Annotated in this window: 56 protein-coding genes, 1 tRNA gene and 1 pseudogene (1 of these 58 running past the window's edge); 33 read left to right on the top strand and 25 right to left on the bottom strand. The window is 71.3% G+C overall.

The annotated features are described in order from the left end of the window. On the bottom strand, positions 1–670 hold a 670-nt coding region (locus ABEA93_RS37415), incomplete at its 3' end, for a transposase (RefSeq protein ID WP_345680427.1). Between the two features lie 55 nt (positions 671–725). Between ABEA93_RS37415 and ABEA93_RS37420 the strand changes: the two genes are divergently transcribed. After that, positions 726–1,895: a tyrosine-type recombinase/integrase gene (locus ABEA93_RS37420; RefSeq protein ID WP_345680428.1), complete on the top strand. Its 1,170-nt coding sequence runs from the start codon at positions 726–728 to the stop codon at positions 1,893–1,895. Between the two features lie 78 nt (positions 1,896–1,973). Here ABEA93_RS37420 and ABEA93_RS37425 read toward each other — a convergent pair whose 3' ends face one another. Then, positions 1,974–3,032, bottom strand: coding sequence for a hypothetical protein (locus ABEA93_RS37425; protein WP_345680429.1), 1,059 nt, complete (start codon positions 3,030–3,032; stop codon positions 1,974–1,976). A gap of 232 nt (positions 3,033–3,264) precedes the next feature. Further along, positions 3,265–3,338 (bottom strand) — tRNA-Pro (locus ABEA93_RS37430). Positions 3,339–4,119: 781 nt separating this feature from the next. Between ABEA93_RS37430 and ABEA93_RS37435 the strand changes: the two genes are divergently transcribed. Beyond that, positions 4,120–5,391, top strand: coding sequence for a hypothetical protein (locus ABEA93_RS37435; RefSeq protein WP_345680430.1), 1,272 nt, complete (start codon positions 4,120–4,122; stop codon positions 5,389–5,391). Continuing rightward, positions 5,375–6,145 carry a hypothetical protein gene (locus tag ABEA93_RS37440; RefSeq protein WP_345680431.1) on the top strand — a complete coding sequence of 257 codons (771 nt, stop codon included), beginning with the start codon at positions 5,375–5,377 and terminating at the stop codon, positions 6,143–6,145. The genes ABEA93_RS37435 and ABEA93_RS37440 overlap by 17 nt, the downstream gene beginning before the upstream one ends. Here ABEA93_RS37440 and ABEA93_RS37445 read toward each other — a convergent pair. From ABEA93_RS37445 to ABEA93_RS37455, 3 genes and pseudogenes are all read right to left on the bottom strand, one after another. Then, the gene (locus ABEA93_RS37445) at positions 6,114–6,677 is read right to left on the bottom strand and encodes a hypothetical protein (protein WP_345680432.1); all 564 of its coding nucleotides are present in this window, start codon (positions 6,675–6,677) and stop codon (positions 6,114–6,116) included. The two genes, ABEA93_RS37440 and ABEA93_RS37445, sit on opposite strands and share 32 nt — an antisense overlap. A gap of 314 nt (positions 6,678–6,991) precedes the next feature. Continuing rightward, a pseudogene (locus tag ABEA93_RS42235) lies at positions 6,992–7,153 on the bottom strand (hypothetical protein); the annotation flags it as partial. Positions 7,154–7,953: 800 nt separating this feature from the next. Next, complete coding sequence (locus ABEA93_RS37455; RefSeq protein ID WP_345680434.1) at positions 7,954–8,214, bottom strand: hypothetical protein; 261 nt, start codon at positions 8,212–8,214, stop codon at positions 7,954–7,956. Positions 8,215–8,408: 194 nt separating this feature from the next. On the opposite strand from ABEA93_RS37455, the gene ABEA93_RS37460 reads away from it, so the two are divergent. Then, entirely contained in the window at positions 8,409–9,005 is a 597-nt protein-coding gene (locus tag ABEA93_RS37460; RefSeq protein ID WP_345680435.1) for a DUF7691 family protein, read from the top strand. A gap of 82 nt (positions 9,006–9,087) precedes the next feature. On the opposite strand, the gene ABEA93_RS37465 is transcribed toward ABEA93_RS37460, so the two are convergent. Further along, the gene (locus ABEA93_RS37465) at positions 9,088–9,798 is read right to left on the bottom strand and encodes a Sua5/YciO/YrdC/YwlC family protein (protein WP_345680436.1); all 711 of its coding nucleotides are present in this window, start codon (positions 9,796–9,798) and stop codon (positions 9,088–9,090) included. Between the two features lie 22 nt (positions 9,799–9,820). Between ABEA93_RS37465 and ABEA93_RS37470 the strand changes: the two genes are divergently transcribed. Together ABEA93_RS37470 and ABEA93_RS37475 are read left to right on the top strand one after the other, a co-directional pair. After that, entirely contained in the window at positions 9,821–10,387 is a 567-nt protein-coding gene (locus ABEA93_RS37470; protein WP_345680437.1) for a hypothetical protein, read from the top strand. Positions 10,388–10,447: 60 nt separating this feature from the next. Next, complete coding sequence (locus ABEA93_RS37475; protein ID WP_345680438.1) at positions 10,448–11,059, top strand: hypothetical protein; 612 nt, start codon at positions 10,448–10,450, stop codon at positions 11,057–11,059. A 36-nt stretch (positions 11,060–11,095) separates the two neighbouring features. On the opposite strand, the gene ABEA93_RS37480 is transcribed toward ABEA93_RS37475, so the two are convergent. Both ABEA93_RS37480 and ABEA93_RS37485 read right to left on the bottom strand, forming a co-directional pair. Next, positions 11,096–11,710 carry a dihydrofolate reductase family protein gene (locus ABEA93_RS37480; protein WP_345680439.1) on the bottom strand — a complete coding sequence of 205 codons (615 nt, stop codon included), beginning with the start codon at positions 11,708–11,710 and terminating at the stop codon, positions 11,096–11,098. Positions 11,711–11,864: 154 nt separating this feature from the next. After that, positions 11,865–12,110, bottom strand: coding sequence for a hypothetical protein (locus tag ABEA93_RS37485; RefSeq protein WP_345680440.1), 246 nt, complete (start codon positions 12,108–12,110; stop codon positions 11,865–11,867). A 297-nt stretch (positions 12,111–12,407) separates the two neighbouring features. Here ABEA93_RS37485 and ABEA93_RS37490 point away from each other — a divergent pair, with 297 nt between their 5' ends. Beyond that, positions 12,408–12,839: a peptidase inhibitor family I36 protein gene (locus ABEA93_RS37490; RefSeq protein WP_345680441.1), complete on the top strand. Its 432-nt coding sequence runs from the start codon at positions 12,408–12,410 to the stop codon at positions 12,837–12,839. A 108-nt stretch (positions 12,840–12,947) separates the two neighbouring features. Here ABEA93_RS37490 and dmpG read toward each other — a convergent pair whose 3' ends face one another. Genes dmpG through ABEA93_RS37505 form a run of 3 tightly spaced genes read right to left on the bottom strand, consistent with a single transcriptional unit; the run spans position 12,948 to position 15,840 of the window. Continuing rightward, positions 12,948–13,952, bottom strand: coding sequence for a 4-hydroxy-2-oxovalerate aldolase (dmpG, locus tag ABEA93_RS37495; RefSeq protein WP_345680442.1), 1,005 nt, complete (start codon positions 13,950–13,952; stop codon positions 12,948–12,950). Next, positions 13,949–14,962 (bottom strand): acetaldehyde dehydrogenase (acetylating), encoded by a 1,014-nt coding sequence (locus tag ABEA93_RS37500; RefSeq protein WP_345680443.1) that lies wholly within the window; start codon positions 14,960–14,962, stop codon positions 13,949–13,951. The genes dmpG and ABEA93_RS37500 overlap by 4 nt, the downstream gene beginning before the upstream one ends. Beyond that, entirely contained in the window at positions 14,959–15,840 is an 882-nt protein-coding gene (locus ABEA93_RS37505; RefSeq protein ID WP_345680444.1) for a 2-keto-4-pentenoate hydratase, read from the bottom strand. Before ABEA93_RS37505 ends, ABEA93_RS37500 begins: the two co-directional genes overlap by 4 nt. Positions 15,841–15,910: 70 nt before the next feature. On the opposite strand from ABEA93_RS37505, the gene ABEA93_RS37510 reads away from it, so the two are divergent. Continuing rightward, the gene (locus ABEA93_RS37510; RefSeq protein WP_345680445.1) at positions 15,911–16,672 is read left to right on the top strand and encodes an IclR family transcriptional regulator; all 762 of its coding nucleotides are present in this window, start codon (positions 15,911–15,913) and stop codon (positions 16,670–16,672) included. A 194-nt stretch (positions 16,673–16,866) separates the two neighbouring features. On the opposite strand, the gene ABEA93_RS37515 is transcribed toward ABEA93_RS37510, so the two are convergent. Then, a complete protein-coding gene (locus ABEA93_RS37515) occupies positions 16,867–17,553 on the bottom strand; it encodes a TetR/AcrR family transcriptional regulator (protein WP_345680446.1) in 687 nt (228 codons plus the stop codon). A 185-nt stretch (positions 17,554–17,738) separates the two neighbouring features. Between ABEA93_RS37515 and ABEA93_RS37520 the strand changes: the two genes are divergently transcribed. Together ABEA93_RS37520 and ABEA93_RS37525 are read left to right on the top strand one after the other, a co-directional pair. Beyond that, positions 17,739–18,734 carry a quinone oxidoreductase family protein gene (locus ABEA93_RS37520; RefSeq protein WP_345680447.1) on the top strand — a complete coding sequence of 332 codons (996 nt, stop codon included), beginning with the start codon at positions 17,739–17,741 and terminating at the stop codon, positions 18,732–18,734. Then, positions 18,731–19,609, top strand: a complete 879-nt coding sequence (locus tag ABEA93_RS37525) for a hypothetical protein (RefSeq protein WP_345680448.1) — start codon at positions 18,731–18,733, stop codon at positions 19,607–19,609. The genes ABEA93_RS37520 and ABEA93_RS37525 overlap by 4 nt, the downstream gene beginning before the upstream one ends. A gap of 19 nt (positions 19,610–19,628) precedes the next feature. Here the strand turns inward: ABEA93_RS37525 and ABEA93_RS37530 are convergent, their stop codons facing one another. Continuing rightward, positions 19,629–20,327, bottom strand: a complete 699-nt coding sequence (locus ABEA93_RS37530; RefSeq protein ID WP_345680449.1) for a substrate-binding domain-containing protein — start codon at positions 20,325–20,327, stop codon at positions 19,629–19,631. A 96-nt stretch (positions 20,328–20,423) separates the two neighbouring features. Here ABEA93_RS37530 and ABEA93_RS37535 point away from each other — a divergent pair, with 96 nt between their 5' ends. The 9 genes from ABEA93_RS37535 to ABEA93_RS37575 all read left to right on the top strand — a co-directional run bounded on the left by ABEA93_RS37535 (position 20,424) and on the right by ABEA93_RS37575 (position 29,195). Continuing rightward, on the top strand, positions 20,424–21,191 hold the full coding sequence (locus ABEA93_RS37535) for an IclR family transcriptional regulator (RefSeq protein WP_345680450.1): 768 nt from the start codon (positions 20,424–20,426) through the stop codon (positions 21,189–21,191). A gap of 138 nt (positions 21,192–21,329) precedes the next feature. Beyond that, a complete protein-coding gene (locus ABEA93_RS37540; protein ID WP_345680451.1) occupies positions 21,330–22,541 on the top strand; it encodes a 4-hydroxybenzoate 3-monooxygenase in 1,212 nt (403 codons plus the stop codon). Between the two features lie 51 nt (positions 22,542–22,592). Next, positions 22,593–23,618: an amidohydrolase family protein gene (locus ABEA93_RS37545; RefSeq protein WP_345680452.1), complete on the top strand. Its 1,026-nt coding sequence runs from the start codon at positions 22,593–22,595 to the stop codon at positions 23,616–23,618. 26 nt (positions 23,619–23,644) lie between these two features. After that, the gene (ligK, locus tag ABEA93_RS37550) at positions 23,645–24,334 is read left to right on the top strand and encodes a 4-carboxy-4-hydroxy-2-oxoadipate aldolase/oxaloacetate decarboxylase (RefSeq protein WP_345680453.1); all 690 of its coding nucleotides are present in this window, start codon (positions 23,645–23,647) and stop codon (positions 24,332–24,334) included. A gap of 2 nt (positions 24,335–24,336) precedes the next feature. Beyond that, positions 24,337–25,257, top strand: coding sequence for an amidohydrolase family protein (locus ABEA93_RS37555; RefSeq protein ID WP_345680454.1), 921 nt, complete (start codon positions 24,337–24,339; stop codon positions 25,255–25,257). A 25-nt stretch (positions 25,258–25,282) separates the two neighbouring features. After that, on the top strand, positions 25,283–26,611 hold the full coding sequence (gene ligA / locus ABEA93_RS37560; protein ID WP_345680455.1) for a protocatechuate 4,5-dioxygenase subunit alpha: 1,329 nt from the start codon (positions 25,283–25,285) through the stop codon (positions 26,609–26,611). After that, a complete protein-coding gene (locus ABEA93_RS37565; RefSeq protein WP_345680456.1) occupies positions 26,608–27,582 on the top strand; it encodes a Gfo/Idh/MocA family oxidoreductase in 975 nt (324 codons plus the stop codon). The genes ligA and ABEA93_RS37565 overlap by 4 nt, the downstream gene beginning before the upstream one ends. Beyond that, positions 27,579–28,607: an aldo/keto reductase gene (locus ABEA93_RS37570; RefSeq protein WP_345680457.1), complete on the top strand. Its 1,029-nt coding sequence runs from the start codon at positions 27,579–27,581 to the stop codon at positions 28,605–28,607. Before ABEA93_RS37565 ends, ABEA93_RS37570 begins: the two co-directional genes overlap by 4 nt. Before the next feature lie 174 nt (positions 28,608–28,781). Beyond that, positions 28,782–29,195 (top strand): VOC family protein, encoded by a 414-nt coding sequence (locus ABEA93_RS37575; RefSeq protein WP_345680458.1) that lies wholly within the window; start codon positions 28,782–28,784, stop codon positions 29,193–29,195. An 85-nt stretch (positions 29,196–29,280) separates the two neighbouring features. Here the strand turns inward: ABEA93_RS37575 and ABEA93_RS37580 are convergent, their stop codons facing one another. Then, a complete protein-coding gene (locus tag ABEA93_RS37580; RefSeq protein WP_345680459.1) occupies positions 29,281–29,766 on the bottom strand; it encodes a DinB family protein in 486 nt (161 codons plus the stop codon). Between the two features lie 52 nt (positions 29,767–29,818). After that, positions 29,819–30,472, bottom strand: a complete 654-nt coding sequence (locus ABEA93_RS37585; RefSeq protein WP_345680460.1) for an SAM-dependent methyltransferase — start codon at positions 30,470–30,472, stop codon at positions 29,819–29,821. 111 nt (positions 30,473–30,583) lie between these two features. Here ABEA93_RS37585 and ABEA93_RS37590 point away from each other — a divergent pair, with 111 nt between their 5' ends. Further along, positions 30,584–31,156: a helix-turn-helix domain-containing protein gene (locus ABEA93_RS37590; RefSeq protein ID WP_345680461.1), complete on the top strand. Its 573-nt coding sequence runs from the start codon at positions 30,584–30,586 to the stop codon at positions 31,154–31,156. A gap of 45 nt (positions 31,157–31,201) precedes the next feature. Here the strand turns inward: ABEA93_RS37590 and ABEA93_RS37595 are convergent, their stop codons facing one another. Beyond that, positions 31,202–32,446: a phytanoyl-CoA dioxygenase family protein gene (locus ABEA93_RS37595; RefSeq protein WP_345680462.1), complete on the bottom strand. Its 1,245-nt coding sequence runs from the start codon at positions 32,444–32,446 to the stop codon at positions 31,202–31,204. Positions 32,447–32,513: 67 nt separating this feature from the next. On the opposite strand from ABEA93_RS37595, the gene ABEA93_RS37600 reads away from it, so the two are divergent. Further along, on the top strand, positions 32,514–33,236 hold the full coding sequence (locus ABEA93_RS37600) for an IclR family transcriptional regulator (RefSeq protein ID WP_345680463.1): 723 nt from the start codon (positions 32,514–32,516) through the stop codon (positions 33,234–33,236). 177 nt (positions 33,237–33,413) lie between these two features. Here ABEA93_RS37600 and ABEA93_RS37605 read toward each other — a convergent pair whose 3' ends face one another. Together ABEA93_RS37605 and ABEA93_RS37610 are read right to left on the bottom strand one after the other, a co-directional pair. Next, positions 33,414–35,015 carry a sulfatase family protein gene (locus ABEA93_RS37605; protein WP_345680464.1) on the bottom strand — a complete coding sequence of 534 codons (1,602 nt, stop codon included), beginning with the start codon at positions 35,013–35,015 and terminating at the stop codon, positions 33,414–33,416. Positions 35,016–35,193: 178 nt separating this feature from the next. Next, complete coding sequence (locus tag ABEA93_RS37610) at positions 35,194–36,162, bottom strand: YhjD/YihY/BrkB family envelope integrity protein (protein WP_345680465.1); 969 nt, start codon at positions 36,160–36,162, stop codon at positions 35,194–35,196. 578 nt (positions 36,163–36,740) lie between these two features. Here ABEA93_RS37610 and ABEA93_RS37615 point away from each other — a divergent pair. Both ABEA93_RS37615 and ABEA93_RS37620 read left to right on the top strand, forming a co-directional pair. Beyond that, the gene (locus ABEA93_RS37615) at positions 36,741–37,205 is read left to right on the top strand and encodes a hypothetical protein (RefSeq protein WP_345680466.1); all 465 of its coding nucleotides are present in this window, start codon (positions 36,741–36,743) and stop codon (positions 37,203–37,205) included. Next, positions 37,202–37,501, top strand: a complete 300-nt coding sequence (locus ABEA93_RS37620; protein WP_345680467.1) for a transcriptional regulator — start codon at positions 37,202–37,204, stop codon at positions 37,499–37,501. The genes ABEA93_RS37615 and ABEA93_RS37620 overlap by 4 nt, the downstream gene beginning before the upstream one ends. A 48-nt stretch (positions 37,502–37,549) precedes the next feature. Here ABEA93_RS37620 and ABEA93_RS37625 read toward each other — a convergent pair whose 3' ends face one another. Next, the gene (locus ABEA93_RS37625) at positions 37,550–38,032 is read right to left on the bottom strand and encodes an NUDIX hydrolase (RefSeq protein WP_345680468.1); all 483 of its coding nucleotides are present in this window, start codon (positions 38,030–38,032) and stop codon (positions 37,550–37,552) included. Positions 38,033–38,361: 329 nt separating this feature from the next. Between ABEA93_RS37625 and ABEA93_RS37630 the strand changes: the two genes are divergently transcribed. The 5 genes from ABEA93_RS37630 (at position 38,362) to ABEA93_RS37650 (ending at position 43,547) form a co-directional block, all read left to right on the top strand. Further along, the gene (locus tag ABEA93_RS37630) at positions 38,362–38,547 is read left to right on the top strand and encodes a hypothetical protein (RefSeq protein WP_345680470.1); all 186 of its coding nucleotides are present in this window, start codon (positions 38,362–38,364) and stop codon (positions 38,545–38,547) included. Further along, entirely contained in the window at positions 38,544–39,626 is a 1,083-nt protein-coding gene (locus tag ABEA93_RS37635; RefSeq protein WP_345680471.1) for an AI-2E family transporter, read from the top strand. Before ABEA93_RS37630 ends, ABEA93_RS37635 begins: the two co-directional genes overlap by 4 nt. Before the next feature lie 22 nt (positions 39,627–39,648). Continuing rightward, positions 39,649–41,541 (top strand): alkyl/aryl-sulfatase, encoded by a 1,893-nt coding sequence (locus tag ABEA93_RS37640; protein WP_345680472.1) that lies wholly within the window; start codon positions 39,649–39,651, stop codon positions 41,539–41,541. Between the two features lie 109 nt (positions 41,542–41,650). Next, positions 41,651–41,977 (top strand): VOC family protein, encoded by a 327-nt coding sequence (locus ABEA93_RS37645; RefSeq protein WP_345680473.1) that lies wholly within the window; start codon positions 41,651–41,653, stop codon positions 41,975–41,977. A 211-nt stretch (positions 41,978–42,188) separates the two neighbouring features. After that, positions 42,189–43,547 (top strand): phosphatase PAP2 family protein, encoded by a 1,359-nt coding sequence (locus ABEA93_RS37650; protein ID WP_345680474.1) that lies wholly within the window; start codon positions 42,189–42,191, stop codon positions 43,545–43,547. Between the two features lie 96 nt (positions 43,548–43,643). Here the strand turns inward: ABEA93_RS37650 and ABEA93_RS37655 are convergent, their stop codons facing one another. Continuing rightward, positions 43,644–44,393, bottom strand: coding sequence for an IclR family transcriptional regulator (locus ABEA93_RS37655; protein ID WP_345680475.1), 750 nt, complete (start codon positions 44,391–44,393; stop codon positions 43,644–43,646). 84 nt (positions 44,394–44,477) lie between these two features. On the opposite strand from ABEA93_RS37655, the gene ABEA93_RS37660 reads away from it, so the two are divergent. Further along, positions 44,478–45,674, top strand: a complete 1,197-nt coding sequence (locus ABEA93_RS37660) for an amidohydrolase family protein (protein ID WP_345680476.1) — start codon at positions 44,478–44,480, stop codon at positions 45,672–45,674. 28 nt (positions 45,675–45,702) lie between these two features. Beyond that, a complete protein-coding gene (locus tag ABEA93_RS37665) occupies positions 45,703–46,437 on the top strand; it encodes a class II aldolase/adducin family protein (RefSeq protein WP_345680477.1) in 735 nt (244 codons plus the stop codon). 348 nt (positions 46,438–46,785) lie between these two features. Here the strand turns inward: ABEA93_RS37665 and ABEA93_RS37670 are convergent, their stop codons facing one another. The 3 genes from ABEA93_RS37670 to ABEA93_RS37680 all read right to left on the bottom strand — a co-directional run bounded on the left by ABEA93_RS37670 (position 46,786) and on the right by ABEA93_RS37680 (position 49,071). Further along, positions 46,786–47,409 carry a hypothetical protein gene (locus tag ABEA93_RS37670; protein WP_345680478.1) on the bottom strand — a complete coding sequence of 208 codons (624 nt, stop codon included), beginning with the start codon at positions 47,407–47,409 and terminating at the stop codon, positions 46,786–46,788. A gap of 131 nt (positions 47,410–47,540) precedes the next feature. Then, on the bottom strand, positions 47,541–48,770 hold the full coding sequence (locus ABEA93_RS37675; RefSeq protein WP_425585246.1) for an FAD-dependent monooxygenase: 1,230 nt from the start codon (positions 48,768–48,770) through the stop codon (positions 47,541–47,543). Between the two features lie 37 nt (positions 48,771–48,807). Next, a complete protein-coding gene (locus ABEA93_RS37680; RefSeq protein WP_425585245.1) occupies positions 48,808–49,071 on the bottom strand; it encodes a DinB family protein in 264 nt (87 codons plus the stop codon). A gap of 148 nt (positions 49,072–49,219) precedes the next feature. Here ABEA93_RS37680 and ABEA93_RS37685 point away from each other — a divergent pair, with 148 nt between their 5' ends. After that, positions 49,220–50,701: an MFS transporter gene (locus tag ABEA93_RS37685; RefSeq protein ID WP_345680480.1), complete on the top strand. Its 1,482-nt coding sequence runs from the start codon at positions 49,220–49,222 to the stop codon at positions 50,699–50,701. Positions 50,702–50,726: 25 nt separating this feature from the next. On the opposite strand, the gene ABEA93_RS37690 is transcribed toward ABEA93_RS37685, so the two are convergent. Further along, positions 50,727–52,937, bottom strand: a complete 2,211-nt coding sequence (locus tag ABEA93_RS37690; RefSeq protein WP_345680481.1) for an MMPL family transporter — start codon at positions 52,935–52,937, stop codon at positions 50,727–50,729. A gap of 160 nt (positions 52,938–53,097) precedes the next feature. On the opposite strand from ABEA93_RS37690, the gene ABEA93_RS37695 reads away from it, so the two are divergent. Together ABEA93_RS37695 and ABEA93_RS37700 are read left to right on the top strand one after the other, a co-directional pair. After that, positions 53,098–53,844 (top strand): response regulator transcription factor, encoded by a 747-nt coding sequence (locus ABEA93_RS37695; protein ID WP_345680482.1) that lies wholly within the window; start codon positions 53,098–53,100, stop codon positions 53,842–53,844. Continuing rightward, positions 53,841–54,863, top strand: the 5' portion of a protein-coding gene (locus tag ABEA93_RS37700) for a sensor histidine kinase (protein WP_345680483.1). It continues 513 nt past the right edge of the window; only the first 1,023 of its 1,536 coding nucleotides appear in the window; the start codon lies at positions 53,841–53,843; its stop codon lies beyond the right edge, outside the window. The genes ABEA93_RS37695 and ABEA93_RS37700 overlap by 4 nt, the downstream gene beginning before the upstream one ends.

Here is a 54,863-nt window from a genome sequence, read left to right on the forward strand (position 1 = left end):
AAGTCGCCCGCCAGCTCAACCGCCGTCCCCGCATCGTCCTCGGCGACAGGACCCCAGCCGAGGCCATGCGAGAATGCCTCGCAGGCCCATTCACCAGGTGATTCGCAACCACTGATGGAATCCGCCCCGGGTCGAGGGGCCGGTTCTGCCATTCGGCCATGCCGTCGAGGACCTTGTCGGTGATCGTGGAGATCGCCTGTCGCGACACGTCCGCGCCATAGACCTCCGCGAGGTGGGCCTGGACCTCGCCGGTGGTCAGGCCCTTCGCGGACAGCGAGATCACCATCTCGTCCACCCCGGACAGCCGCCGCTGCCGCTTGCGGACGATCCGCGGCTCGAACGACCCGTCCCTGTCCCGCGGCACCGCGATCTCCACCGGGCCGACATCGGTCAGCACGGTCTTCGCCCGGGTGCCGTTCCGCGAGTTCCCGGTGTCCCTGCCGGCCGCGTCGTGCTTCTCATAGCCGAGGTGATCGGTGATCTCACCCTCGAGCGCGGACTCCAGGATCCGCTTGGTCAGCTGTTGCAACAGCCCGCCCTCACCCACCAGGTCCAGGCCCTGGGCGCGGGCCCGGCCCACCAGCTCGTCGATCAACCGGCCGTCGACCGCGGCCCCGGAGGGCACCTCAACCGGACTGTCCTGCACAGTCTCTGACATCACGTCAGTCATCTCTCGGTGTCACTTTCAAGATCAAGTTCCACCGTTAGTTTTACAGTCCCCGCGCGTGCGCTGGGTCGAGGGGAATCCGACGCGTCGCCTGTCGCGGTCGGAGTCGTTCGTGACGCTGGGGGAGGCGGAGGCGTGGATCGCGCGGATGGAGAAGTCCGCGGCCCGTGGTGTCACGCCTGAGACGGCCACGATGAGCCTGGCCGAGTACGGGGACAGCGTCTGGGATTTGGCCATGCGCGGCCTGGAGGCCAAGACGCTGGTGCCGTACAGCGCGGGCTGGCGGCTGCGGGTCGTTCCCGCGCTCGGGCATCTGACGCCGCAGACGATTACCGCCGGTGCGGCGGATCGGGTGGTGCTGGCGTGGATCGCCGAGGAGGTTGGCCGCTCGACCGTGAAGAACAGTTTGGCAGCGCTGGTGCGGGTGATGCAGCAGGCGGTCCGGGACGGCCTGATCGATACCAATCCGGCGCGGGTCGTCGGGTGGCAGCAGTTGTACCGGCAAGCCGAGGACGAGGCCGACGATCCTCGTTCGCTGGCGCTGCAGGACTGGTCGGCACTGCAGGACCTCGCCGCTGCCCTCGTCGACCGGTCGCACGGCAAGTTCGAGGGCTGGGGCGACGTCGTGGAGTTCGCCGGCGGGACCGCCGCACGCATCGGCGAAGTCTCCGGCGTGCGGCTCAAGGACATCAACCTGGACTCGTGGATCTGGGACGTCTGCCGCCAGACCACGCCGTCGCCTGGTGGTCTCGCGGACAAGGGCACCAAGGGCAAGCGGCGTAGGAAGGTGCCGATCATCCCGCAGATCCGCCCGCTGGTGCTGCGGCGTGTCGCCGAGACCGACGGCAGCCCGATGGCGCGCTTGTTCACGGGTCCGCGCGGCGGGCGCATCACCACGGCCATCCTGCGCGATGCGACGCATTGGGACGAGGTCGTGGTGTCGCTGGGCTATGACTACCTGCGCCGCCACGACTTGCGGCATACGGGCCTGACCTGGATGGCCGATGCGGGCATCCCGGTGCACATTCTGCGGGTCATCGCCGGGCACGGTTCGATCGAAACGACCCAGCGGTACCTGCACTCGAGTCCGCGGACCATCCAGAACGCCGGCGTCACGCTCGCCGACTACCTCGCCGGGAACGTGAGCTTCTGGCAGGACCCCGAACCTGAACCGCCGGCAAAGACGGCGGAACCGCCGTCGCGAGGGCACCTCCGCCTCGTCCAGTAGTCCCACCCCAAAGCCGTTCAGGGCCCGGTGACGCTCCTCGTGGTGTTGCCGGGCCCTCGCGCGTCCCAGCGCCCCTGATCAGTCGCCGTGGTCGAGGACGTACGGGTGCACGGGGGCGTCCACTTGGAACGGCTGGAACCAGGCCATGACGTCCTCGGCTGCGTTGTCGAGGCCGGCGTCGTAGAGCCGTTCGTGGTCGTAGTCGTCGAACACTGTGTCTTTGAATGCGGCGAGTGGTGCTTCGGTCGCGTCGTCGTACAGGTCGTACATCTCCAGCACTGCAACGGCTTCGGACAGCAGGAGCCGCAAGGCGAGTTCCTCTGCCGTGCTGCCCGGCCCGCTCGGCGACGGTGAGGTCAGGCGCTGCGCCATGGCTGCGGTGGCGAGGATGAACCGGCGCACGAAAGCGGGCTGGTACTGCGCCGCGAATGCCGGGGGAAGCAGTCCCAAGGCCAGCAGTTCAGCATCGGAGTCGGCGACGCTGCGGTCGTCCTGCGCCAGCTCGACCAGGTCGGCGAACAGCTCGTCCGTGAGGACGCTGATGGCGTAGACGACGGCTCCGGCGGCGAGTTCGGCGGCCTCCCGCGCGTCGGCGTCGTCGGGCCGGATGTACCCGAACGCGTCGAGGCCGTGGGTCAGCCTGCCCGCGAGCGCCCGCAACGCCGTCGCCTGCGCGGCGGCTTCAGCGTCCTCGTCCACGTCGTCGGCGTCGTCCACGACGGTGTGGCCGCGCAGCCGTCGGGCGCGCTCTTGTAGGTCCGAGGGTGGGGCGTCCGGACCGTCGGCGGCGGCCAGGCTTTGGCGTGTCAGCTCGTCGTGGAGTCGGACTTCACACGAGGCTACGGACCAGCCGGTGAACTCCTCGGCGGCATCCAGGACCTCTTCGATGGCCGTTCGAGTCGCGCTCTCGGCAAGCTCAAGGGTGGGCGCGTCCAAGAGCAGCAGCAGGACCGCGCCGTCTGGATGGACGCCGACCTTGCTGGACGCTACCTCCATCACGGAGCCGTCCGCAGCTTCGACCGCGTCCAGGAGCTCCAGCAATCGACCGAAGATGTGCGCCGCGCCTGCGCGTTGCAGGGGATCCAGAGGGGCAGTGCCCGGCGGCGGCACGCAGTCCACATGGACGAAGTACGCCATGACACCCGCCTCCCGAAGCCGACACCGAACCGCCGGAAATAACTCTGCGTAACCGCCATCAAGTTGACTGAGCGGTAGCTATGTCCCGAGATGGTCCCGGAGGTCCGGCAATACGGATATTCCGGGCGCTCGATTTCCGGCTGAAAAGTCGATACCCGCAACCTTCCGTCGACAAGCGAAAGGCCCGTTGACCTGGGATTTCTCCCAAGCCGACGGGCCTTTCGGCATACCGTCGGGACGACAGGATTTGAACCTGCGACCCCTTGACCCCCAGTCAAGTGCGCTACCAAGCTGCGCCACGTCCCGGTGCCCGGCTGGCCGAGCACGTGAACCATACCGCACCCGGGGGGTGGGTTCGCCACTTGGTTGTCCGATATTGGGTGATTGAAGTGATTGGGGTGAATTATGGGATCGGTGGGGCGGGGGTGACAGGAGATGGGGAGGGCGCAGCGGGGGATTGAGCCTTCTGGTGGCTCGTGCCGTGGTGAGGTGATCCGTGATCCTCGGCTTGAGTGCGCCCGGGACGGAGTCGTGGCTATGGCGATGGCGGCGGGGGCGGCGGGGGCGGTGGGTGGCGTCGATGTGGAGACGGTGGCACTGCCGAGCCGGGTGTCCGTTGTCGGGCCGTGCCGCCGCTGGTTTCACGAGCGGCGAACGGTCGGTCCGTGCGCTCGAACGTGCGGAGCGGGTGATTGCTGGGGGCCGCGAGCCGGCCGAAGCCATTGCGTTGGGTGGGTGTGCTCCTGACGTCGCCGCGGCGACGTGCCGGGCGATGTTCGGCGCCTTCACCGCGCTCGAACTCGACGAGCACCACCGCATGTGCGGCAGCGCCCGTCAGCCCGGCTTGAGTCGCTTGCCGCTCGCAGAAGGCGGCCGATGCTCCTGTTTCGAGAACGGTTACCGCATGGCGGTGTCGTGGTGCCGGCCGCATGCCCCGAAGACCCCGGCACCGGCGGGCCGTCGACGTTCGACGTTCGACGATCGCCCGCGGGATGCCGCGCGTCTTCGGCCGCCCCGTCGGCGAGCCCACGTGAGAGCATCCACGTGCCGAATCCGCCGAGAGCCGCGCAGGGCAAGGGGGCGTTCCATGGACACGGCAGGGCCCGCGGAAGCGCGTATCGAGGATGCGGGCAACATCCTGGTAGCGCCCTTGGCGTTGCACGGTGAGGAGGTGGTCAAGGACTTCTTCGGGTCCACGGTCACGCCGGAGGAGCTGGCCTCCGGTTCGCTGCAGCTCGCGCAGAAGACCGTCTATCTGTGCGGCGACGTGTCCGGGGTCAGCGACCGCAACCTGGCTACGGCAGCACGGGTGTTCGTGGTCCGGGAGCTGGCGCACGGGTACCGCGAGGGCGGAGGCGGATCCTGGACTTTCGTCGGCGTCGGCCGTGTTCCTGTGAGGGTCCACGGTGTCGGCGTGTATTACCGCCGCTTCTTCGACCTCGACGCCGACTACTTCGGGCGGATCCTCGCGGAACACGCGTTCCAATCCCTGACCGAATCGACCAAGCCGGGGACGGCTCGCCGCAGCGGAATCTATCTGACGCCCGTCACGCGGGACGGTGACGGACTGCATTTCCGCCTGCTCCGGTGCTCCACGAATCTCTCGGGGCCGACCGAGGGTTTTCGTGCGACCGACAGGCACATCGTCACGGCGCTGAACAGCGAGGCAGCCGCGGTCTTTCGGGGTCACGCACCGCTAAATCACGTCCTCGCGCAGATCTATCACAACACCCCTGTCGCGACCGAAGGCATGCAGAGCCTGCAGGGCATGCAGACCAAGCAAGCCAAGGCCAAAATCTCGGCCCATGCGGACAAGACCAAGGACATGCCGGGCAACGGCATCATGGCCTTCTGCACGTTCTACGACCGGCTCGATCTGCTCGACCGGCTGCACCCGTCGGCGGGAGATGCCTTCGACTACGGGGTGAAGGGTGCCAGCGGGCTCACCCGGCTCCGCTTTCGTCTCAAGGGCAAGGGGGCGGCTGACGAAGACGGTGCTTGCGCCTTGCCCCGGCAGTTCTCGTTGACGCTCTATCCCGGGTCGGTGTTCTTCATGCCGCTGTCCACCAACCGCCTGTATACGCACGAGATCCGGCCGCCTGCGCCGGCCGCCGAGTTGCTGCCGACCCGTCTGGGCTACGTGGTGCGCTGTTCGGGCACCGAAGCCGTGCACCGGGACGGCCGGACGTTCCTCAAGCGGGCCGGAGGCCTGGTGGAGCTGGAGCCGCCTACGCCGACCGGCTTGGACGCGCTGCGCGGGCGGTATGCCGAGGAGAACAAAACCACGTCCTTCATCGATTACGGCGACGAATTTCCGTTCAGCATGAATGCGGGAGACTACCTTGCCCCCCGGCCGTAGCATCTCGGACGAGATCATCTCGTGTGCTTTGGCGACCGAGGAGAACCCCTTCACGGAGCTGTCCGCCTCGGTGCGCTGGGAAGACCTGGGGAAAGGGCGGCGGGGCGCGGTGCTCACCAGGGTCGAGGAAGACGGTGGTGTGCCTCTCGTGCGGACGACCACGCGCTACGGCGGCCCGGCCCAGCGGTTCCGGGCGGTGCACGAACGGCTGGCGCACCGGGTTCGGAAGTGCGCGGGGTTGCCGGTCGGCTTCAACAACGCCCTCATCGAGACGTACACGAACGCCTACCGGACCATGGGCAGCCATTCCGACCAAGCCCTGGATCTGGCCGACGAGTCGTTCATCGCGGTCTTCTCGTGCTACCGGCATCCCGAGGCGGGACCGTCGCGGAAGCTGGTATTCGAAGCCAAGGGGGCCGCTGCCGAGAAGTTCGAGATCCCTCTCGCGCAGAACGGCATTGTCGTGTTCTCGGTCGCGTCCAATCGGCGGCTCAGGCACAAGATCGTCGGGGATGCGCCGGTGTTGGCCGCAGACAATCCTTGGCTCGGCGTGACCTTTCGAACATCGAAGACCTGTATGCGCTATCGCGACGGACATGCGTACCTTCCGCGGGGTGCGCGCCTCGTGGTGGCCGACGACGAGCAGAGCCGCGAGTTCTACCGGCTGCGGCGCCGCGAGAACCAGGAGACGGACTTCGGCTACCCCGCGCTGACGTACACCGTCAGCGAAAGCGATCTGCTGCCGCCGGTCTGACCTCGCCACGTGGGGGACTCGAGCCCACGACGCCATGTGTCATCAGCCCAGGATGTCCCGGATTCGGGTCGAACTGCCGTCCTCCCGAAGGGATTGCGTGGCCGCCGCCGACGGCGATGCCGCAGGCTTCGCGGTCTCGGGGCCTCGGAAGCACGGCGAGGAGACGCCCACCCGCAGCTTGATCTGCGTGTTCACGTCCGCGCCCATCAGGAACCCGTCCGGCACACTCCGGGCGGACAGCATGGGTTCCGGAGCGCGCGGGGATCCCCATGTCCAGGTGCCCGTCGAGATGTGGCCCGCAGCCACCCACGCATCGTGGACCTTGTGGGCGTGAGGCCTTGCCGAAGCTGGTGTAGCTCAGGGTCAGGTCGTAGCCGACGGAGATGTAGCCGTGGCGTTCCTTGTTGAGATCGGCATCTTCCACGCATCCGGCGGAGTAGGGCCGCAGCGCGGAATCGTCGGCGATGCCGAGGGCCTTGAGCGCGATGGTCATCAGGTCGTACGCGCGCGACCGTGCCTCGGGCTCCTTCATCGTCGTGGTCCTTCCCGCGGCGTCCGCGCATGAGGTCAGCGCCAGTACGGCCAAGAGAACCGCCGCGCCGGGCTTCCGGTAACGTCGCACGGCTACGACGTCGTTCCGGCCGTGATGCGGCCCATGGCCCGCAGCGAACTGCTCCCGGGATCCCAGTACTGACTGTGCGCCGGAATGGTCAGCGGGTCGCTCGGCATGTCGCCTCGGTCGGTCGGCAGGGTGTTGGCGCTATTGGCGGGCGGCCCTTCGTGTGCGGCAGCCGGCCCGGCCGCGAACTGGGCCAGTTTGGGGGCCCCGTGGTCGGCATAGATGGTCCGTGAGGATTCGGTCAGCGGATTCTGCGGGGCGTCGTAGCCGAGCCACATGACCGATGCTGTGGACCAGGTTTCGTCCGCGACGGTCGCGGAGCCCTGGACGCGTTCCGCGCGGGTGACGAGGCCGTCGGAGCCGGCGAGCGTCGACCCGGTGCCGGGCACGTGGACCGCGACGTTCTCGGCCGTGTCGGGGTTGCATCACCCGGTTCGCCCGGTCCCGGACGTCCGCGGGGATCCCGTCGGTTTGACCCAGCTCGGCCGGCTTGAGGGCCAGGTAGGTCTCCTGCTGCTCGGGCGTCAGGCCCCGCCACCATGCGGCGGCGGCCTTCGGGTCGTGCGGGATGGCGTTGGCGTCGACACCGGCCATGGATGCCACGGCGGCCGTGTCCTGCTGGACGCCCTGCCAGCTTGACAAGTTCGTGTCGGTGCCCGATACGACGTCCAACTGCGGGATTACCAGGGCCAGTTTGGCGTCCTCGTCGTTGACGGTCCGCATGATCGCCGCGATGCCGCCGTGCAAGTCGGCTGCACCGCCTCGCATCGCGTTGTTGGTGCGGGTGGCGTAGTCAATGTCCTGGGTCTTTGCGCCGACACCGAAGGTCACCTCCTGGTAGGTGACTTCAGCGGTGGCCGCGACGAAATAGCGTCCGGCCGCATCGTCGAGCAGTTTGCGGAGCTTCGCCTGCTGGGCGGCGAAGACGCCGTGCGCCGCCTCGACGGCCGTGAAGATCAGGCGGCATTCCTGGGCCGCGTGGCGCAGGTCGCCGTCGAGCCGGTCGAGGTTGCGGTACGCCGCGTCCGCGGCGGGCCCCGTCCAGTGCGAGCCGCGGAGGTTCCAGCCGACGTTGTTCGCCGCGTTGCTTTCGGCCTTGTCGAGGGCCTCGGCGAGTTGCCGCCAGCGCAGGGCGGCCGTACCGAGGGCTCCGAGATCGGCGTCCCGGAGCTGATAGACGTCGACCATGTCAGATCCGCGCGGGGCTGCCGTCCGGGGCGTTGTTCGTCAGGTCGGTCCCGGCCTGTTCGTATCCGGTGCAGATGTACTCGATCTGGGCGCCCCACGCCATCGCGATCGCGGTGAACGCCCGGATGCCTGCGAAGCCGGGCATTCGGTCCCCTGCGGTGAGGGTTGCCGGGCCCATCGCGTCGCCGACCGGGCGAAGGTCGTGGCCGACCATGGTCGCGTGGGTCGACGCCGCCTTGAGGTTCACGGTGTCGACTTTCATGTCTGGAGTCGTCGTTCCCCCGAATCCATGGCTTTTCGCGGCACGGGCTGCGTGCCAGTGCGGCAGCCTGGGCAGACGGTGGCGGGTGGACAAGTGGTTGGGCGGGGAGTTGGGGGGAGTGGGGAAGAGCGGTTACGGCAACGGGGAACGAGGCGGGGGAGGGGCTGTCGCTCGGCGTGGATAGGTTGGGGCGTATGAGCCTTGCGTTGTCGCTGTATCTCGTCGATCCCGAACTTCCGCGCGCTGTCATCGGATCCGGTGATGTCAGAGTCCGCCGTGCCATCGGTGGGCGGTTCAAGGGGGAGATGGCGCAGGACGACGAGTACTTCGCCGATGAGATCGAGCATGGTGCGCCGACGCGGTATGAGGCGCTGACCGCGGTGGTGGAAGGCGGGCCGTTCGATGCCAAGCACGGTTTCCAGTACGGGTATGCGTATCAGATGATTTGTGCCTTCCATGGGCGCCGTTTGTGGAGCAACAGCTTCTCCCCGTTCAAGTACGCGTGGTTGGGCTATGTGGATGAGGCTCTGAAGGGCCTGGGGATCACTGCCGTCACTGTGTCGGAGCTGGGCTACGGGCTGCCGTCGCCGCTGCCGCACACCGATCTTCCCGGGCACGGCGTCTGGACGCCGGAGGCGTGCGCCGCTGCGCTCACGCAGTACGAGGCCGTGACGGAGGAGCAGTTCGCCGCCTTGGACGTCGAGGTGCGGGAGGCGGTCCAGGACATCGGCGAGTGGCTTCAGGAGACTCGTACGCACGCGGGTCGCGGAATCGTGGGCTTCCTGGCGTAACGCCGACGCGTGCGGGTTGCCGCCGGGGCGTACGGCCGGGCGGCCACGTCTCGCGATTGCCGGTGGCGGTTGCCACCCGCGCTCATTCCTCCGTCGCTACCGGGCCCGGGCCCTCGGTGGGGGAATACTGCGTGCGGAGACGTCGCAGATACTCGGCCGGGCTCGTGAAGGCCCGGTCCTGGGCGCCCTGCCGATGGACCTCCATACGCCCGTCCGGGTGCAGCCGCACCGTCGTCGTGGCCTGCCGGCCGCGCGGGTCGTGGCGGCCGTCGGGGTCCTCGGCGGCGTCCAAGCTGACGACGGGGACGGTGTCGGGGAACATGGCCAGGGCCTCGGCCGTGGTGGCGGCGGGTGGGTGGCCGGTGCGGTTGGCGCTGCTGACGTAGAGCACGGGGTGGTCGTCGAGCAGGGGCCGGAGCGGTTGCCACCGGGCGCCGAAGAGGAGCATCCATCCGTCCTTGGCGGCCGGGAGGGCCCAGGCGGGCAAGTCGGGTCCGCCGACGGGGACCAGGACGGTGAGGTGCTCCTCGGCCAGCAGCCGCCGTGCCGTCGTGCCCTGCTCGTCGTCCAGCTGCCAGATGTCCGTCAAGGCGCGCAGGGTGCCGGGGTGGTGGGCCCAGAGGGCGACCGGCTGGTCGGCGGGGCGGGCCTTGGCCTCGTTGACGGTTGCGGGGTGCCGAGCGGTGACGAGGCGGGTCAGCGGGGCCGGGTTGGGGAGGACGACGGCCGCTCCGCCGTGCAGCGCTTGGCGGGCCTCGTGCAGGGTGGCCGGTGCCCGGCCGGGCCGTGTCATCTCCCCACCCTAAACTCACCGGATGCCTGTGACTGTTGAGGATCTGGTGGGATACGTCGAGCGCGACCTGGACGGGGACCTGGCGCGCTGGTTCGCCGAGGCGCCCCGGGTGGAGATACCGGAGGAGACACGGCCGGTGGGCGCGTTCCTGGCGAAGCTGCCCGCGGAAGCGGCCGCGGCTCTGGAGGCTTTCGACCGGCGGGTGCGGTCGGGCGAAATGGCGCGGTTCCTCGAACTGGAGGAGTGGACCTACGGGTTCGACTTCGCGGCCAACGGATGCGAGGTCCTCGGCACCGACTACGCGACACCGATTCCGGACGAGGACCTCTGGGCGATCGGCGGGGACGGCGGCGGCAACCTGTTCGTCGTGCTCACCACCGGACGCGTCGCCGTGTGGTTCCACGAGGAGCAGGTGATCGAGGCCCACACGGACTACGACAGCATCGACACGTTCGTGTGGTCGCTCGTGCGCTATCAGGCGGTACGGGACGGCGCGCTGGACCTGCCGTCCGTCGAGGCCGAGTTCCGGGAGCTGGGGCAGCCGGGCGCGCTGGCGCCGGAGGTCGGGCTGCTCGCCTACATGACGTGACTGCTCGGTGTGACTACCCGTAGGCTCGCCGGGCCTTGACGACGTGTGTGCGGGAGTGTTGTGAGCAATCAGCCGAAGTGGGCCTGGTGGGTGGTCGGGATTGTGATCCCGCTGATCGGGATCGTGGTGTCGATCCAGCTGGCCACGAAGTCGGACTCGGGCGGTTCCGCGGACGGCTCTTCGGGCGGTTCCGCGGACGGGAAGGGCTCCGCTCAGTCGGCGAACACGGCCGCCCCGCAAGCCGCCGGCAATCCCGGGTCCGGAAGCAACCCCACGGCACCGGCCGCCGGTCAGCCCGCCAAGGTGCTGGCCGGGCCGACGAAGGTCACGCTCAGCTCCGGGAGCAACTACGTCGACCTGGACGGCTCGTCGCCGGTCCCGCGGCCGGCGGGCAAGGGGGCCGACGCGACGGTCGGGTTCAACGTCCCGCCGCCGTCGCTCGACGTGCCTGGGTCGGGCAACGTGCTGGCGCTCGCGGGGAACCAGGACGCCGAACCCACCCGGGACGAATGCAGCCGGGCCATCGGCAAGAACGGCACGTACACGAGCGGGGAGATGACGGTCGGCACGCGCTACTGCCTGCAGACCGACGAAGGCCACATCGCCTATCTGCGGGTCGCGACGGTGCCGACCTACACCTCCGTCACGTTCGACGTCACGGTGTGGGAGTAGAAAGACCCCGAACGACCCCGATGAACCCCGAACTCCTCACACCACGTCGTACACCAGATGCGTGGCCGTCGACGTCGCCATGACGCTGCGCCGCACCAGCTCGCGCCGCGGGCCCTCGCGGAACAGCGGCGTCCCGGAGCCCAGCACCACCGGAGCCAGGTGGACCGACAGCCGGTCCACCAGCCCTGCCGCCAGCGCCGAGCCGACGGTGGCGCCGCCGCCCATGACCACCACGTCGAGGTCCATGCCGCGGGCCGCGGACGCCGCCTCGGCGCGTTCGCGTGCCGCGGCGACCGCGTCGGCGATGCCGGTGGTGACGAACGTCCAGTCCAGGTCGGTGAGTCGTACCGACGGCGGTGCGGCGCTGGTGACGACGACGAAGGCCGGTTTGCCGACTTCGCCCGCGCCGTAGCCGGTCTCGTCGTCCCAGCCGCGCGGGCCGTCGACGATGTCGAAGAGGCGGCGCCCGAGGACCACGGCGCCCGAACGGGCCGTCGCGTCACGGAGGATGCGGCGGTCGTCGGGGTCCTCGGAGAACGCCCAGGTGTGCAGGGCTTCGCCGCCCGCGCCGAGGCCGCGGTCCGGGCCGGGGTCGGGGCCGGTGACGAAGCCGTCGAGGGAAACCGAGATGTCGGCGATGATGCGTGTCATGTGAGGACAGACCGTATCCGTGGGCCGGACTCATCGGTTGCAGCGACACGCGCACCGGAAGCGGATCAATCGGATTTCCCCGCGTTGCCACCAGAATCGCGCAGGAAATGTGGCCGCCCGCACGCCCGGCCGTGGTCGAGCCGCAGACTTGTCGTCATCCTGTCGGGTTGGTCGGGTCATGCCGGAATTCCATGAAGGTTCCGGAAATCCGGATACGGCCCATGATGATTCCGGGTGTCGCCCGGAATGCCGCGAACCTCGACCAGGGCCCTGGCATCCTCCGCGAGTGCTGCCAGTCGTGCGCGCCGAACTGCACGGCCTGCGCGGACAGCCTCAGCACGGTCGCCAACGGCCCCGCCGTGCTGTGGATCCCTTCGTTCACCGCGGCGGGCGACTCCACCGGGACGATGCTGCTCACGCTCATCCGACCCGCTTCCGACCCGCGGCCCCGATCGGTTCCGCACCTCCCGGGCCGACGGCGTGCCCGGGGGCGCGGCGAAGCGCGGGAAGCGGGGAAAACGCGGGAAAGTCCGGGAAAGCCCGGGAAAACGCGGCGAACGGCACGAGAACGCGCGACAAAGCACCGCAGCGCGGCGGATTCGCCGGATCGACCGCGGGAATTGGACAGGATTTCCGGCGTGCTCCGCACCTGTGTTTACGCTGGCCTCTCCCAATTCCGGGGGAGAGGAACAAAAACGTGAAGAAAGCCTTCCGTATCGGGTCCGTGCTGACCGCGCTCACCGCGACCGGTCTGCTGATCGGCGGCACGACCGAGGCGAGTGCGGCACCGGTGGACGACACCGAGGCGCAGGCCACCTGCTACGTCAAGGTGTACCAGCTCACGGATTTCGGCGGAAAGTCGGCGTGCATCACCGGCGATATTGCGAATCTCGCCTCGTACGACTGGCCGGCCGGCGGGGGTCTCGACAACAGCATCAGCTCGATGAAGCTCGACAAGATCTGCACGGTCGACCTGTACCAGTACGCGAATTACACCGGTGCGCACTCGCACTGGACGCACAGCAAGCCGCTGCCGGGTTATTGGACCAACGACACCACACTGGCCAACAACAACGTCGGTGACAACCGCACCAGCTCGATCAAGATCAACTGCTTCGCCGAGGTGTGACGGCGGGCTGTCGGGGCGCGGGATGTATCGGCATCCCGCGCCCCGGCGCGCGTCACACGCTCGAACTGCGCCCCCGCGCGTCACACCCCGGACCGGGTCCCGGCGGCCTCACGACGCCAGCGTCAGCGCGATGTCCACGATCATGTCCTCCTGCCCGCCCACCAGGCCACGGCGGCCGCACTCCATGAGCAGGTCCCGGACGTCGACGCCGTAGCGCGCCGAAGCCGCCTCCGCGTGCCGGAGGAACGACGAGTAGACCCCGGCGTAGCCGAGCGTCAGCGTCTCCCTGTCCACCCGGACCGGGCGGTCCTGCAGCGGCCGGACCAGGTCGTCGGCGGCGTCCTGCAGCGCGAACAGGTCGCAGCGGTGCTCGAAGTCCGACAGGTCGGCGACCGCGACGAAGGCCTCCAGCGGGCAGTTCCCCGCCCCCGCGCCGTGTCCGGCCAGGGACGCGTCGACGCGGAAGCAGCCGTTCTCCACCGCAACCACCGAGTTCGCCACCGACAGCGACAGGTTCTCGTGTGCGTGGATGCCGATCTCGGTCTCCGGCCGCAGCACGTCGCGGTAGGCGCGCACCCGGGCGGCGACGTCGTTCATGGTGAGCCGGCCGCCCGAGTCGGTGACGTACACGCAGTGCGCGCCGTACGACTCCATCAGCCGTGCCTGCTCGGCGAGTTCGGCGGGCGGCGCCATGTGCGACAGCATCAGGAAGCCCGACACGTCCATGCCGAGTTCGCGCGCCGCCGCGATGTGCTGGGCCGAGATGTCCGCCTCGGTGCAGTGCGTGGCCACCCGGACCGAGCGGACGCCGAGGTCGTACGCCTGCCGCAGCTCGCGGATCGTGCCGACCCCGGGCAGCAGCAGCGTGGTCAGCCGGGCGCGCTCCAGGACCGAGGCGGCCGCCTCGATCCACGCCCAGTCGGTGTGCGAGCCGGGACCGTAGTTGAGGGAGCTGCCGGCGAGGCCGTCGCCGTGTGCGACCTCGATGGCGTCCACGCCGGCCCGGTCGAGGGCGGCGACGATGCGCCGGACGTCGTCGGTCGAGATGCGGTGCCGGACGGCGTGCATGCCGTCCCGCAAGGTGACGTCCTGGACGAAGATCGGGGTGCTCACGAGGTCGCCTCCGCGGGCTGCCGGACGGTGCTGCCGGACGCGCCCGCGGCCGCGATCCGGTCCCCGACGCGCAGCGCCGCCGAGGTCATGATGTCGAGATTGCCGGCGTACGCGGGCAAGTAGTGTGCGGCGCCCTCGACTTCGAGGAACACCGAGACCTGGTGGGTCGGCCGCGCGCTGCCCGGCTCGACCAGCGTGTCCAGCGGCTGGTCCGCGGGCACCGCGGCCACTTGGACTTCCTGCTTGAGCCGGTACCCGGGCACGTACTCGGCGACCGAGGCGACCATCGACGCCACGGCGCCCCGGATCGCTTCCTCGATGTCCGACGCGGCGTCGGACGCGGTGCCGGACGCGGCGTCGCCGCCCGGCGCGTGCACGAGCGCGAACACCGTGTCCCGCATGATCAGCGGCGGTTCCGCCGGGTTGAGCACGATGATCGCCTTGCCGCGCCGCGCCCCGCCGACCTCGACGATGGCCGCCGACGTCGTCTCGGTGAACTCGTCGATGTTCGCGCGCGTGCCCGGTCCGGCGGACTTCGACGCGATGGACGCCACGATCTCGGCGTACGCGACCGGCGCCACGCTCCCGATCGCCGCGACCACCGGAATCGTCGCCTGGCCCCCGCAAGTGACCATGTTGACGTTGTCCGCGTCGAGGTGCGCGTCCAGGTTGACCGCCGGGACGACGTACGGCCCCAGCGCGGCCGGCGTCAGGTCGACGAGCCGCTTGCCGTACGGCCGCAGCCGCTCCGCGTTGTGCTGGTGCGCCTTCGCCGACGTCGCGTCGAAGACGATCTCGATCTCGTCGAACCCGGGCAGCGCGATCAGCCCGTCGACGCCCTCGTGGGTGGTCGGGACGCCGAACCGGCGTGCGCGGGCCAGGCCCTCCGACTCCGGGTCGATGCCCACCATCGCGCCCATCTCCAGGTGCTCGCTGGTGCGCAGCACCTTGATCATCAGGTCGGTGCCGATGTTGCCGGACCCGATGACGGCGACCTTGGTCTTGCTCATGCGTCCTCCTCGACAGACCCAGCCGAACCGACCGCCCCGACCGAACCGACCGCCCCGACGGACGCCGGCGCGCCCGACGGCCCGAAGGCCACCGACACCGTCCCCAGCCCGCCGATGTCCGCCGTGACCGCGTCCCCGGCGCCCACCGGCCGCATCGGCCCCAGCGCGCCGGACAGGATCACCTGTCCGGCCCGCAGCGGCTCGCCCAGTTCGCGCGCTTGCCGGGCGAGCCAGGCGACCGCCTCGACCGGGTCGCCCAGGCAGGCGGCGCCGCTTCCGGTGGAGACGACCTCGTCCCCGATGCGCATCTGCATCGCCGCGTCGCGCGGGGTGAACGCGTCGAGGCCCCGGTGGACGGTGCCGAGCACGTAGGCGCCCGCCGACGCGTTGTCGGCCACCGTGTCGGCGAAGCTGATGTCCCAGTCCGCGATCCGGCTGCCGCAGATCTCCAGGGCCGCCACCGCGTAGTCGACCGCCGCGTGCACCTGGGCGTAGTCGAGGGGGCCGCCGGCGAGGTCGGCGCCGAGGACGAAGGCCACCTCGGCCTCGACGCGCGGCTGGAGCACGGCGTCGTAGGGCACGACGTCGCCGTCGGCGTACGCCATGTCCGCGAACAGCACGCCGAAGTCGGGACGGTTCACCTTGAGTTGCCGCTGCACTGCTTCCGAGGTCAGCCCGATCTTGCGGCCCACGACGCGGGCGCCGCCGGCGAGCCGGTCGTCGACGGTCCGCCGCTGGACGGCGTAGGCGGCCTCGAGGTCGTCGGGCGCGATCAGGTCGCGCACCGGGGCGCACGGGCGGCCGGTCGCGGCGGCCTCGAGCAGGCGTTCGGCGGCGTTCCGCACCGCGTCGGCACCGTGGGGGAGAGCACTGGTCATGGTCAGCATCGTCGGCGGCGCCGGGAAACCGCGGCAAGCACCTCGTCTCGCTGAGCGATACGCTGGACGGATGTCCGCAAGCCCCGACCACGCCACCGTGCTGAGCAAGGCCACCGCGATCCTGGACGCGTTCACCGTCGACGACCGCACCGTCCCCCTCGCCGAGTTGGTGCGCCGCACGGGCCTGCACAAGGCCACGGTGCACCGGCTCGCGAACGAGCTGGTCGGCTTGCGGCTGCTGGACCGGGAGCCGGACGGCTACCGGCTGGGCGGCGGCCTGTTCGAACTGGGCATGCGCGCCTCGGCCGAGCGCGGGCTGCTGGAGCTCGCGATGCCGTTCCTCCAGGACCTGTACGAGCGCACGCACGAGATCGTCCATCTCGGCGTCCGCGAAGGCACGGACGTCGTGTACGTGGCCAAGATCGGCGGCCACCGCCAAGCCCGCACCCCGTCCCGGGTCGGCGGCCGCATGCCCATGCACTGCACGGGCATCGGCAAGGTGCTGCTCGCCCACGCGGGCGACGACCTGCGCCGCGAGGTCCTTTCCGGGCCGCTGGTCCGCCGCACCCCGCACACCGTGGTCGCCCCCGGGGCGCTGCGCCGCCAGTTGGACGCGGCGCTGGAGACCGGCGTGGCCTTCGAGTACGAGGAGTCCACGGTCGGCCTGGTCTGCGTCGCCGCGCCCGTCCTCGGCCCGGGCGGCGAACCCGTGGCGGCGATCAGCGTCGCCGGCCCGTCGCCGCGCTTCCGCCCCGACACGCACGTGGCCGCGCTGCGCGCCGCGGCGACCGCGCTGGGCGGCGTGCTGGCGCGACGCGACGCACGGAGCTGACCCGCGGCCGACCGGACAGCACAGAACGCCCGCCGCGCACGGCACAACGCGTCCTGTCCGCGCCCACCCACCCACGTCCACCCGCGCCCGCAGGTGAGTGGGGCCGTCGGTGGCGCGCGCGGGCCGGCGGGAGTCCGGCGATGCCCGCCGTCAGGCCGGCTGCCTAGGCGGTCCCCAGTCGGCGAAACGACCCGCTATGCCGCCCCCTGCCACGTCGCCGCGATCACGAACTCGGCGATGCCGGAAACGAATTCGTCGTCGAGGGTGCGGTCGGTGACGACCGAGCGGTGGACCATCGGGCCCGCGATCATCTCGATGACGAAGTCGGGGTCGCAGTCCGCGGACACGTCGCCGCGGCGGCGGGCGCGGAGCGCCGGTTCGCGGAGTTGGCCGGCGATGCGGCGCCAGGTGGTGTGGAGTTCGTCGCGGAGGTCGTGGTCGTCGACGTTGGCGAAGACGATGGTGCGGAGCAAGGCCCGCGTGTACTCCTGACGTTGGAGTGCCGCGAAGGCGGTGCAGAAGGCGCGGACGTCGTCCGGCCACGAGCCGGTGTCGGGCAGGTCGAGGTGGGTGCGCTGCCAGTCGGCGGTCGCCTCGCGGACCAGCGCGGTCCGGGTGGGCCAGTGCCGGTAGAGCGTGGCCTTGTGGACGTCGGCGCGTTCGGCGATGCGTTCCATCCGGAACCCCGCATACCCGTGCGCCACCAGTTCGTCGCGGACTGCCCCGAGGACGGCGTCGCGGACCCCGGCGGCCGGACCCGGCGGCCTCCCGCGTCCGCGCGCGGGGCGCTTCACCGGGACGTCGGCGGGCGCGTCGGCCGGGGCGCCACTCGGACCGCCGGTCGGAACACCGCCCGCGACGTCCGCCGCATGTGCCGTCATCTCGATCCCCTCCCTCGCGTGCCCGTCACCCGTCGTGCGCCGCCTGCCGGTCGGAACCGTATCCCTTGCCGCCTCATCCATTATCTGCGACTATCCGTCGCAATTAATAGGGGGTGGCGTTCCGGGCCGGGGCAACGCCTCGGTAGGACGCCGCCGCGAGGACGGCAGAGGACGGTAGGAGACCCGTGACACGAGCAGTCCTGGCAGGCGCGGCCGGCGATGCGTCGGTGCTCGAGACCGCCGAGATACCCACGCCGGAGCCCGGGGCGGGCGAGGTCCTGGTGCGGACCGCCTACGCCGGGGTCAACTTCGCCGACGTGTTCATGCGCAGCGGTGCCGCGCACACGCCGTTTCCCCTCGTGCCCGGAGTGGAGGGCTCGGGCGTGGTCGCGGCCGTCGGGGACGGCGTGGACACGGTGGCGCCCGGCGACCGGGTGGCCTGGGCGCCGGTGAAGCAGGCGTCGAGCGTGGGCTCGTATGCCGAGTACACGGTGATCGGGGCCGCGCAGGCGATCCCCGTGCCCGACGACGTGTCGTTGGAGACCGCCGCCGCGGCGCTGCTTCAGGGGCTGACCGCGCACTACCTCGTGCACGACCAATTCCCCGTGGGTCCGGGCGTGTCGGTTCTCGTGCACGCGGCGGCCGGCGGGACCGGACGGACGGCGGCGCGCTGGCTCAAGCGGCTGGGCGCGACCGTGTACGGCACGGTCGGCGGGCCCGCGAAGGCCGCCTCGGCCCGCGCGGCCGGGGTCGACCACGTCGTCGACTACACGAACACCGACTTCGCCGCCGAGATCCTGCGGCTGACCGACGGCCGCGGCGTCGACTACATCATCGACGGGGTCGGCGCGGGAACCTTCCGCGGCAACCTCAAGGCCGTCGCCGACCGCGGGCGGATCTGCGTCTTCGGGCAGGCGTCCGGCGCGCCCGAGGCGTTCTCGCCGCTGGAGCTGGTGCCGCGGTCGATCACCGTGTCCGGCGGCTACATGACGAACTTCCTCCGCGACCGTGCCGAGGTCCTCAAGAAGGCCGAAGACGTGTGGCGCGGGGTACGGGAAGGGTGGCTGGCGCCGCACGTGCACGCCGTCCTCCCCTTGGCGGAAGCGGCGGAAGCGCACCGGCTGCTGGAGAGCCGCGGCACCACCGGAAAGCTCGTCCTGGCCGTCGGCGGCGCGGAATGAGCATCGAACTCACCACCAACTGCCTGCAGATCGAGTCCGCCGTCCGCGATGTCCCCGCCGCGTGCGCGGAGTTCGAGAGCCTGCTGGGGGCCGGGCCGATCGAGCAGGAGCTGGTGCGCCGCATCACCGGCGTCGTCCTGGACATCGACCACCGCGGGTGCGGCGACGCGATGTTCCAGTTCTGCAGCCCGCTGCGCGAGGACATCTTCACCGCCGAGGAGCTGCGCCGCGCCGGGCCGTGCGTCAGCAACCTGACCTTCTTCGTGGCCGACGCGCCGGGCACCCGCCGGATCCTGGAAGACGCCGGCGCCACAACGCGCATGGCCTGGCGGACCGTCGGCGGCTCGTGGACGAAGCACCTCGGCGAGGGCAACGCCAAGCCGGACGGCGAACTCGCCGAAGGCTTCTCCATGGGCACCCGGCACCTGTTCGGCTTCGACTTCGAGTTCTCCGAAACGCCGTGGATCGACGCGGCGAAGCAGCAGTACATGTACCCGGCCTTCACCTACCCGCGCCCCCGCATCGACGCCAAGGTCGGCCGGCTCCGGCGGCTGCGCGTCCTGGTCGACGACCTCGACCACTACCTCGGCAACCTGGTCCGCCTGATCGCCGCCGCGGACCGCACCGACCCCTACGGCCACCGGGCCGACGCGGCCTCCCGGTCCGCCCGCATCGCCCTGCGCGGCCTCGAACTGGACTACGTCCAGCCGCTCGCGGACGGCCCCCTCGCCGAACGCCTGAACGAAACCGGCGCCGGGATCACCACGGCGGTGTTCGCGGCCGACGACCCCGCCACCTGGCCGGCCACCGCCTTCACCCGGCGCGACGTCCTCGGCTTCGACGTGGAACTCGAAGGCCCGTCCGGGCCGGCCTGACCGGTCGGGGGCGAGGACCTCAGACGGCCCGCATCCCCCGCGCCTCGGCGACCTCGGCCCCGGCCGCGGAACCGAGCAGGCCGAGCACCTCCCGGGCCCGGGCCGGATCCTCCGACACCGTCATCACGGCCCCACCGAACGTGGCCGCGATGGCGGTGTCGCCCGGCAGCGGGCCGACGACGAACACGCCTGGCAGATCCATCAGTTCGCTGTGCTGCTGGAACGCCAGGCCGGCCTCGCCGGACGCCAGCAGCGTGCCCACCGGCACCCCCGGCGGGGCCTGCACGAGCCGGCCGCCGAGCACGTCGGCGAGCCCGAGGCGCGCGATCAGCTCGATCAGCGCCGTCCCGCTCGGGCCGGTCGAGTAGCCGATCCGCGCTGCGCCGAGGAGCGCGGCGCGCAGGTCGGATTCGGTGGCCAGCGGCGGGACGGGTGCGCCGGTCGGCACGGCGACGACCACCTGGGACACCCACAGCGGCCGCACCGTTTCGGCGACGACATGCCCTTCGCTCGCCAGCTTGGCCAACGCGCCTTCCGCCAGCACGGCCACGTCGCCCGGCGCGCCCTCGCGGATCCGCTGGGCGATCGCGACACCGCCGCCCGCCTCGAACTCCACGGGGATCCCGTGCGCTTCGCCGATGTGCGCGGCCAGCTCGGCCAGGATCTGCCGCGTCGCCATCGAGGACAGCCCACGGATCTGTCGGTTCTGCCGGTCCACGTTGTCGCCTCCTTGCGTCGGCGCGCATCGTACGGCCTGCGGCGGCTTCCGCGATCAACCGGTCGGTGCGATCATCCGGTCTGGGACACTGACCGGGTGAGCACAACGCGGAGCACGGCGGCGGGCAAGGTCCTCAAGGTCCTGTCGACCTTCGACCGCGAACACCAGACGCAGACGCTGTCCGAGATCGCCCAGCGCACCGACCTGCCGATGAGCACCGCACACCGCGTGGTCATGGAACTCGCCGGGTGGGGCGCGATCGAACGCGGCGACGACGGGTCGTGGCACGTAGGGCTCCGGCTGTGGGAGATCGCGTCGGGCTGCCCGCAGACGCAGATCCTGCGCGATGTGGCGCTGCCGTTCATGCAGGACCTCTACGAGGGCACGCACGAGAACATCCAGCTCGCCGTCCGCGAGGGCACCGAGCTGGTGTTCGTCGAACGCATCGCCGGGCACCGCTCGGTCGAGCTGCTGACGATGGTCGGCTCCCGGTTCCCCATCGGCTCCACCGGCATGGGCCGGGTGCTCCTCGCGCACGCCCCCCGGCACATCCAGGACGCGGTCCTCGACGCCCCGCTGCGCTCGTGGACCCCGCACACCGTCACCGACCCGAAGACGCTGCGCGGCCAACTGGTCCGGATCCGCCGCGAGCAGGTCTTCGTCAGCGACCGGCAGCTGTCGGAGAGCACCGTCGCGGTGGCCGCCGCGGTGCGGATCGGCCGCACCGGACCGGTGACCGCGGCGCTGGGCATCGTCATCGCGGCGGGCAATGCGAGCCGGGCGCGCGGGCTGCGCGAACCGGCGCTGCGGGCGGCCTTCGCCATCTCCGACGAGCTGGGCCGACGCGCCAAGACCACCGGCTGACAGCGTTTCCGCCTCACGGAATCCCGGCCGATCCCAGTCGTGCGTTTCCGCCTGGCGGAAACGCGGCTGACCGCGGAGGGTGAAGGCTGCCAGCGTTCCGGGTAACCGCGCAGTTCAGCAGTCACCCGGGAGAACCCCATGGCCGATGCCGCCGTCGATTCCGTCACGCCGGTCCCCGTCGCGATAGTCGGGGCCGGTCCGGCCGGCCTGATGCTCGCGCACCTCCTCGGCCGCGCGGGAATCGAGACGATCGCCCTCGACACGCGCACCCGGCACGAGATCGAGACCACCCAGCGGGCCGGCATCCTCGAAGCCGACATCGCCCGCGACCTGGTCGAGACCGGCGTCTCCGACCGGATCCTGGCCGACGGCTACGAGCACGAGGGCATCGAACTGCGCTTCGGCGGCCAGGCGCACCGCATCGACTTCCAGGACCTGGTCGGCGAGTCCGTGTGGCTCTACCCGCAGACCGACGTCTTCGTCGACCTCGCGAATGCCCGGCAGCGCGACGGCGGCACGGTCCTCTTCGGCATCAAGGACACCGAAGTCCTGGACATCACCACCGGCAACCCGCGGGTCCGCTACACCGCGCCGGACGGCACCCGGCACGAGATCCGGGCCCGGTACGTGGTCGGCGCCGACGGCTCGCGCAGCATGTGCCGCGGCCTGGTCCCCGAGGACCGCCGGGTGCGCTACGGCAAGGAATACCCCTTCGCCTGGTTCGGGATCCTGACCGAGGCGCCGATGAGCGCGCCCGAGCTGATCTACGCCCACTCCGCGCACGGCTTCGCGCTCATCAGCCAGCGCACCGAGACCGTGCAGCGGATGTACTTCCAGTGCGACCCGGAAGAGAACGTCGACGCGTGGCCCGACGACCGCATCTGGGAGACCCTCCAGGCCCGGGTGGCCGGCCCGGACGGCTTCCGCCTCAAGGAAGGCCCGGTCTTCGAGAAGTCCGTGCTGAAGTTCCGCTCGTTCGTGCAGGAGCCGATGCGCTGGGGCTCGATGGTGCTGGCCGGCGACGCCGCACACACCGTCCCGCCGACCGGCGCCCGCGGCCTCAACCTGGCGCTGCACGACGTCAAGGTGCTCGCCGAGGTCCTCGTGCGGGCCTTCGGCAGCGAAGGCGAGAACGCGCTGGACGACTACCAGCCGCAGGCCCTGCAGCGGGTGTGGCGGGCGCAGAACTTCTCGTACTGGATGACCCAGATGCTGCACACCGCCCCCGGCGGCTCCGACTACGACCTGCGCCGCCAGCTCGGCGAGCTGGACAACGTGGTCGGCACCCGGGCGGGCCGGACCTACCTGGCCGAGCAGTACACCGGCTGGCCCACCCGTCCCACCGCCTGACCCGCCCGAACGCCTGACCCGCCCGACGCGCGACCCCCGAGGAGAGCACGCATGATCATCGACTGCCACGGGCACTTCACCACCGCCCCGCCGCAGCTCGCGGAATGGCGGGACCGGCAGGTGGCGGCGGTCGGCGACCCGCGCAACACCCCCGACCCCGACGACCTGGTCATCAGTGACGACGACCTGCGCCGCGCCATCGAGGGCAATCAGCTGCGGCTCATGGACGAGCGCGGCAGCGACCTGACGGTCTTCTCGCCCCGCGCCAGCTTCATGGCCCACCACATCGGCGACTTCGCGGTCTCCTCGGTCTGGGCGCGGATCTGCAACGACCTGGTCCATCGGGTCAGCACGCTGTACCCGGACCGGTTCGCGACCGGCGCGATGCTGCCGCAGTCGCCCGGTGTCGACCCGGCCACCTGCCTGCCGGAACTGCGCCGTGCGGTCGAGGAACTCGGCGCGGTCACGGTCAACCTCAACCCGGACCCGTCCGGCGGCAAGTGGACCGCCCCGCCGCTGACCGACCGCAGCTGGTACCCGATCTACGAGGCCATGGCCGAGTACGACATCCCGGCCATGATCCACGTCAGCACCTCGTGCAACCCGGCCTTCCACACCACCGGCGCGCACTACCTCAACGCCGACACCACGGCGTTCATGCAGCTCGTCCAGGGCGACCTGTTCAAGGACTTCCCGACGCTGAAGTTCGTGATCCCGCACGGCGGCGGCGCGGTGCCCTACCACTGGGGCCGCTTCCGCGGGCTGGCGATGGCGCTCGGCAAGCCGGACCCGGAGACGCTGCTGGACAACGTCTTCTTCGACACCTGCGTCTACCACCAGCCCGGCATCGACCTGCTCACCCAGGTCGTCCCGAGCAGCTCGGTGCTGTTCGCCAGCGAGATGATCGGCGCCGTCCGGGACATCGACCCGCGCACCGGGCACTACTTCGACGACACCAAGCGGTACGTCGAAGCCACCCCGAACCTCACCGACGCCGAACGCGAAGCCGTGTACTCCGGCAACGCCCTGCGCGTCTACCCCCGCCTCGCCGCCCGCCTCGCCGCGGCCGGCCGCTGAACCGCCGATCCCAGGAGACAGGAACCATGGAGCACACCGAGATCGGCGTCGTCCACACGGCGATCACCCGGGCCGACCCGGAAGCCGTCGCGGCGCTGTCGCAGTTCGGCGTGGCGACGATCCACGAAGCCATGGGCCGCGTCGGCCTCATGCGCCCGTACATGCGCGGCGTCTACCCGAAGGCCCGCCTGTGCGGGACCGCGGTGACCGTGCTGCTGCAGCCCGGCGACAACTGGATGCTGCACGTCGCCGCCGAGCAGATCAAGGAAGGCGACGTCGTCGTCGCGGCCTGCACGACGGAGAGCGAGGACGGCTTCTTCGGCGAGCTGCTCGCCACGTCGTTCCGCGCCCGCGGCGCCACGGGCCTGGTCATCGACGGCGGCGTCCGCGACGTCGCCGACCTGGAGGACATGGACTTCCCGGTGTTCTCCCGCGCGATCAACGCCAAGGGCACCGTCAAGGCCACCCTCGGCTCGGTCAACGTGCCCGTCGTCTGCGCCAACGCCCTCGTGCGCCCCGGCGACGTGGTGGTCGCCGACATCGACGGCGTCGTCGTGGTGCCGCGCGAGCGCGCCGCCGAGGTCGCCGCCGCGTCCGCGAAGCGCGAGGCCAACGAGGAAGGCAAGCGGCAGCAGTTCCGCACGGGCGAGCTGGGCTTGGACATGTACGGCATGCGCGGCCCGCTGGCCGAGCTGGGCCTGCGGTACGAGGACTGACCATGACCGACACGTTCGAGAAGACCCCCGGCTGGCTCGACTGGTACGCCGGCCCGAGCCGCCCGCGCTACGAGCTCCCCGAAGGGGCCGTCGATGCGCACTGCCACGTGTTCGGCCCCGGCGCGGAGTTCCCGTACGCCCCCGAGCGCAAGTACACCCCGTGCGACGCCTCCAAGGCGCAGCTCTTCGCGCTCCGCGACCACCTCGGCTTCACCCGCAACGTGGTCGTGCAGGCGACCTGCCACGGCGCCGACAACCGCGCCATGGTCGACGCCCTGAACGCATCCGGCGGCCTGGCCCGCGGCGTCGCCACGGTCAAGCCCGGCGTCTCCGACGAGGAGCTGCGCGAGCTGCACGAGGCCGGCGTCCGCGGCGTGCGGTTCAACTTCGTCAAGCGGCTCGTCGACGCGGCGCCGCGCGAGGACCTGTGGGACGTGGTCGAGCGGATCAAGCCGTACGGCTGGCACGTGGTCGTCTACTTCGAGGCCGCCGACCTCGCCGACCTGCGCGACTTCTTCCTCGGCATCCCGGTGCCGCTGGTCGTCGACCACATGGGCCGCCCGGACGTCGCGAAGGACCCGCACGGCCCCGAGTTCGAGGCATTCGTCGACTTCATGCGCGCCCGCCCGGACATCTGGTGCAAGGTCACCTGCCCGGAGCGCCTCTCGGAGAGCGGCCCGCGCGCCCTGGACGGCGAGCGGAACGCCTACCGCGACGTCGTGCCGTTCGCCCGCCGCATCGTCGAGGAGTTCCCCGACCGCGTGCTGTGGGGTACCGACTGGCCGCACCCCAACCTCAAGGACCACATGCCGGACGACGGCCTGCTGGTCGACTTCATCCCGCACATCGCCCCCACCCCGGAACTCCGGCGAAAGCTGCTCGTCGACAACCCGATGCGCCTGTACTGGCCGGACGCCGGCTGACCCCGGAACGATTGGAGCCGCCGCCATGGCATTGGACCGGACATACCGCCTGGTTCCGGGGACGACGATCTTCGACGCCGACCAGGCCGCGAAGGGATACCACCTCAACCAGTTCTGCATGTCGCTGATGAAGGCGGAGAACCGCGCCCGGTTCCTCGCCGACCAGCGCGCCTACCTGGACGAGTGGCCGCTGCGCGAGGAGCAGAAGCAGGCGCTGCTCGACCGCGACCTCAACGCCGCGATGCGCGAGGGCGGCAACATCTACTTCCTCGCGAAGTGGGGCGCCGCGCTGGGACTGTCGTTCCAGCAGATGGCCGGGTCGATGACCGGCATGACCGAGCAGGAGTACCGCGACATGATGGTCGGCGGCGGCCGCTCCCTCGAGGGCAACCGCATCGACCATGCCGTCCTCGACGCCGCGTACGCCGACCAGGCGCCGCCCGCCGAGCACGCCGTGATCACCGGTGCGGTGTTCACCTCGCACGTGCCCGCGATCGGCGCGGCACTCGACCACGGCAAGACCGAAGAGCCTTATTGGAAGCCGGTCTTCGCGGGATACGACTACGCCAAGCAGTGGGAGAAGGACGACCTCCCCGACGTGGTCTTCCTGGTCTACAACGACCACGCCACCGCGTTCGACTCGTCGATCATCCCCACGTTCGTACTCGGCACCGGCGCCGCCTACCCGACCGCCGACGAGGGCTACGGCCCCCGCCCGGTGCCCGGCATCGAAGGCGACCCCGGCCTGGCCGCGCACATCGCGCACTCGCTCATCCAGGACGACTTCGACCTGACGCTCGTCAACGAGATGCCGGTCGACCACGGCCTGACCGTGCCGCTGTCCCTCATGTTCGGCGACGTGGCGAAGTGGCCGGTCAAGGTCATCCCGTTCCACGTCAACGTCGTGCAGTACCCGGTGCCGTCCGGTGCCCGGTGCTTCAAGCTCGGCCAGGCGCTGCGCAAGGCCATCGAGTCCTACGACCGGCCGCTCAAGGTCCAGGTGTGGGGCACCGGCGGCATGAGCCACCAGCTCCAGGGCCCGCGCGCGGGTTTGATCAACCGCGAGTGGGACAACGCGTTCCTCGACAAGCTGATCGAGGACCCCGCGGGCCTGGCACAGGTGCCGCACCTGGAATACGTCGAGCAGGCGGGGTCGGAAGGCATCGAGCTCGTCATGTGGCTGATCGCGCGCGGCGCGATGAGCGACGTCGACGGCTCGGGCCAGGTCGAGGTCAAGCACCGCTTCTACCATGTGCCGGCGTCGAACACCGCCGTCGGCCATCTCGTTCTGGAAAACCAGCCCAGCCTGGAGAACCACCCGCGGGCCGTGGAGCCCGCCGAAGGAGTGTCATGACTGACGAGCAGACCGTCCGCATCGCCCTCGCCGGAGGCGGCGCGTTCGGCGCCAAGCACGCGGCCGCGCTCAAGCGGATCAAGGGCGTCGAGGTCGTCGCCGTCGTGAGCAGCACTCTGGAGAGCGCCGAGCGGTTCGCCGCCGAGCAGGGCGTCGGCCGCGGCGTCGCCACCCTCGACGAGGTGCTGGCGATGGACGACGTCGACGCCGTCATCCTCGCCACCCCCACCCAGATGCATGCCGCGCAGACCATCGCGTGCCTGGAAGCCGGCAAGCACGTCCAGGTGGAGATCCCGCTGGCCGACTCGCTCGCCGACGCCGAGGCCTGCCTGGAAGCCCAGCAGCGCACCGGCCTGGTCGCGATGGTCGGGCACACCCGCCGGTTCAACCCGAGCCACCAGTGGGTCAAGCGCCGCATCGAGGCGGGCGAGTACGGCATCCAGCAGATGGACGTCCAGACGTACTTCTTCCGCCGCAAGAACCTCAACGCGCTCGGGCAGCCGCGCTCCTGGACCGACCACCTGCTGTGGCACCACGCCGCGCACACCGTCGACCTGTTCGCCTACCAGACCGGGTCGCCGGTCGTGCAGGCCAACGCGATCCAGGGCCCGATCCACCCCGAGCTGGGCATCGCCATGGACATGTCGATCCAGCTGCGCGCGGAGAACGGCGCCATCTGCACCCTGTCGCTGTCCTTCAACAACGACGGGCCGCTCGGCACGTTCTTCCGCTACATCGGCGACACGGGCACCTACATCGCCCGCTACGACGACCTGTTCACCGGAAAGGACGAGCCGATCGACGTCAGCGGAGTCGACGTCTCGATGGACGGCATCGAACTCCAGGACCGCGAGTTCGTCGCCGCCATCCGCGAAGGCCGCGAGCCCAACTCGTCCATCGCGCAGGTGCTGCCCTGCTACCGCACGCTGGCCGCCCTCGAAGCGCAGCTCACCGCTGCCGCGACCGCGTGATCCCCGCCCCGGCGGCCGGTCCGGCCCGCACCCCGCGCCGGATCGGCCCCTTCGAGGTTCCCGCGATCGGGCTCGGCTGCATGAACGTCAGCCACGCCTACGGCACCGCCCCCTCCACGGAGGACGCCGAACGGCTGCTGCGCACGGCTGTGGCGGAGGGCGTCACGCTCTTCGACACCGCCGCGCTCTACGGCTTCGGCGCCAACGAGGAACTCGTCGGCCGCGTGCTGGCCGACCACCGGGACGCGGTCGTGCTGGCCAGCAAGTGCGGCATGACCGGCGTGAACGGGCAGCGCGTCATCGACGGCCGCCCCGACACCATCCGGCGCACCGCCGACGAGGCCCTGACCCGGCTCAAGACCGACGTCATCGACCTCTACTACCTGCACCGGTTCGACCGGCAGGTCCCGATCGAGGACAGCGTCGGCGCGATGACCGACCTGGTCGCGGCCGGGAAGGTGCGCACGCTCGGGCTCTCCGAGGTCTCCGCCGACACGCTGCGCAAGGCGCACGCCGTGCACCCGATCGCGGCCCTGCAGAACGAGTACAGCCTGTGGTCGCGCAACCCGGAGCAAGGCACGCTCGCCGCGGCGGCCGAACTAGGCGTCGCCCTCGTCGCGTTCAGCCCGCTCGCGCGCGGCTTCCTGACGGCCGCACCGCCGGACCCGGCGACGCTGCCGGAGAAGGACATCCGGCGGAACATGCCGCGGTTCGCCGCGGACAACTACGCCGCGAACCTGGAGCTGCACGCGCGGATCGCGGACATCGCCCGCGAGGCCGGCTGCACCCCCGCACAGCTCGCTCTCGCGTGGGTACTGTCGCGTGGCGAGCACGTCGTCGCCATCCCGGGCACGCGTTCGATCGCACATCTGCGCGAGAACATGGCCGTCCTGGAACTCGACGTGCCCGCGGCGGCACTGGAGGCGGCCGGGCAGGTGCTGAACGCGGAGACCGTGCGGGGGTCCCGCTACAACGACGCCACGCTGGCGGAGATCGACACGGAGCGCTGCGGCGCCGCCGGGTGACCTGGGGTGACCCGGGGTGACCTGGGCTTTTGTCGGCCCCGGGCAGGAGGTCCTCCTCCGGCCCGGGGCCGTTTCGCGTCCGCGGACGCAGTGATCAGGAATCGAGAAGCGCTGCCGTGGGCCCCATCCCTAGCGTGGTCCACGAAGGAACGAACACGACGCAAGGGGTACGGCATGAAGGCGAACGTCAGCGCGATCCTCCTGGGCGTCCGGGACATGGAGGCGTCCAAGCGCTTCTACACCGAAGGCCTCGGCTGGAAGATCGAGAACGACTACGGCATCTCGGTCTTCTTCGCCCCGGACGGCGGCACCCCCGTCGGCTTCTACGGCCGCGAAGGCCTCGCCGACCTGGTGGGCACCAGCCCCGAGGGCAACGGCTTCAGCGGGCTCGTCCTCACCTACGTGGTCCGCGAGCAGAAGCGGATCGACGAGGTCATGGAAGAGGCCGCGAAGGCCGGTGCCACGATCCTCAAGCCCGCCGCGGACCTGCAGTGGGGCGGCTACGGAGGCTCGTTCGCGGACCTCGACGGATACATCTGGAACCTCGGCTACAGCGCGCAGGGCGACAACCAGAACTACGCCGAGTAGCCCCGGAAACCGCGTTCGCCCGCCCCCCCACCCACGTGGTGCGCGGGGCCGGGCGCGCCGGTGAGGGCCGCCGCCCGCTCGACGGTCACCGGCCCGTGCTGCCGTCCGCGAGTTCGCGGAGGATGTCGGCGTGGCCGGCGTGGCGGCCGGTCTCCTCGATCAGGTGGGTGAGGGCCCACCGGACGCTCGGCCCGCTGCCCGTGCGGCCGGCGCGGGGGAGTGCGGCGCCGAGATCGGCATGGGTGTCGAGGACGGCGTTCGCGCGGGCGACGGTGTCCCGGTAGCGGGCGACGACCTCGGCCGCGCCGTCGTCCGGATCCGCGTGGAACGTCGCCTGCCAGTCGGCGACTTCGGCAGCGAGGAAGGTCGCGCTCTCGACCGCGGTCAGGTGGGTGAGCAGGCCGAGCAGGTTGGTGCCCGACGGGACGGCGGCGGTGCGGGCCTGCGGCTCCGGCGCGCCCTCGACCTTGCGGGCGATGGACGTGCGGAGGTAGTCGAGGAAGCCGCGGAGGACGTCGGCTTCGGTGTTCGCGGTGCGCGGCGGCGGGGCGTCGGTGCGACGGGTGGGCATGCGTTCTCCGGGGGCTCGGGTGCGGTCGCGTGGTCGGGGGAGGCAAGCCGCGTCAGGTGTTGCGGCGCAGCGCGATCACGTTGTCGGTGACGGTGGCCGTCTGTCCCTGCGGACCCGTGGCGGTACGCTGCGGCGCATCGCAGCGCTCGACCCGCCAGCCGTCGCCGAGCCGCAGCGACGCCAAGGTCTCGTCGGGGGTGGGGAAGCGGACCTCGTCCTCGGACCGCCAGGACCACGGCGCGAACGAGGCGTGCTCCACGATGAGCAGCAGGCCGTGCGGGGCCACCGCCCCGGCGGCGCGGCGCAGGACGGCGTCCCGCGGGATGTCGAGCGGCGTGTGGAAGTACGCTGCGCCGACCAGGTCGAACGTGCCCGCGGGGAAGGTCCGGGCCAGGTCGTGGGCGACAGGGTGCACGCGGTCCGCGACACCGGCGGCCCGCGCCCGCTCGGCGACCCGGTCGAGCGCGGTCGGCGCGACGTCGACCGCGGTCACGTCCCAGCCGCGGGCGGCCAGCCACAGCGCGTCGCCGCCGTGTCCGCAGCCGAGGTCCAGCGCGGTGCCGGGGGCTCCGGAGGCTCCGCGCGCTTCGGGGGCGAGTGCGGTGACGGCCTCGGCGACCACGGGGTTGGGATGGGTGCCCCAGGCGCCGTCGAGCCGTGCGTAGTGCTGCTCCCAGAAGGCGGCGGAGTCGGTGTCGGTGGGCATCGCGGAAGCCTCGTTTCGGGAGGTGGGCCGCCGATCGGCCCGCTGCCCCGAGACTGCGCCCCGCCGTGCCGCGGTTGCAAAGCTTCGTGCCGTTTCGGCAAGGTGGAGGGCATGGCGCACGCACGGAAGGACGTCCTGGACGCGGTCGGACCCCGCCTGCGCGAGCTGCGGCGGCGCCGCGGGATGACCCTCGCCGACCTGGCACGGCAGACCGGGATCAACGAGAGCACGCTGTCCCGGCTGGAAGGCGGCACCCGCAAGCCGACTCTCGAACTGCTGCTGCCGCTGTCCGAGGTGTACGCGGTCCCCCTCGACGACCTCGTGGGCGCGCCCCGCACCGGCGACCCGCGCCTCCACCTGCGCCCGGTGACCCAGGACGGCATGACGTACGTGCCGCTCAGCCGCCCCGGCGGCATCCAGGCGCACAAGCTCCTCATCCCGCCCCGGCCCGGCGCCGAGCCGGAGACGAAGACCCACGAGGGGTTCGAATGGGTCTACGTCCTCGCCGGGCGGCTGCGCCTGGTGCCGGGCGACCGGAGCCTGGTCCTCAAAGCGGGCGAGGCGGCGGAGTTCGACACGCACGTACCGCACTGGCTCGGCGCCGACGGCGACCGGCCCGTCGAACTCCTCGTCCTGTTCGGCCACCAGGGCGAGCGGGCCCACCTGAGGGCCCGCACTCCCTGAGCCGCACACGTGGCGTCCGGGCGCGTCGTCGGCTGGCGGACCGGGTCAGTGCGTCGTCGCGCGGGCGGAGATACGGCCGGTCTTGTCGGCGCGGAAGAGCGCGTCGTTGTAGTGGCAGCCGGACGGGATCCACGCGAAGGTCTTCTCTTCGGCGAACTTGTAGTACAGCGCGCGTCGTCCGGCGTCGGGGCCGGTCGGCGGCGGGGTGCTGTGCATGATGTCGCCGAAGTGCACGGTGAGGTCGCCGGGTTCGGTCTCGATCCGGACCACCGGCAGGTCGCCTTCGTCGCCCCACTTGAGCCAGTGGTTGACATGGCGGTGCGAGCCGGCCAGGACCATGAGCTGGCCGTTCTCCGGGTTGGCGTGGTCGAGTTGGATGCCCGCCTGAATCAGCGGGCACATCGCGGGGTGGCCGCCGATGCCGTCGTCGGTGTGCCAGCCGAGGTCGCCGTCGCCCTTGACGATGTGCGAGGACTTGACGAACACCATCGGCCCGTCGAGGCGGTCGTCGCAGACCCGGAATCCGGCACCGGCCAGCCGGGCGAACTCGGTCAGCCGCGGCTCGAAGCACAGTTCCTGGAGCAGCGGGGAAAAGCGGCCCAGGTAGTTGATCCGGGTGACCACCTCGTCGCCCGCCGCGTTGAGCGACCACCACGAGAAGCGGTCGCCGGGCGTGGTCCGCGTCCGTGCGTGTTCGACCTCCGCGCCGAACCGGGCGACCTCGTCGGCGCTGTAGACGCCCTTGACGTGCAGGAAGCCCGCGGTCAGGAGGAAGTGCCGCATCTCCTCGCGGTCGCCGTCGGCCGGGAAGCTGCGGTGCAGGTCGAGCGGCGCGCCGTCGCGGTCGACGAGGCTGTCCCGGACCGCGTTGGTGTAGATCGGCGTTCCGCTCAGCAGGGCCCGGGTGGCGGGCTCCCACCGCTTCCAGTCCTGGAGCGTGCCGCGGACGAGTTCCGCCCGGTCGGTGCGCACGCAGCCGCTCGCGGTGAGGAGTTCGTTCAGGTGATCGGAGAACGTGCGTTCGTCGAGTTCCACGAGGGCGCCCGCGCCCGCGTCGCCTTCGGCCACGGAGATCCCGTCCGGGCCGGCGATCCACGTGTACGTGGGGCCGTCCGGCAGGCGGAACGCCAGCGGCGGCACGCCCGCCAGGTCGGCGGCGACCAGAGCGCCCCGCTCGGCGTTCAGCGCGGGCAACTCCGCGGTGTGGAAGGCCCGGAACGAGCGCCGCGGGAAGGAGTCCGCGATCGCCTCGACCCAGGGAAGACCGGTGCCGGTGGTGTCGGCGCCCATGCTGACACTCCTCATCCGTGTTACTCTGTAACACGATTGTGTTTCTTTTTGATGCTAGGAGTGTCGGGTGTCCTCGGTCAAGGAAATCCAGTCGGTCAAGAACGCCTGCCTGCTCCTGGAGGAACTCGCCCGGCGGCAGCCGGCCGGAGTCAGCGATCTCGCGCGGAGCACCGGGATCGACAAGAGCGCCGTGCACCGCCTGGCGGTGACGTTGGGGTCCACGGGCTGGCTCCGGCGCACCGCGGACGGCCGCTGGTACTTCGCCCCCGGGCTCCTCGCCGTGCTGCGCGCGCCCGCCGCCGCGTCACTGGTCGACGCCGCGCGCCCGTTGATGGAGGCGGCGCGCGACGCGACCGGGGAGACCGCGATGCTGGTGGTCCCGGACGGTGACCGGCTGGTGATCGCCGACGCCGTCGAAAGCACGCACACCCTGCGGGTCGCAGTCCCCGTCGGCACCGAGATGCCGGCGAAGTCGAGTTCGGCGCTGCGGGCGATCGCGGCGCTGCTGCCCGCCGAATTGTTGCCGGCCTGGCGCCGCGTCGACCCCGGGCTCACCGACGGGGTCCTGCGGGCCACCCGGAGCCGCGGATGGGGCGCCAACGACAACGAGGTCACCGACGGCACCCGCGCGGTCGGTGCCGCCCTCTGCGGCGCCGGCGGAGTACCGGTCGGCGCACTCGTCGTGGTCGGCCCATCCACCCGGTTCCGCAAGGAACTCATGCCGGGTTACGGTGAGTTGGTTGCGCGAATCGCCGCCGATTGGGAGCAAATCCCCTCTGTCCAAGGATAGTTCGCGACCGTCGACAGCTGTCGGCCCGGCGGATTGCAACTCCGGCGCAACCCCGGGTGAACGGTTGGATTCGCGTGCGGGATCGCCGAGATAACCGCCAAGGCCGGCGGATTCCGCCGGGCCGCCGGGCCGCCCCGTCACCCGGCGTGGGGTGACCGGGGCGGACCCTCCGCAGGCTCAGGGCGCCGCGTCGGTACCGGCGCGGCGCCTCATGAGCGTCTCGATCATCGGGGCGAAGCCCGGCGAGGTGAGCCAACGGCCGCGCAGATCCGCCGGGAAGGTGACCTCGGGCGCGTGCCAGGACACCGGCACGGTGACGTGCGCGAGGTTGGCCTCCAGGCGTTCGGCGAGGTGGGCGCGGCCGGTGTCGCGGAGGTGGGCGGCGTAGGCGACCGGGTCGTTGTACTGCGGCCCGGTCTGCAGCGTGGACTGCATCGGGTCGGGGAGGCAGCCGGGGCGGCCCGCGTACTCGAAGATCCATTCGGCCAGGTGGGAGCGCATCCGCGCGGCGAGTTCGGGTTCGTCGGGGAGGAGGTCGCGGGTGAGGTGCGGGTCCTCGGTGACGTTGAAGAGCTGCTCCCACTCGGTGCTGAAGCAGCCGGGGTGGAACGTGCGGATGTACATGTGGTCGCGGGTGCGCACCGACCGCTGGTAGGTGTGCGCACCGTGGCTGAGCACCAGGTAGTCGCGCGACGGGATGGCCTCGCCGCGCACGGCGTCCGCGAACGACGTGCCCTGCCAGGCACGCGGGACGCCGAGGCCGAGCAGGTCGCACAGCGTCGGCGCGAGGTCGATGTTGTAGAGCAGCGCGTCGTTGCGGCGCGCCTCGTCGGGGAGTTCGTCGGTCACGCCGGGCCAGTAGAAGACCAGCGGGAGGCGGTGCGTCGGCTCGTTGGCGAGCCCGTGCTCGGCGTATGAGCCGTTCTCGCCGAACGACTCGCCGTGGTCGGCGCTGACGATGACGGCGGTCTCGTCCGCGATCCCCAGCTCTTCGAGAGTCGCCATGAGCCGGCCGAAGTAGTGGTCCCAGTAGGCGATCGCGCCGTCGAACCCGTTGATCAGGTGCTCGAACTCGGCGCGGTCGCGCACCGCGTCGGGCATGTTGTGGGGCACGGGGGACGAGGACCGCGGGCCGAAGCCGCTGTGCAGGTCGAGGGCGCTGTGCGGGCCGAAGGTCTCCGCCTTGTGGTGCTCGATGGTCTCCTGGTCCGGCCACGCGGGGGCGGGACCGGAAGCGGCCATGCGCTCGGTCCACTCGACGGGCTGGGTGTAGTCGGTGTGCGGCTCCCAGTAGGTGAGGTGGAGGTACCAGTCCTCTTCGTGCGCGTGGTCCCGCAGCCACTTGATCGCGGCACGGTTGACGTCCGGCGCCTCCTCGTCCCCCTGGTTCGCGGTCGCACGGATCGACTCGCGGAAGTTGGCGTGGAAGAAGTACGCCCGATGCCGCTCGGCGAACACCGACACCGCCGCGGTGTAGATCCCGGCGAGCCCCAGGTGCTGCCCGAGCATCGGACGGTCCGGATCCGCCATGTGCCCGCAGTCGAGCCGGAACTGCGCCGCGGCGCCGAAGTGGCCGATCACGCCGTTGGTGATGCCGAACTGCCCGCTGGTCAACGCCGTACGGGACGGCAGGCAGGGGGAGTCGGAGCAGTAGTAGCGGTCGAACACGACGGACTTGTCGGCGAGCGCTTGGAGGTGGGGGGTGGTGGGGCGGTGGTAGCCGTACGGGGTGGTGTGGTCCGCGCGGAGCGTGTCCACGTCGACGTAGATGATGCGCACGGGCGGAGTCTCCTTGACGCTTTCTATGTACCCAGGAATCTATAACTCGGGGCAAGAGTGCTTGCATTTGTTGAGAGAGTCAAGATTCTTGAGTACATAGCTGTGTATCCGAGTGCCGCACTCCGGCCGTCGGGTGCGGCGACGTGCAGGGCGCCGCCGCGGTGTGCCGGGGGAGAGGTCAGTCCGCGTTGGGTCCGTTGTCGGGGTGGGGTTCGTTGCCGTTGCCGTTGCCGTTGCCGTTGCCGCGGTGGCGGAGACGGGGGCCGGGGTGCTGTTCGCGGGCGGTGCGCCAGCGGGCGGCGCCTTGGGCGCGCAGTTCCCGCCACTGGCGGCGGACTTCGTCGTCCGGGGGGCGCTCGCCGCGTTGGATGCGGGCGAGTTCGTCGCGGATCTCGTGTCCCAGCGCGGCGGCGGCGACGAGCGCGACCATGGCGCAGAAGAGCGCGGACAGCATCGCGAAGACGGCGCCGATCGAGCCGTAGCGGTCGGCGTACGAGTCGAACAGGCGGGGCAGGTAGAGCGCGGCCACGATCGAGCCCCCGGCCGAGACCCCCGTGATGACCGAGCCGAACGGCAGCAGGTCGCGCCACGGGATCCGCTTGGCGGACAGGACCCAGCCGCCCCAGACGAAGAAGATGCCGGTCAGGGGAGCGCAGACGATCGAGGCGGCGACGTCGCCGCGGCCGGTTTCGATGAGGGCGTGCAGCCAGCCGTTGGCGGCGACGTAGGCGAGCAGGCCGGCGATCCAGGCGAGGCCGTTGCGGGTGTTGCGGACGCTGAGGGGGCGCAGGTCCCAGGTCCGTTCGAAGAGCCGCTGGACGGAGCGGGAGAAGCTGAGCAGCGAGATCACCAGGAAGGCGAGGCTGAACACGTCGCCGCCGGTCCCCGCGGTGTCGGTGGTGGCCAGCACGTCCTTGACGGCGGAGGCGCCGCCGCCGGTGAGGCCGTAGCGGTTGACGATGCGGTCGGCGAGGTCGGAGTTGCCGACGTGCGACAGCAGCGAGCCGATCAGGATCGCGCACGGGATCAAGGCGGTGAGGGCTGCGGACGCCAACGCCATCGCCCGGTCGAACCCGGCCACCCGCTGGAACCGGTTGGCGACCTGCAGGGTGAACGCCGGCCGCAACCAGAACGTCAACGACGCCACGACGGCATCGCGGTTGACCCTGGCCGTTGTTCCTCCCCCGATTGGTGGCGGTTGATGGTGGTTTGACGATAAGGGGAGGTGAGGGTGGGGGAGGGGTGCGACACGGCCGATGCGGTCCCGCCCCGGTGTCTCCGTGGCCGCGGCTCGTGGCCGGGACCCGCACCCTGTCCTGGAACATCACGGCTGAGCCGCCCACCCCCGCCCGCCCGAGCCGCTCGCCCCTGAGGCCGTGCGCTCCCGCCCGCGCCGTTTGAACGTGGTTTGCCGACGCAAGTCGGCGGGGGCGTGTGCGGCTGCCGCTTGGTCGCCGACCCGCGCGGCTCGGTCCCCCGATCCTCGAGCCCAACCCCCGTGTGCGGGCGGGACTGTCGGCGGCGTCCGACGGGGCTGTGTGCGGCTCTGCTGCCGCGTGGCGTCGGGGGCCGTGTGGTGGCCGTCGGCTTTGTCGCTCGTCCGGCAGGCCTGCGCCGGGCCCGGCCGCCCCCGCGCTGCCCCCGCCTCGCGAGCACTGCCCTTGACTTTCCCAGCAGGAAAGTGACACGCTTACTTTCCCAGCAGGAAAGTCAAAGGGGCGTCTCATGGACAACATTCCGGCCGATCAAGCTCGGGCCGCGCTCGATGTGGCCGAGCGGGCTCAGCAGCACGTTGCCGACGAAGTCGGACTGCCGCGGGGCTACTGGTGGGCGATGGCCGCGGGCTGGATCGTGCTGGGGGTGCTCGGCAGCGAGACCCCCGCCTGGGTCGCCGGTGCGGCGACCTTCGTGTTCGGCGCCGGCCACGCCGCGCTCGCGTCGCGGCTGCTCGACGGACGGCGGCGGACCGGCGGCGTGCAGGTCAGCGCCGCGGTCGCGGGGCGGCGGCTGCCGCTCGTGGTGATCGGCATGCTGGTCGTGCTCGTCGCGCTCACCGTGCTCGCCGGGCTGGCGCTCGACGCGGACGGCGCCGGCCACGCCGCGATCTGGGCGGCCGTGCTGGTCGCTTCGGTCATCGGCTTCGGCGGCCCGGAGATCCTCCGGGTGCTGCGCCGGTGGGTGCGGGCATGACCGACGCACGGTTCGACGAGCTGATCCACCCCAGCACCCGCCTGTCCCTCATGGCGACGCTGGCAGCGGCGGACTGGGCGGAGTTCGCGTTCCTCAAGGACCGGCTCGACCTGTCCGACTCCGCCCTCTCCAAGCAGCTCACGACCCTCGAAGAAGCCGGCTACATCGCCACCGAACGCCGGCTCAGCGGCACCCGCCGCAAGGTCCGCGCCCGGCTCACCGACACCGGCCGGACCGCCTTCGAAGGCCACATCGCCGCCCTGCAGGCCATCATCGCGGGCGCCGCAACACCCTGACCCGCGGCAACACCCGAGCCGCTCCGCCGATCGACACGGCGGGGCGGCTCAGCCGCGTGTCCCGCCCGTGAACACCGTCGGCCGTCCCGGGCCCAGCGCCAGTTCCAGGCAGTGCCGCGTGTACGCGTCCAGTGCCGGCACCTGCTCCGGTCGGAACCACCCCACGGCCAGGTTCTCGTCGTCGGCCGGCCGGGCGCTGCCGCCCACCGCGCGGCACCGGAAGACCAGGTCGAGGTACTGAGCCCGGTCGCCGTTGGGGTACTCGACCATGGGCGAGACCGACACCGCCACGAGCGCCTCCGGCTCGACCACGACGCCGGTCTCCTCCAGGACTTCGCGGACGACACCGTCCGCAGGCTCTTCGCCCGGATCGAGGATCCCGCCGATCAGCGCCCAGCAGCCGGTGTCGGCGCGCCGGCCGAGGAGCAGCCGCCCCCGGTCGTCCACGACCGCCGCGCTGGCCGCGGGCAGCCACAGCGGCAGACCGCCGACCAAGCCCCGCAGCTCGGCGACGAAAGGCGGGATCGGCATCGGAGCGCACCCCCAGGCGTGGCGAACCGTCGACAGGCCCAACGACACACCCAACCGGACGTTACGAACGGCGCGGCAGCAGCAGCGCCAAGCCGACTGCCGCTTGCCGCTTAGCCGCGCGCTGCCCGACCGTCTCGCGCCGGCGTGCCCCCTCCGCTCCTCGCGCCGCCGCCCTCCCCGCGCGTTCACCCACCCCCGCCGACAGCCTCCACGCCCGCCCACACCCCCCACCCGCGTTTGAATCGCCCCCTTTCCGGGTTTCCTTCCCGCATGGCTGACCGCGGTGGATCCGGCAGGTGCCGCCCGGCCCGTGCGGGCGGGGGTGTCTCGTGAGTCGGCCGACGGCCGGGCTGCCGTCCGAGGTGTGGCGGTTGGCTGCGTGGTGTGTGGTCGCGGCGTTGCCGGTCGTCTGTCCGCGGGCGGTCACCGCGCCGTTGGCGGTGGCGCTGCTCGGGTCCGCGCTGCTCTATCCGTTCCATCAGCGCCTCGTCCGGGCCTGCGGGTGTGCCCCGTGAGCCGGCCCGCGGACGGGCTGCCGCCCGGGGCTCGGCGGGTGGCCGCGTGGTGTGTGGTCGGGCTGTTGGTGGCCGCGGTGTTCGTGGCCATGGCGCTGCTGGTCGTCTATCTGCGGGCGGTTACCGCGCCGTTGGCGGTGGCCGTGCTCGGGTCCGCGCTGCTCTATCCGCTCCATCAGCGCCTGGTCCGCTGGCGGCTGCCGCGCTCCGCCGCGGCGGCGCTGACCTGCCTGGTGCTGGTCGTGCTCATCGTCGGAGTCGGCTGGATCCTCGTGCGGCTGATCGCGGACAGCGCGCCCAAGATCGGGCGCCAGCTCTCCGACGCCGCCGACCGGTTGCGCGAGCAGTACGGCTCCGCCGCCGACCCGGCCTCGCAAGCCGCCGACGGCATGCGCGCGTTCGGCGGCAAGCTCGCCTCCGCCCTCGCGTCCGGCGTGGTCGGCGGCGTCGGGATCGCGATCCAGCTCGCGACCGGCGGCATCCTCACCCTGGCGCTCACCTTCTTCCTGCTCCGCGACGCGCACAAGCTGCCCGCGTTCACCCGGGCGGTCGTCCCCGGCCGCTACACCGACCTGACCGTCAAGATCCTGCGCCGTGCGTTCCTCGCCGTCGCCGGGTTCATGCGCGGCACCACGCTGATCGCGCTCATCGACGCGTTGTTCATCGCGCTGGGGCTCGCGCTGCTCGGTGTGCCGCGGGCCGAAGGGCTGGCGGCGCTGGTCTTCGTCGGCGCGTACGTCCCCTATGTCGGCGCGTTCCTGTCCGGCCTGGTCGCGGTCCTCGTGGCGTTCGCCGACCAGGGGCTCGGCACCGCGTTGTGGGCGCTGGCCGTGGTCCTGGCCGTGCAGCAGATCGAGGGGAACTTCCTCCAGCCGGGTATCCAGAGCCGCACGGTGTCGCTGCATCCCGCGGTCGTCATGGTGTCGGTGGTCGCGGGCGGTGCGGTGCTCGGCGTGCTCGGCGCGATGCTGGCCGTGCCGGCGGTCGCCATGGTCACGTCGATCATCGCGTTGCTGCGCGAAGAGCGGGCCAAGCCGGACGGGCCGGAGAACGCAGGTGTGTCCGTGTGCGATACCTGACAAATGGTGCAAATCTATCGCCATGACTTCGACGCCCAAGCAACCCGAGCCCACCGTCGTCCGACAGCAGGCCGACGTACGCGACCGCCTGCCGTTCGGCGACACGCAGGACTTCGCCGACGCGACCCGCGGCCTGATCGCCCGTCGGGAACCGAACGCCGTGACCGCCGACGACGGAACGGTGGTGTGGGACAACGACACCTACGCGTTCCTCAAGGGCGATGCGCCCGACTCGGTGAACCCGAGCCTGTGGCGGCAGTCCCAGCTCGTCGCCGAACAGGGCCTGTTCGAGGTCGTCGAAGGCATCTACCAGGTCCGCGGCTTCGACCTGTCGAACGTCACGTTCGTCGAAGGCGACAGCGGTGTCGTCGTGATCGACCCGCTGCTGGGCACCGAGACCGCCGCCGCGGCACTCGCGCTCTACCGGCAGCACCGCGGCGAACGCCGGGTCACCGGCGTCGTCTACACCCACTCGCACGTCGACCACTTCGCCGGCGTCAAGGGCGTCACCACCCAGGACGACGTCGACGCCGGCCGCGTCCCGGTCCTCGCCCCTTCGGGCTTCCTCGAACACGCTGTCTCCGAGAACGTCTACGCGGGCACCGCCATGGGCCGCCGTGCCGCCTACATGTACGGCGCCGCCCTCGCCCGCGGGCCGCACGGCTCCGTCGGCGCCGGCCTCGGCCAGACGACCTCGACCGGCACCGTCACCCTCATCCCGCCGACGGTGGAGATCCACACCACCGGGCAGGAAGAGACCGTCGACGGCGTCCGCATGGTCTTCCAGATGGCGCCCGACACCGAGGCGCCGTCCGAGATGCTCATCTACTTCCCGGCCTTCCGGGCGCTGTGCACGGCCGAGGACGCCACCCACACCCTGCACAACCTGCTGACCCTGCGCGGCGCGGTCGTCCGCGACCCGCACTCGTGGGCGCACTACCTCACCGAAGCCATCGACCTGTTCGGCGACAAGACCGACGTCGCGTTCGCCTCGCACCACTGGCCGACCTGGGGGCAGGAACGCGTCGTGCAGTTCCTCGGCATCCAGCGCGACCTCTACGCCTACCTGCACGACCAGACCCTGCGCCTCATCAACAAGGGCTGGACCGGCACCGAGATCGCCGAGCACCTGCAACTCCCGCCCGCGCTGGAGAACGCCTGGAGCACGCACGGCTACTACGGCTCGGTCAGCCACAACCTCAAGGCGATCTACCAGCGCTACATGGGCTGGTTCGACGGCAACCCCGCCCACCTGTGGCAGCACACCCCCGTCGAGCAGGGCAAGCGCTACGTCGACTTCATGGGCGGCGCCGACGCCGTCGTCGCCAAAGCCCGCGAGTCGTTCGCGGCGGGCGACTACCGCTGGGTCGCCGAAGTGCTCGGCCACGTCGTGTTCGCCCAGCCCGACCACGCCGCCGCACGCGACCTGCTGGCCGACACCTTCGAGCAGCTGGGCTACGGCGCCGAGAACGGCACCTGGCGCAACTTCTACCTGTCCGGGACGACCGAGCTGCGCGACGGACAGTTCGGCACCCCGACGGTGGCCGCCGCTCCGGACGTCATCGCGAACCTCAGCCCGAGGATGCTGTTCGACGCCATCGCCGTCCAGGTCGACGGGCCCAAGGCGTGGAACGAGAACCTCAGCATCGACATCGCCCTCACCGACACCGGCGACCGCTACCGGCTGCGCCTCGCCAACGGCGCGCTCACATACAGCGGCGCGCCGCAGAAGGGCGACGCCGACGTCACCCTGACCGCCACCGCCAAGTCCCTTCCCGTGCTGGCCTCCGGCCAGGTCACCCCCGAGACGTTGGCCGAGGCCGGCATCCGGGTCGACGGCGACGCGTCCGTGCTCGGCACCCTCGCCGCGGTGCTCGACCCGGGCGACCCGGACTTCCCGATCGTCACGCCGTGACGCGTCACGCCACGACACCCGCGATACCCATGACATCCGCGACGCCCGTGACGCCCGTGACGCCCACGGCGCCCGCCGCATCCACGACACCCCACCGAGAGGACCCTTCGTGACCGCCATCCGCAGCGTCGTGATCCCCGTCGCCGACCTGGGCGCCGCCAAAGCCGTCTACACCGCGCTGTACGGCGACCCGCACACCGACGAGGCCTACTACGTCGGTTACTCGGTCGACGGATTCGAGGTCGGTCTGAACCCGCACGGCGACGCGGCCGAGGGGCCGGTCGTCTTCACCGACGTCGACGACCTCGACGCGGTCCGCACCCGGCTCCTCGCCGCGGGCGCCGTCGAGCGCTCCGCGCCGCGCGAGGTCGCGCCGGGCGTCCGGGTCTGCACGCTGTCCGACCCGAACGGCAACGCCTTCGGCCTGCGCGGCTGACACCCTTCCTTCGCCGGACCGCCGATCCCCGGGATCGGCGGTCCGGCGAATCCGTCCGCCGAGGGAAAAACCACCGCGGCGCTCCGATAGCATGATCGACTCATGCCGATTGCCTGGAGCGCCGTTCTTCGCGGGGAGACCGTGAAATTCGCGACGAAAGGCGATCTATTCCATAAAAGCGAACAAATCGAACACATCGGCCAAGTGATTGATGTCCAAAACATTGCGAACGTTCTCGCGAATAGGCCGCGGAAGCGCCGCCGCGGTGCGGCGTAACCCGCGGTCGATTCTGTGGATCGCGGTCGCCGCGGGGGTCGTCGGATTCCTCGTCGCCCTGGAAATCGCCGCCCGTCATTACGGCGACGCGGGCCCGGTGACCAACCAGGCCCGAGAAGTGGTCCTCGCGCCCGATTCGGGGCCGCTGCTCTATGCCGGCCTGGCCCTGATGATGGTCGTGCTGACCTGGCGGCAGCGCTTCTGGACGGCCGGCCTCGCGGTCGGGATCGACGTCGTCTTCTGGCTCGTGCGCCTGGCCGTCGGCGCCGACATGAATTTCGGCAACGGCGCGATGTGGGTGATCATCGGCTGGGTAGTCGTCGCGCTCACCCGCCGCACCGGCAACGAACGCATGCTGCTGCTCAAGGGCGCCGGGCTGGGGATGCTGCTGATCGCCGGGCACAAGACCGGCGACACATGGCTGCTCATCACCTCGAAGACGCGCCCCGACGTGCTCGACCCGTACGTGGCGACCGCCGACCACGCGCTCGGCGACCCGTCGTGGCTGGTCGGCCAGGCGGTGGACGCGAGCGGACCGGTCGGCACCCACCTCCTCAACGGCGTCTACGGCCAGTTGCCGCTCGCCGCCGCCCTCATCGCGCTGTACCAGCTGCGCAATGTGGCGGCCGAGCGGCGGTTCCCGGCCCACCACATGGTGCGCACGTTCCTGACGATCGGCCTGCTCGGCCCCGCGGTCTACATGATCTTCCCGGTGGTCGGCCCGGTGTTCGCGTACGGAGCCGACGGCGGGCAGTGGGCGGTGGCGAACGTGTGGCCGGACGTCGTCCCCGCGATCGGCACGCCGCACCCGATTCCGTTCGACGAAATCACCCCGCGCAACTGCATGCCGAGCCTGCACACCGCCTGGGCGACGACGCTGTTCATCCATTCCCGGCACGGCTCGCGGTTCTTCCGGATCGCCGGCGGGTTCTGGTTGGTCGCCACGCTCACCGCGACGCTCGGCTTCGGCTACCACTACGGCGCGGACCTGCTGGCCGGCGCGGTGTTCGCGCTCACCGTCGAAGCGGCGATGCGTTCGTTCGCCCGCGGCTGGGACCTCTCCAGCTACCGGCTCATCGGCTACGGCTCGGTGGTGTTCGTCGCGCTGCTCGTGTCGTACCGCTTCATCCCCGTGCAGATGGCCGACCACCCGTGGGTGTTCGGACCGCTGCTCCTGCTGCTCACCGCGTCCGTGGTCTACCTCTACATGCGGACGACCAAGGCGTGGGAGCAGCCCGACGAGCCCGCTGCCCCGGTGGAGCGGCAGGAATCGCAGCAGCTCCTGCCCGCCTGATCCGGACGGGTGCGGTCCGGCCGCACCCGATCGCAGCGCCCCGCGGCCGCTGCCCCTCGCGCCTCGTGCGCGGCAAGGGGCGGCGGCCGCAGCCGTTCATCCGACGTTGCCGAACGCGTCGTCGTCGCGGAATTCGCCGAGGCGGTGCGCCGCCGCCACGGTCAGCGAGCCCGCGCGTGTGTAGACCTCCGCGCCGAACCGGCCGCTCGGACCGCTCACCACCAGCGCCGCCACCGGCCGCCCGCCGGCGTCGCGCACCGCCGCGCCCACGCTCGTCGCGCTGCTGTCCACCGCGCCCGCGTTGAGCGACCAGCCGCGGTTCCGGGTGTCCGCGAGTTCCCGGCGGAACACCGCGTCGTCCGGATCGAGGCCGGTCAACTCCCAGTCCGCTTCGGGCGCCGCCGCGCACAGCGCGAGTCCGGCCGCGCTGGTGGCCGGCGGGAACAGCAGCCCCACGCGCGGCGCCGTCCGCACCAACTCCGGGCTCTCCGCCACATCCACCGCGACGATCCGCCCCGAGTCGGGCACCGCCAGGATCGCCGTCTCGCCGGTCGCATCGCGGAGCGCCTCCAGCACCGGCCGGGCGCGCGCGAGCAGCCCGTCGCGCCGCCGCGCCTGCGCCGCCACCACGAGCGGGCGCGTGGTGAGTTCCCAGCGGGTGGGCGCGCCACCAGGGGCGGGGCGGATCCAACCCGACGCGTGCAGCGTCACCAGTACGCGCTGCAGCGCGCTCTTGTCCTCGCCGGTGGCGCGGGCGAGTTCGGCGACGCCCACCGGCTGGTGCGCGGCGACCGCCTCGATCACGTCGAGGGCGCGCGCGAGCGTCTGCAGGGGCTTGACTGCCACAGGGGGTGCTCCTACGGTGGGAATCACTATACAACACAGTATATCGCATAGCGATACACGCTGGCGCGACGCATGGGAGCCGTAGTGACCGTTCTCGACCCGGACCTGTTCCTCCCCGACCCGGAGCCCGCCGACGTGCGGTACACGGTGATCTCGGTCGACGACCACGTCGTCGAACCGCCGCACCTCTTCTCCACCTACCTGCCCGCGGCGCTGCGCGACGGCGGCCCCAAGGTCGTGGCGAACGCCAAGGGCGCCGAGGTCTGGGAGTTCGAAGGCACGATCTACTCGCAGGTCGGCATGAACGCCATCGCCGGGCGCCGCCGCGAGACCATGGGCCTCGAACCCGTGCGCTTCGACCAGATGCGGCCCGGCTGCTACGACGTCCACGCCCGCATCAAGGACATGGACCTGGGCGGCATATGGGCGTCCCTCAACTTCCCGTCCCAGATCACCGGATTCTGCGGCCGCGTCTTCGCCCACGCCAAGGACGCCGAAGTCGGCAAGGCCTGCGTGCGCGCCTGGAACGACTGGCTGTACGAGGAGTGGTACCGGCAGTACCCCGAGCGGATCATCCCCGGCGGCATCGTCTACCTCACCGACCCGGCCGAAGCCGTCCGGGAGATCGAGCGCAACGCCGCCCGCGGCTTCACCTCCGTCACCTTCCCCGAGCGCCCGCACGCCATCGGCCTGCCGTCGCTGTGGGAACGCGCGCACTGGGAGCCCATCGTGCGCGCCTGCGCCGAGACCGGCACCGTCATCTCGCTGCACGTCGGCAGCTCCGGCATGCACCCCACACCCGCCGGAGCCCCCGCGCTCCAGCTCGGCGCCACCATGTTCGGGCAGCTCTCGCTCGGCGCGTGCAGCGAATGGCTGTGGTCCGGCTACCCCGTGCAGTTCCCGGACCTGAAGATCGCCATGAGCGAAGGCGGCATCGGCTGGGTCCCGATGCTCATCGACCGGCTCGACAACATCATCGACCGCTCCGGCTACGGCCTCGGCTGGGACGACCGCCCCGCCGACGTGCTGCGCCGCAACTTCTGGTTCTGCACGCTGGACGACCCGTCGACGATCGCGCTGCGGCACGTCATCGGCGTCGAGAACATCATGCTGGAAACGGACTACCCGCACGGCGACGGCACATGGCCGGACACCCAGGACGTCATCGCCGACGTGTGGCGCGACATTCCGCCCGCCGAACTGCGCGCCATGTGCAGCGAGAACGCGGCGAAGCTCTACCGCCACCCGCTGCCCGCGACCGTCCTGCCGCTCGACGCCTGATCCCGCCGCGATCCACCGGAGTCCTCACATGACCTTCACCCCGACCGCCGACCGCCTGATCCCGGACCTCACGCCCGCCCAGCAGATCGTGGTCCTCGCCCGCACCCTGTGGCGCGAGGGCTACAACGACCACCTCGCGGGCCACATCACCGTCAACCTCGGCGACGGCACCCTGCTGTGCAACCCGTGGCTGCTGACGTGGCAGGAGATCCGTCCGCGGGACATCATCCGCATCGACCTCGAAGGCCGCGTCGTGGAAGGCGACTGGCCGGTGCCGCTGGGCATCCCGCTGCACCTCGAACTCCACAAGGCCCGGCCCGACGTGCAGGTCGCCCTGCACAGCCACCCGCGGTTCGGCACCGTGTGGGCCGACATGGGCGAGGTGCCGCCCGGCTACGACCAGAGCTCCGTCCTCGGCGGCGGCGACCTGGTGCTCGTCGACGAGTACGGCGGCGCCGTGAACAACGCCGAATCGGCCCGCGACGCCGTCAAGGCGATGGGCGACGCCGACCTCGCGCTGCTCGCCGGACACGGCGTCTTCGTCGTCGCGTCCACGGTCCGCGCCGCCCACCAGCGCGCCGTCGCCTTGGAAACCCGCTGCCGCAACGCCTGGATGGTGCGCGCCGCCGACGGCCGCCGCACCACCCCGCTGCCCGACTCCTGGCTGGACCGCAGCCGCCGCAGCGACGGCGACGGCTTCATCGGCTTCTGGGAGGCCTCGGTCCGCGAGGAACTCCGCGCCGACCCGGGGCTCCTGGACTGAGACAGCGCGCGGGGGCATCTCTCGGACGAGAGGTGCCCCCTTTTCCTTCGCGTGGCCGCCCTGCGCGCGAGGCTGTCCCGGATGGAGCGCTCCATCTCCTCGAAGGTCATCCGGGCGAGCGCCCGCGCCCGCCTTCGCGCCCTTCCGCCGGTTCGTGTCCGGCTTGGTCAGCATGGCCTCCATGTGCCGGCGGCGTAAGCGGAAGGGCTGATGCCCGTGCTGTCGACATATCTTTCGGCGTCGACCGAACGGGCTGCCGGACCGGCTCCGTCGGCGGGCGGCCAACCGTGAAGCCCGTGAAATGCGCGGTTCACCAGGGGAGTCCGCGGAGTGGTGGAAACGGCGGCGTCAGGCGTCCGGGCGGGCCATCGCCACCAGTTCGTACTCCTCCATGGCCACCAATCGGACCTTCGTCACCTTCAGGCTCTCGCCGCGGACCGCGGCTTGGGCCGCGCGGGAGGCGGCCATCGCCGTACGGTCGCGGAAGAGGGTGCCGACGAGGGCGCAGCCGGCCTCGGCGTTCATGAAGAGCGTCGCGCCGACCAGGCCGTCGATGGCCTCCAGCTTCGGGCGGCCGACGCCGACGAAGGTGTCGGCGAAGTGCTCGGCTTCGGAGGGGTCGAACTCCAGGCGGCCCATGCGCATTCCGGCGCCCGGGCCGAGCTGCGGGGCAGGGGTGTAGGACACCGCCTCCCACTCCTCGGTGGCCACCGTCGCCGCGAACGGCGCCAGCAGCGCCCGTCGCCGGTCGCCCAGCTGCCGGTCGCCGGCCGCGCGGGCATGGTCGCTGTCCCACCACGAGCCGATGAGGATCTTGCCGAGGTCGCGGTCGGCGAACAGGCCGAAGCGGCGGAAGCCGGCCTGGGCCTGCAGGAGCCCGGGGGCCTCGCTGCGCAGTCCGTCGAGGGCGGCGTCGATCCGGGCGGGGTCGCCGGTGGCGTACGTGGTGCGCACGTACATGGGGTCCTGCATGGTTCGTCCCTCTCTCGTCCCGCTCCGGGGCGGCGGGCCGGCGCCGATGGCTTTCCGTTCCATCGGACGCCGGGGAACCGCGCCGCGCAACGCCGGTGCGCCGTCCGGGGCACCGGGGACCCCCGGTCGGCTCAGGCGGTCGCCGCCGCGCCGTCCAGCGGGATGGGCTCGAACAACGGCGGCTCTTCGTGCGGGAAGAGCGCGGTGGGGCCGTAGAGCCAGTCGACGAAGGAGTAGTCGTAGGTGTCCCGGGCCCGCAGCAAGGCGTTGCGCCGGGTGCGCCGGACACCGTCGAGGTGCCAGAGTTCGCCCCACGTGCGCGACGTGGCGACCACACGGCGGCAGTGCTCGGGGCGGACGGCTTCGTAGGCGGCGAGCGCGGCGTCCCAGTCGACCGTGCCGTCGGCGCCGCGGTTGCGGGCGACATGCTCGGCGAGCACCCAGCCGTCCTCGATCGCCATGATCGCGCCCTGGGCGATGTATTGCAGCGGCGGGTGCGCCGAGTCGCCGAGCAGCGCGATGCGGCCGTGCACCCACGTCGCGATCGGGTCGCGGTCGTACATCCGCCACCACTTGTCGCGCCACAGGTACGGGAGCCCGTCGCGGACGAAGCCACAGGTCTTCGCGAACGCGTCGTCGAGTTCGTCCGGCGTGCCCCAGGCGGCTTCGCCGGCGCGGGCCTTCGGGGACTCGAAGACGGCCACCTGGTTGAGGAGTTCGCCGCCGCGCAAGCCGTAGTGGACGAAGTGGCAGGACGGGCCGACGTAGACGACGACCTCGCCGAGATCGACGTCCGCGACCCGCGGCTGATCGGCGGGCACCGTCCCGCGGTAGGCGACGTAGGCCGACGACACCGGCTCGTCGTCGACGAGCAGCGCGCGGGCCACGGAGTGCAGGCCGTCCGCGGCGATCACCACGTCGGCTTCGTGCACCACGCCGGACGTGAGGGTGACCCGGGCGCCCGCGGCGGTGTTCTCGTACGCCGCCGCCCGCGCGTCGGTGACCAGGTCGACGCCCGCGGCGCGGCACGCGCGCAGCAGGAGCCCGTGCAGGTCGCTGCGGTGGATGACCAGGTACGGGTAGCCGTAGCGCCGCTCCAGATCGCCCAGGTCGAGCCGGGTCAGCTCGTCGCCGTCGACCGCGTCGCGCATCACCATCGCGCCGGGCCGGACGCCGAGGCCCGCGGCCTCGTCGAGCAGCCCGTAGTCGTCGAGGATGCGCGTGCAGTTCGGGGCGAGCTGGATGCCCGCGCCGACCTCGCCGAACTCGGGGGCCTGCTCCAGCACGCGGACCCGCAGGCCGCGCCGGGTCAGCGCGAAGGCCGCGCCGAGGCCGCCGATGCCGCCGCCGACGACGATCACGTCGGGATTCATGGTGTCTCCTGGATCGGACAGGGCCTTACAGCCAGGGGCCGAGCGCGGGCGCGTCGGCGAGGGAGTGCGGTCGGCCGGCGAGCCAAGCGGCGACCTCGGGGAGCGGTCCCGCGGGGAGCTCGGTCAGCCCGCGCTTGGCGCGGATGTCGTCGCACAACGCCCGGAGGAAGTCCTCCGGAAGGTCCGCGAAGCCGATGCCGAGGTCGAAGTCGACCGCGTGCACGCACACCTCGCGCGCCCGCATCCACGGCGTCTCGCTCGCCGGGACGGTGCGTTTCGGATCTGACATCGCTGGTCGCCCAGGCCGAGACGTGATCCGCCCCGTGAGTCTGCGCAAGACGGGTGAAGTCCGGACGCCGTCCCGGTGATCCGCGTTTGCCTCCGCACCCCCCGGGAAGCCCTGGACCCGCGGCCGAGCGAGGGATCGGAGGCATACCGTGCTGGACCAGGACAGCGTGAAGCCCACTGTCACGACACGCGTTCCCGGGCGGTTGGACCGGCTGCCGTGGTCGGTGTGGCACACCCGGATTCTCATCGGCCTGGGTTCGGTATGGATCCTCGACGGGCTCGAGGTCACCGTCGTCGGGAACGTCGCCGGGCGGTTGTCGGAGCCCGGGAGCGGGCTGGACATCACCTCCGCGCAGGTCACCGGGCCGGCCGCGGCGCTGTACGTCGCCGGGGCCTGCGTCGGCGCGTTGGTGTTCGCGTGGCTGACCGACCGCTACGGCCGCAAGAAGCTGTTCATGGTCACCCTGGGGGTGTACCTCGCCGGTACCGCGCTGACCGCGCTGTCGGTCGAGGCGTGGATGTTCTTCGCGTTCCGGTTCGTCACCGGCTTCGGGATCGGCGGCGAATACGCCGCCATCAACTCGGCGATCGACGAACTCATGCCCGCGCGCTTCCGCGGGCGGGTGGACCTCGCGGTGAACGGCACGTTCTGGGCGGGCGCGGCGGCCGGTGCGCTGCTGTCGGTGTTCATGCTCAACACCGCCTACTTCCCGATCGACGTCGGCTGGCGGCTCACCTTCGGACTCGGCGTGGTGCTCGGCTTCGTCATCCTGCTGGTGCGCCGCCACGTGCCCGAATCACCACGCTGGCTCTGCCTGCACGGCCGGGCCGACGAGGCCGAGGAACTCGTCGACGACGCCGAGGAACGCATCGTCGAGCATGCGCGGGAGCACGGCAAGAAGGTGGAACTCGCGCCGGTCACCCAGGATCTGACGATCGACCCGAACAAGGACGCCGGGCTCGGGGCGATCGCCCGCACCCTGGTGCGCGACTATCCCAAGCGTTCGGTGCTGGGCTTCGCGCTGTTCGTCGGGCAGGCGTTCCTCTACAACGCGATCACCTTCGGCTTCGGCTCGATCCTGGAGAAGTTCTACGACGTCCCGAGCGACCGCACCGGCTACTACTTCGCGGTCATCGCGGTCGGCAACCTGCTCGGCCCGCTGCTCCTCGGGCACCTGTTCGACACCGTGGGCCGCCGCGTCATGATCACCACGACGTACATCGGCAGCGGCGTACTGCTCTTCGGCACCGCGTGGCTGTTCGGTGCCGGGCACCTGAACGCGGTGACGCTGACGGCCTGCTGGTGCGCGGTGCTGTTCGTCGCGTCGACCGGGGCGAGCAGCGCGTATCTGACGGTGTCCGAGATCTTCCCGATGGAAGCCCGCGCGTCCGCCATCGCGCTGTTCTACGCGGTCGGCACCGCGGCCGGCGGGATCGCCGGGCCGCTGGTGTTCTCCGACCTCACCAAGACCGGCGTCGTGTCCGACACCGTGCTGGCGTTCTGCATCGGGGCGGCGCTGATGGTCGCGGCGGGCCTCGTGGCGGCGTTCCTCGCGGTGCGCGCGGAACGCCGCTCGTTGGAGGACATCGCCGCGCCGCTGACCTCCGTACCGCGGAAGGCGGTTCCGTAACGGTCCGGAGGCCGCGGCGCCGCGGTCAGGCCGGGACCTTCACCGGTTCCTCGCTCCGCGCGTCCGCGGGACGGTCCGGCGGGTCGACCGCGAGGTGCGGGAGGATCCGGTCGAGCCACGCGGGCAGCCACCAGTTCGCGCGGCCGAGGAGGTGCATGACGGCCGGCACGAGGATCATCCGCAGGATGAACGCGTCCAGGGCGACGGCGCCCGCCAGGCCGATGCCCGCCATCATGCCTTCGCGGTCGCCCGTCAGGATGAACGAGCTGAACACGAAGATCATGATGAGCGCCGCCGAGTTGATGACCCGTCCGGTGCCCGCCTGGCCCACCCGGACCGCGCGGGCGTTGTCGCGGGTGTGCAGCCACTCCTCGTGCATGCGGCTGACCAGGAACACCTGGTAGTCCATCGACAGGCCGAACAGCAGCGGCAGCATGACGACCGGCAGGAAGGACACGATGGGGCCCTCCTTGCCCAGCCCCAGCAGGTCCATGCCCCAGCCCCACTGGAACACCGTCACCAGCAGGCCGAACGACGCCGCCGCGGCGATCAGGTTCATCACCGCCGCGGTCACCGGCACCAGGAGGCTGCGGAACGCCACCAGCATCAGCAGCGCGCCCAAGCCGACGATCAGCGCGACGAACCCGGGCATCCGGTCGCCGACCACCGCCGCGAAGTCCTTCTGCAGCGCGGTTTCGCCACCGACGTGGACCTTCAGCGTGGTGCCGCGTTCGGCATGCGGCACGGTCTCGTCGCGCAGCCGGTCGACGAGCTTGTCGGTGGCGAGCGCCTGCGGCGACGTCGACGGGACGACGCGGAGCGCGCGCGTCGCGGAGGCCAGGCCGCCGTCGTCGGGCAGCGGCATGACGTCCGCACGCACCACGCCCGGCGTGCGCCGCACGTCCTCGACCAGCGTGTCGAACGCCCGGGCGTCGCCGGGGCCGTGCAGCTCCGCGACCATCAGCAGCGGTCCGTTGAAGCCCGGCCCGAAGCCTTCCGCGAGCATGTCGTACGCCTGCCGCACGGTCTGCGACGTCCGCTGGTTCCCCTGGTCGTTGGCGCCCAGCCGCAGCGACAGCACCGGCACGGCGAGCGCCGCCATCACGGCCAGCGCGACCGTGCCCAGGACCCGCGGATGGCGCTGGACGAAGCCGGCCCAGCGGCCGGCACCGCGTCCGGCCTCCGCGGAATCCGCCGGCTCCGGTCCGGACGCGGCCAACGCCCGCCGCTCCTTCCGGCTGAGCGCACGAAGGCCGAGGACGCCGAGCAGCGCGGGCAGGAGCGTCACCGCGGCCAGCACGCTCACCACCACGACCAGGATCGTGGCGACGGCGAGGCCGTCCAGCAAGGTGATGTCGACGGTGAACAGCGCCAGCAGCGCCACCCCCACCGTGCCGCCCGCGAACAGCACCGCCCGACCCGACGTGTCCAGCGACCGCACCGCCGCTTCCTCGGGAGACAGCCCGGCCTTCAGCCCGTTGCGGTGCCGCGTCACGATGAACAGCGCGTAGTCGATGCCGACCCCGAGCCCGATCAGGCTGCCCAGCAGCGTGGCGAACTCCGGGATGTCGGTGACGTGGCTCAGCAGAACGACCGCGGACAACCCCGTGCCGACCGCGAACACCCCGCTCACCAGCGGCAGCAGCATCGCGAACAGCGAACCGAACGCGAAGAACAGGATGATGCCGGCCGCCACGATGCCCACCAGCTCGGCGAGCCCGGCCGGCGGCGATTGCGCGTCCGCGATCGCCGGACCGCCCAACTCGACGCGCAGGCCGGGCACGCGGGCGTCTTTCGCGCGGTCGATCAGCCGCTTGGTGTTCCCCTTGTCCAGTTCGAACTGCTGTTTCACGAAGGTGATCTCGGCATAACCGACGTGCTCGTCGGCACTGATCTGCGCGGCGCCGGCGGGCTCATACGGGCTCGACACCCTGCCCACGTCCGGCATACGCGCGACGTCCGCGAGCAGCGCGCCGATGCGCTCGCGAACCGCCGGGTCGCGGACGCTGCCGCGCTCGTTCTCCCACACGATCGTGTCGACGTCGCCCGCCTGGTCCGGCACCGCCTCCCGCAACCGGTCGTACGCCGCCGACGAGCCGGTACCCGGAATCTTGAAGACGTTCGAATAGGCCGTCCCCGCGCTCACCGCCGCCGCCACTGTCCCGAACAGCAACCCCACCCACAACACGAGCACCACCGAACGGTGCTTGAGACACCACCGTGCCCAGGCCGCCATGGCCGCCTCCCGATCGTCGTCCGGGACCCGCCCGGAGATCCGTCTGCCGGGCCCAGACTCGGTCGGCGGCGGCCGCGGGACGACCGGCGGTACGGCGACTCACAAGAAGCTCACAACCTACGCCCCGGAGTTCCGCAAGCCCGCGGTCGATAATCGGAACATGAGCAGCAGTCAGGCACGAGGCGGAGCAACCGTGTTGGTCGTCGAGGACGAGCCGAGCATCGCGGACGTCCTGGCCATCACCCTGCGGTTCCACGGATTCGACGTGGTCACCGCCGACGGCGTCCAGACGGCACTCGCCGCCGCCCGCAGCACCCGGCCCGACGCCGTCCTCCTGGACATCTCCCTCCCGGACGGCGACGGACGCCAGGTGTGCCGCATCCTGCGCGCCGAGCGGCCCGAACTGGCCGTCGTGTTCCTCACCGCCCGCGACGCCCCCGCGGACATCGTCAAAGGCCTCACCCTCGGCGGCGACGACTACATCACCAAACCGTTCAACGTCGACGAACTCGTCGCCCGCACCCGCGCCGTGCTGCGCCGCACCCGCCCCGCGGCGGCCGAGACCGCGCCGCCCGCGCCGCGCCCGCCCGTCCTCCGGCACGGCGACCTGGAACTGGACGAGGCCACCTACCTGGCCCGGCGCGGCGACCACAGTGTGGAACTCACGCCCACCGAATTCGCGCTGCTCCGCCACCTGATGCGGCACGCCGACCGGATCGTGCCCAAGGAGCAGCTGCTGCGCGAGGTGTGGCGGTACGAGCACACCGTCGAATCCACCGTGGTCGAGACCTACATCAGCTACCTGCGCCGCAAGCTCGACCCGCTCGCCGCCGACGGGACGCCGCTCATCACCACGCGCCGCGGCGTCGGCTACGGCCTCGCCCCGGCGGTCGGCGGCGCCGCGTGAGACGGCACCACCGGCCCGGCTCCGCCGAACGGCGCCCGCACTCCGTCGCGATGCGCGCCAAGCTGGCGCTCAGCAGCATCGTCGTGCTGGCCGTGGGACTGGCGCTGCTGATCTGGTTCAGCATGATGGGCATCCGCCACTACCTCGTGTCCGGGATCGACAACGACCTGACGTCCGGGCGGGACAGCATCGAGAAGATGCACATGACCCGGGCGCAGTTCTCGGCCATCGGCTCGGTGTTCGGACTCCACGACGCCCTGGAAGCGGCCGGGCTGCACGGGAACACGTTCGTGCTGATCGACGCCGACGGCACCGCGCTGCCGTTGGCCGGGAGCGACCCGACGGCGGTGCAGCGCGCCCTCGCGGCGGCCGCCCGCGGCCCAGGGGGGATGGCCGCGCACGAGAAACCGTTCGACGTCTCGGCCGGCGGCAAGCCCTACCGGGCGGTGGTGGCCGCGCTGCCCGACGGCGAGTTCGTCCTGCTGGCCCGGACCATGGACGACGCGAACGGGGTGGTGGACAAGGTCGTCCACATGGAACTCGCCGTCGGCGGCGTCCTCGTGCTGCTGCTCGGCACGTTCATCTACTGCGGCGCCCGCTGGCGCCTGCGGCCCCTCGAAGACATGGTCGACACCGCGTCCGGCATCGCGGAAGGCGGCCCCGACCGGCCCGACTTGTCCGCGCGGGTGGCGCCGCGCAAACGCTCGTTCGCCGAAGTCGAACAACTGCGCACCGCACTCAACGCGATGCTGCACCAGGTCGAAGGAGCGTTCAAAACCCGCGAGCACGCCGCCGCCCACCTCAAACAGTTCGTCGCGGACGCCTCCCACGAACTGCGCACCCCGCTCGCGGCCATCCGCGGATATTTGCAGCTGTACGAGAAGGGCATGCTCACCACGCCGGAGGAGGAGCGCCGCGCGCTGAGCCGGATGAGTTTCGAAGCCGAGCGGATGGCCCGGCTCGTGGACGAACTCCTCGCCTTGGCCCGGCTCGACCAGCGGCCTAGCGTGCAGTGCCGG

Origin of the sequence: Yinghuangia aomiensis, assembly GCF_039542225.1 — a bacterium.
GTDB classification, from domain to species: Bacteria; Actinomycetota; Actinomycetes; order Streptomycetales; family Streptomycetaceae; genus Yinghuangia; species Yinghuangia aomiensis.

Bases quoted from the DNA above. Each gene is read 5' to 3' on its own strand.
- ABEA93_RS37435 (WP_345680430.1), top strand. From the start codon at position 4,120: ATGGACACGGCAGGGCCCGCGGAAGCGCGTATCGAGGATGCGGGCAAC.
- ABEA93_RS37575 (WP_345680458.1), top strand. From the start codon at position 28,782: ATGAAGGCGAACGTCAGCGCGATCCTCCTGGGCGTCCGGGACATGGAG.
- ABEA93_RS37640 (WP_345680472.1), top strand. From the start codon at position 39,649: ATGACTTCGACGCCCAAGCAACCCGAGCCCACCGTCGTCCGACAGCAG.
- ABEA93_RS37670 (WP_345680478.1), bottom strand. From the start codon at position 47,409: ATGCAGGACCCCATGTACGTGCGCACCACGTACGCCACCGGCGACCCC.
- ABEA93_RS37595 (WP_345680462.1), bottom strand. From the start codon at position 32,446: ATGGGCGCCGACACCACCGGCACCGGTCTTCCCTGGGTCGAGGCGATC.
- ABEA93_RS37665 (WP_345680477.1), top strand. From the start codon at position 45,703: ATGACCTTCACCCCGACCGCCGACCGCCTGATCCCGGACCTCACGCCC.
- ABEA93_RS37505 (WP_345680444.1), bottom strand. From the start codon at position 15,840: ATGACCAGTGCTCTCCCCCACGGTGCCGACGCGGTGCGGAACGCCGCC.
- ABEA93_RS37590 (WP_345680461.1), top strand. From the start codon at position 30,584: ATGGCGCACGCACGGAAGGACGTCCTGGACGCGGTCGGACCCCGCCTG.
- ABEA93_RS37680 (WP_425585245.1), bottom strand. From the start codon at position 49,071: ATGTCAGATCCGAAACGCACCGTCCCGGCGAGCGAGACGCCGTGGATG.
- ABEA93_RS37555 (WP_345680454.1), top strand. From the start codon at position 24,337: ATGACCGACACGTTCGAGAAGACCCCCGGCTGGCTCGACTGGTACGCC.
- ABEA93_RS37460 (WP_345680435.1), top strand. From the start codon at position 8,409: ATGAGCCTTGCGTTGTCGCTGTATCTCGTCGATCCCGAACTTCCGCGC.
- ABEA93_RS37540 (WP_345680451.1), top strand. From the start codon at position 21,330: ATGGCCGATGCCGCCGTCGATTCCGTCACGCCGGTCCCCGTCGCGATA.
- ABEA93_RS37585 (WP_345680460.1), bottom strand. From the start codon at position 30,472: ATGCCCACCGACACCGACTCCGCCGCCTTCTGGGAGCAGCACTACGCA.
- ABEA93_RS37480 (WP_345680439.1), bottom strand. From the start codon at position 11,710: ATGACACGCATCATCGCCGACATCTCGGTTTCCCTCGACGGCTTCGTC.
- ABEA93_RS37695 (WP_345680482.1), top strand. From the start codon at position 53,098: ATGAGCAGCAGTCAGGCACGAGGCGGAGCAACCGTGTTGGTCGTCGAG.
- ABEA93_RS37425 (WP_345680429.1), bottom strand. From the start codon at position 3,032: ATGGCGTACTTCGTCCATGTGGACTGCGTGCCGCCGCCGGGCACTGCC.
- ABEA93_RS37515 (WP_345680446.1), bottom strand. From the start codon at position 17,553: ATGACGGCACATGCGGCGGACGTCGCGGGCGGTGTTCCGACCGGCGGT.
- ligK (WP_345680453.1), top strand. From the start codon at position 23,645: ATGGAGCACACCGAGATCGGCGTCGTCCACACGGCGATCACCCGGGCC.
- ABEA93_RS37615 (WP_345680466.1), top strand. From the start codon at position 36,741: ATGGACAACATTCCGGCCGATCAAGCTCGGGCCGCGCTCGATGTGGCC.
- ABEA93_RS37525 (WP_345680448.1), top strand. From the start codon at position 18,731: ATGAGCATCGAACTCACCACCAACTGCCTGCAGATCGAGTCCGCCGTC.
- ABEA93_RS37625 (WP_345680468.1), bottom strand. From the start codon at position 38,032: ATGCCGATCCCGCCTTTCGTCGCCGAGCTGCGGGGCTTGGTCGGCGGT.
- ABEA93_RS37565 (WP_345680456.1), top strand. From the start codon at position 26,608: ATGACTGACGAGCAGACCGTCCGCATCGCCCTCGCCGGAGGCGGCGCG.
- ligA (WP_345680455.1), top strand. From the start codon at position 25,283: ATGGCATTGGACCGGACATACCGCCTGGTTCCGGGGACGACGATCTTC.
- ABEA93_RS37500 (WP_345680443.1), bottom strand. From the start codon at position 14,962: ATGAGCAAGACCAAGGTCGCCGTCATCGGGTCCGGCAACATCGGCACC.
- ABEA93_RS37545 (WP_345680452.1), top strand. From the start codon at position 22,593: ATGATCATCGACTGCCACGGGCACTTCACCACCGCCCCGCCGCAGCTC.
- ABEA93_RS37510 (WP_345680445.1), top strand. From the start codon at position 15,911: ATGTCCGCAAGCCCCGACCACGCCACCGTGCTGAGCAAGGCCACCGCG.
- ABEA93_RS37650 (WP_345680474.1), top strand. From the start codon at position 42,189: ATGTCCAAAACATTGCGAACGTTCTCGCGAATAGGCCGCGGAAGCGCC.
- ABEA93_RS37465 (WP_345680436.1), bottom strand. From the start codon at position 9,798: ATGACACGGCCCGGCCGGGCACCGGCCACCCTGCACGAGGCCCGCCAA.
- ABEA93_RS37690 (WP_345680481.1), bottom strand. From the start codon at position 52,937: ATGGCGGCCTGGGCACGGTGGTGTCTCAAGCACCGTTCGGTGGTGCTC.
- ABEA93_RS37455 (WP_345680434.1), bottom strand. From the start codon at position 8,214: ATGAAAGTCGACACCGTGAACCTCAAGGCGGCGTCGACCCACGCGACC.
- ABEA93_RS37445 (WP_345680432.1), bottom strand. From the start codon at position 6,677: ATGAAGGAGCCCGAGGCACGGTCGCGCGCGTACGACCTGATGACCATC.
- ABEA93_RS37470 (WP_345680437.1), top strand. From the start codon at position 9,821: ATGCCTGTGACTGTTGAGGATCTGGTGGGATACGTCGAGCGCGACCTG.
- ABEA93_RS37620 (WP_345680467.1), top strand. From the start codon at position 37,202: ATGACCGACGCACGGTTCGACGAGCTGATCCACCCCAGCACCCGCCTG.
- ABEA93_RS37580 (WP_345680459.1), bottom strand. From the start codon at position 29,766: ATGCCCACCCGTCGCACCGACGCCCCGCCGCCGCGCACCGCGAACACC.